This window comes from Proteiniclasticum sediminis, assembly GCF_018128025.1.
Taxonomy (GTDB): Bacteria; Bacillota; Clostridia; order Clostridiales; family Clostridiaceae; genus Proteiniclasticum; species Proteiniclasticum sediminis.
The window spans coordinates 177,322-234,992 of the sequence record NZ_JAGSCS010000001.1; the positions used below are offsets into that span (position 1 = coordinate 177,322).

The 57,671-nt window shown below is 53.5% G+C and carries 53 protein-coding genes (1 of these 53 running past the window's edge); 41 read left to right on the forward strand and 12 right to left on the reverse strand.

Annotated elements, in window-relative coordinates:
• The 9 genes from KCG48_RS14665 to KCG48_RS00855 all read left to right on the forward strand — a co-directional run.
• On the forward strand, window positions 1–97 hold a 97-nt coding region (locus tag KCG48_RS14665), incomplete at its 5' end, for a tRNA ligase subunit PheS family protein (RefSeq protein WP_230976944.1).
• 12 nt (window positions 98–109) lie between these two features.
• On the forward strand, window positions 110–2,476 hold the full coding sequence (pheT, locus tag KCG48_RS00820; protein WP_211799386.1) for a phenylalanine--tRNA ligase subunit beta: 2,367 nt from the start codon (window positions 110–112) through the stop codon (window positions 2,474–2,476).
• 177 nt (window positions 2,477–2,653) lie between these two features.
• Window positions 2,654–3,259, forward strand: coding sequence for a cell division protein ZapA (gene zapA, locus KCG48_RS00825; protein WP_211799387.1), 606 nt, complete (start codon window positions 2,654–2,656; stop codon window positions 3,257–3,259).
• Window positions 3,260–3,394: 135 nt separating this feature from the next.
• Window positions 3,395–5,728, forward strand: coding sequence for a U32 family peptidase (locus tag KCG48_RS00830; protein ID WP_211799388.1), 2,334 nt, complete (start codon window positions 3,395–3,397; stop codon window positions 5,726–5,728).
• The gene (locus tag KCG48_RS00835) at window positions 5,728–8,073 is read left to right on the forward strand and encodes an endonuclease MutS2 (RefSeq protein ID WP_211799389.1); all 2,346 of its coding nucleotides are present in this window, start codon (window positions 5,728–5,730) and stop codon (window positions 8,071–8,073) included. Before KCG48_RS00830 ends, KCG48_RS00835 begins: the two co-directional genes overlap by 1 nt.
• A 2-nt stretch (window positions 8,074–8,075) precedes the next feature.
• Window positions 8,076–8,507 carry a DUF523 domain-containing protein gene (locus KCG48_RS00840; RefSeq protein ID WP_211799390.1) on the forward strand — a complete coding sequence of 144 codons (432 nt, stop codon included), beginning with the start codon at window positions 8,076–8,078 and terminating at the stop codon, window positions 8,505–8,507.
• 1 nt (window position 8,508) lies between these two features.
• Window positions 8,509–9,534, forward strand: a complete 1,026-nt coding sequence (locus KCG48_RS00845; protein ID WP_211799391.1) for an alpha-hydroxy-acid oxidizing protein — start codon at window positions 8,509–8,511, stop codon at window positions 9,532–9,534.
• Between the two features lie 107 nt (window positions 9,535–9,641).
• The gene (locus tag KCG48_RS00850) at window positions 9,642–10,547 is read left to right on the forward strand and encodes a phosphate acyltransferase (protein WP_211799392.1); all 906 of its coding nucleotides are present in this window, start codon (window positions 9,642–9,644) and stop codon (window positions 10,545–10,547) included.
• A 32-nt stretch (window positions 10,548–10,579) separates the two neighbouring features.
• Window positions 10,580–11,095 (forward strand): membrane lipoprotein lipid attachment site-containing protein, encoded by a 516-nt coding sequence (locus tag KCG48_RS00855; protein ID WP_211799393.1) that lies wholly within the window; start codon window positions 10,580–10,582, stop codon window positions 11,093–11,095.
• Window positions 11,096–11,141: 46 nt separating this feature from the next.
• On the opposite strand, the gene idi is transcribed toward KCG48_RS00855, so the two are convergent.
• Complete coding sequence (gene idi, locus KCG48_RS00860) at window positions 11,142–11,678, reverse strand: isopentenyl-diphosphate Delta-isomerase (RefSeq protein ID WP_211799394.1); 537 nt, start codon at window positions 11,676–11,678, stop codon at window positions 11,142–11,144.
• A 194-nt stretch (window positions 11,679–11,872) separates the two neighbouring features.
• Between idi and KCG48_RS00865 the strand changes: the two genes are divergently transcribed.
• Together KCG48_RS00865 and KCG48_RS00870 are read left to right on the forward strand one after the other, a co-directional pair.
• A complete protein-coding gene (locus KCG48_RS00865; protein WP_211799395.1) occupies window positions 11,873–12,652 on the forward strand; it encodes an acyl-[acyl-carrier-protein] thioesterase in 780 nt (259 codons plus the stop codon).
• Window positions 12,649–13,263: a YdcF family protein gene (locus KCG48_RS00870; RefSeq protein WP_211799396.1), complete on the forward strand. Its 615-nt coding sequence runs from the start codon at window positions 12,649–12,651 to the stop codon at window positions 13,261–13,263. The genes KCG48_RS00865 and KCG48_RS00870 overlap by 4 nt, the downstream gene beginning before the upstream one ends.
• Before the next feature lie 87 nt (window positions 13,264–13,350).
• Here KCG48_RS00870 and KCG48_RS00875 read toward each other — a convergent pair whose 3' ends face one another.
• The gene (locus tag KCG48_RS00875) at window positions 13,351–14,814 is read right to left on the reverse strand and encodes an aminotransferase class I/II-fold pyridoxal phosphate-dependent enzyme (RefSeq protein WP_211799397.1); all 1,464 of its coding nucleotides are present in this window, start codon (window positions 14,812–14,814) and stop codon (window positions 13,351–13,353) included.
• A gap of 285 nt (window positions 14,815–15,099) precedes the next feature.
• Between KCG48_RS00875 and KCG48_RS00880 the strand changes: the two genes are divergently transcribed.
• The 5 genes from KCG48_RS00880 to KCG48_RS00900 all read left to right on the forward strand — a co-directional run bounded on the left by KCG48_RS00880 (window position 15,100) and on the right by KCG48_RS00900 (window position 22,307).
• Window positions 15,100–16,830 (forward strand): phospho-sugar mutase, encoded by a 1,731-nt coding sequence (locus KCG48_RS00880; RefSeq protein WP_211799398.1) that lies wholly within the window; start codon window positions 15,100–15,102, stop codon window positions 16,828–16,830.
• Between the two features lie 16 nt (window positions 16,831–16,846).
• The gene (locus KCG48_RS00885) at window positions 16,847–17,938 is read left to right on the forward strand and encodes a tetratricopeptide repeat protein (RefSeq protein ID WP_211799399.1); all 1,092 of its coding nucleotides are present in this window, start codon (window positions 16,847–16,849) and stop codon (window positions 17,936–17,938) included.
• Between the two features lie 129 nt (window positions 17,939–18,067).
• Window positions 18,068–19,174: a recombinase RecA gene (gene recA / locus KCG48_RS00890; RefSeq protein ID WP_211799400.1), complete on the forward strand. Its 1,107-nt coding sequence runs from the start codon at window positions 18,068–18,070 to the stop codon at window positions 19,172–19,174.
• Between the two features lie 227 nt (window positions 19,175–19,401).
• The gene (rny, locus tag KCG48_RS00895; protein WP_211799401.1) at window positions 19,402–20,958 is read left to right on the forward strand and encodes a ribonuclease Y; all 1,557 of its coding nucleotides are present in this window, start codon (window positions 19,402–19,404) and stop codon (window positions 20,956–20,958) included.
• A gap of 155 nt (window positions 20,959–21,113) precedes the next feature.
• Window positions 21,114–22,307: an MFS transporter gene (locus KCG48_RS00900; RefSeq protein WP_211799402.1), complete on the forward strand. Its 1,194-nt coding sequence runs from the start codon at window positions 21,114–21,116 to the stop codon at window positions 22,305–22,307.
• A gap of 74 nt (window positions 22,308–22,381) precedes the next feature.
• Here the strand turns inward: KCG48_RS00900 and KCG48_RS00905 are convergent, their stop codons facing one another.
• Complete coding sequence (locus tag KCG48_RS00905; protein ID WP_211799403.1) at window positions 22,382–22,825, reverse strand: EutP/PduV family microcompartment system protein; 444 nt, start codon at window positions 22,823–22,825, stop codon at window positions 22,382–22,384.
• Window positions 22,826–22,827: 2 nt separating this feature from the next.
• Window positions 22,828–23,190, reverse strand: coding sequence for a BMC domain-containing protein (locus KCG48_RS00910; protein ID WP_211799404.1), 363 nt, complete (start codon window positions 23,188–23,190; stop codon window positions 22,828–22,830).
• A 298-nt stretch (window positions 23,191–23,488) separates the two neighbouring features.
• Between KCG48_RS00910 and KCG48_RS00915 the strand changes: the two genes are divergently transcribed.
• From KCG48_RS00915 to KCG48_RS01030, 24 genes are all read left to right on the forward strand, one after another.
• Window positions 23,489–24,346: a PHP domain-containing protein gene (locus KCG48_RS00915; RefSeq protein ID WP_211799405.1), complete on the forward strand. Its 858-nt coding sequence runs from the start codon at window positions 23,489–23,491 to the stop codon at window positions 24,344–24,346.
• A gap of 11 nt (window positions 24,347–24,357) precedes the next feature.
• A complete protein-coding gene (locus tag KCG48_RS00920; protein ID WP_211799406.1) occupies window positions 24,358–25,551 on the forward strand; it encodes a pyridoxal phosphate-dependent aminotransferase in 1,194 nt (397 codons plus the stop codon).
• Window positions 25,552–25,562: 11 nt separating this feature from the next.
• Window positions 25,563–26,018, forward strand: a complete 456-nt coding sequence (locus KCG48_RS00925) for a PTS sugar transporter subunit IIA (RefSeq protein WP_211799407.1) — start codon at window positions 25,563–25,565, stop codon at window positions 26,016–26,018.
• A 72-nt stretch (window positions 26,019–26,090) separates the two neighbouring features.
• Window positions 26,091–26,351, forward strand: coding sequence for an HPr family phosphocarrier protein (locus KCG48_RS00930; protein ID WP_211799408.1), 261 nt, complete (start codon window positions 26,091–26,093; stop codon window positions 26,349–26,351).
• A 170-nt stretch (window positions 26,352–26,521) separates the two neighbouring features.
• Window positions 26,522–27,436, forward strand: coding sequence for an MBL fold metallo-hydrolase (locus KCG48_RS00935; RefSeq protein WP_211799409.1), 915 nt, complete (start codon window positions 26,522–26,524; stop codon window positions 27,434–27,436).
• Window positions 27,437–27,439: 3 nt separating this feature from the next.
• Window positions 27,440–28,870: an adenylosuccinate lyase gene (purB, locus tag KCG48_RS00940; protein WP_211799410.1), complete on the forward strand. Its 1,431-nt coding sequence runs from the start codon at window positions 27,440–27,442 to the stop codon at window positions 28,868–28,870.
• Window positions 28,871–28,931: 61 nt separating this feature from the next.
• The gene (locus tag KCG48_RS00945) at window positions 28,932–29,396 is read left to right on the forward strand and encodes a COG2426 family protein (RefSeq protein ID WP_211799411.1); all 465 of its coding nucleotides are present in this window, start codon (window positions 28,932–28,934) and stop codon (window positions 29,394–29,396) included.
• A gap of 85 nt (window positions 29,397–29,481) precedes the next feature.
• The gene (locus tag KCG48_RS00950; protein WP_211799412.1) at window positions 29,482–30,243 is read left to right on the forward strand and encodes a hypothetical protein; all 762 of its coding nucleotides are present in this window, start codon (window positions 29,482–29,484) and stop codon (window positions 30,241–30,243) included.
• A gap of 193 nt (window positions 30,244–30,436) precedes the next feature.
• Window positions 30,437–30,898: a MarR family winged helix-turn-helix transcriptional regulator gene (locus KCG48_RS00955; RefSeq protein ID WP_211799413.1), complete on the forward strand. Its 462-nt coding sequence runs from the start codon at window positions 30,437–30,439 to the stop codon at window positions 30,896–30,898.
• Between the two features lie 34 nt (window positions 30,899–30,932).
• Window positions 30,933–31,919 (forward strand): ring-cleaving dioxygenase, encoded by a 987-nt coding sequence (locus tag KCG48_RS00960; protein ID WP_211799414.1) that lies wholly within the window; start codon window positions 30,933–30,935, stop codon window positions 31,917–31,919.
• Window positions 31,916–32,515 (forward strand): alpha/beta hydrolase, encoded by a 600-nt coding sequence (locus KCG48_RS00965; RefSeq protein WP_211799415.1) that lies wholly within the window; start codon window positions 31,916–31,918, stop codon window positions 32,513–32,515. Before KCG48_RS00960 ends, KCG48_RS00965 begins: the two co-directional genes overlap by 4 nt.
• Window positions 32,516–32,800: 285 nt before the next feature.
• Entirely contained in the window at window positions 32,801–33,445 is a 645-nt protein-coding gene (eda, locus tag KCG48_RS00970; RefSeq protein WP_211799416.1) for a bifunctional 4-hydroxy-2-oxoglutarate aldolase/2-dehydro-3-deoxy-phosphogluconate aldolase, read from the forward strand.
• Window positions 33,446–33,527: 82 nt separating this feature from the next.
• On the forward strand, window positions 33,528–34,592 hold the full coding sequence (locus KCG48_RS00975; protein WP_456239169.1) for a sugar kinase: 1,065 nt from the start codon (window positions 33,528–33,530) through the stop codon (window positions 34,590–34,592).
• A 196-nt stretch (window positions 34,593–34,788) separates the two neighbouring features.
• On the forward strand, window positions 34,789–35,829 hold the full coding sequence (locus KCG48_RS00980; RefSeq protein ID WP_230976932.1) for an alpha/beta fold hydrolase: 1,041 nt from the start codon (window positions 34,789–34,791) through the stop codon (window positions 35,827–35,829).
• A gap of 166 nt (window positions 35,830–35,995) precedes the next feature.
• A complete protein-coding gene (locus KCG48_RS00985) occupies window positions 35,996–37,294 on the forward strand; it encodes an NfeD family protein (protein ID WP_211799419.1) in 1,299 nt (432 codons plus the stop codon).
• Window positions 37,295–38,287 carry a flotillin-like protein FloA gene (gene floA, locus KCG48_RS00990; protein WP_211799420.1) on the forward strand — a complete coding sequence of 331 codons (993 nt, stop codon included), beginning with the start codon at window positions 37,295–37,297 and terminating at the stop codon, window positions 38,285–38,287.
• A 15-nt stretch (window positions 38,288–38,302) separates the two neighbouring features.
• Window positions 38,303–38,854, forward strand: a complete 552-nt coding sequence (locus tag KCG48_RS00995; protein ID WP_211799421.1) for a hypothetical protein — start codon at window positions 38,303–38,305, stop codon at window positions 38,852–38,854.
• Between the two features lie 224 nt (window positions 38,855–39,078).
• Entirely contained in the window at window positions 39,079–40,275 is a 1,197-nt protein-coding gene (locus KCG48_RS01000; protein ID WP_230976933.1) for a class I SAM-dependent rRNA methyltransferase, read from the forward strand.
• Between the two features lie 204 nt (window positions 40,276–40,479).
• The gene (locus tag KCG48_RS01005) at window positions 40,480–41,958 is read left to right on the forward strand and encodes a DUF3298 domain-containing protein (protein WP_211799422.1); all 1,479 of its coding nucleotides are present in this window, start codon (window positions 40,480–40,482) and stop codon (window positions 41,956–41,958) included.
• 134 nt (window positions 41,959–42,092) lie between these two features.
• Entirely contained in the window at window positions 42,093–42,974 is an 882-nt protein-coding gene (locus KCG48_RS01010; RefSeq protein ID WP_211799423.1) for a PstS family phosphate ABC transporter substrate-binding protein, read from the forward strand.
• Window positions 42,958–44,448, forward strand: a complete 1,491-nt coding sequence (locus KCG48_RS01015; RefSeq protein ID WP_211799424.1) for an RsiV family protein — start codon at window positions 42,958–42,960, stop codon at window positions 44,446–44,448. The genes KCG48_RS01010 and KCG48_RS01015 overlap by 17 nt, the downstream gene beginning before the upstream one ends.
• Window positions 44,449–44,452: 4 nt before the next feature.
• Window positions 44,453–44,794 carry a hypothetical protein gene (locus KCG48_RS01020; RefSeq protein ID WP_211799425.1) on the forward strand — a complete coding sequence of 114 codons (342 nt, stop codon included), beginning with the start codon at window positions 44,453–44,455 and terminating at the stop codon, window positions 44,792–44,794.
• 639 nt (window positions 44,795–45,433) lie between these two features.
• Complete coding sequence (locus KCG48_RS01025) at window positions 45,434–46,426, forward strand: tyrosine recombinase XerC (protein ID WP_211799426.1); 993 nt, start codon at window positions 45,434–45,436, stop codon at window positions 46,424–46,426.
• A 479-nt stretch (window positions 46,427–46,905) separates the two neighbouring features.
• Window positions 46,906–47,199, forward strand: a complete 294-nt coding sequence (locus KCG48_RS01030; protein ID WP_211799427.1) for a hypothetical protein — start codon at window positions 46,906–46,908, stop codon at window positions 47,197–47,199.
• A gap of 44 nt (window positions 47,200–47,243) precedes the next feature.
• Here the strand turns inward: KCG48_RS01030 and KCG48_RS01035 are convergent, their stop codons facing one another.
• The 5 genes from KCG48_RS01035 to KCG48_RS01055 all read right to left on the reverse strand — a co-directional run bounded on the left by KCG48_RS01035 (window position 47,244) and on the right by KCG48_RS01055 (window position 53,710).
• Complete coding sequence (locus tag KCG48_RS01035) at window positions 47,244–48,422, reverse strand: SpoIIE family protein phosphatase (RefSeq protein WP_211799428.1); 1,179 nt, start codon at window positions 48,420–48,422, stop codon at window positions 47,244–47,246.
• Window position 48,423: 1 nt separating this feature from the next.
• Entirely contained in the window at window positions 48,424–50,127 is a 1,704-nt protein-coding gene (locus tag KCG48_RS01040) for a [Fe-Fe] hydrogenase large subunit C-terminal domain-containing protein (RefSeq protein ID WP_211799429.1), read from the reverse strand.
• A 132-nt stretch (window positions 50,128–50,259) separates the two neighbouring features.
• Window positions 50,260–51,954: a GGDEF domain-containing protein gene (locus tag KCG48_RS01045; protein ID WP_211799430.1), complete on the reverse strand. Its 1,695-nt coding sequence runs from the start codon at window positions 51,952–51,954 to the stop codon at window positions 50,260–50,262.
• 114 nt (window positions 51,955–52,068) lie between these two features.
• Window positions 52,069–52,782, reverse strand: a complete 714-nt coding sequence (gene deoD / locus KCG48_RS01050) for a purine-nucleoside phosphorylase (RefSeq protein WP_211799431.1) — start codon at window positions 52,780–52,782, stop codon at window positions 52,069–52,071.
• 1 nt (window position 52,783) lies between these two features.
• Window positions 52,784–53,710, reverse strand: coding sequence for a nucleoside hydrolase (locus tag KCG48_RS01055; protein WP_211799432.1), 927 nt, complete (start codon window positions 53,708–53,710; stop codon window positions 52,784–52,786).
• A 185-nt stretch (window positions 53,711–53,895) separates the two neighbouring features.
• Between KCG48_RS01055 and lexA the strand changes: the two genes are divergently transcribed.
• Complete coding sequence (lexA, locus tag KCG48_RS01060) at window positions 53,896–54,501, forward strand: transcriptional repressor LexA (RefSeq protein ID WP_408004680.1); 606 nt, start codon at window positions 53,896–53,898, stop codon at window positions 54,499–54,501.
• A gap of 48 nt (window positions 54,502–54,549) precedes the next feature.
• On the opposite strand, the gene KCG48_RS01065 is transcribed toward lexA, so the two are convergent.
• The 3 genes from KCG48_RS01065 to KCG48_RS01075 form a co-directional block, all read right to left on the reverse strand.
• Window positions 54,550–55,878 carry a hemolysin family protein gene (locus tag KCG48_RS01065; RefSeq protein ID WP_211799434.1) on the reverse strand — a complete coding sequence of 443 codons (1,329 nt, stop codon included), beginning with the start codon at window positions 55,876–55,878 and terminating at the stop codon, window positions 54,550–54,552.
• Between the two features lie 114 nt (window positions 55,879–55,992).
• Window positions 55,993–57,279, reverse strand: a complete 1,287-nt coding sequence (locus tag KCG48_RS01070; RefSeq protein WP_211799435.1) for a methionine gamma-lyase family protein — start codon at window positions 57,277–57,279, stop codon at window positions 55,993–55,995.
• A 121-nt stretch (window positions 57,280–57,400) separates the two neighbouring features.
• Window positions 57,401–57,671, reverse strand: the final stretch of a protein-coding gene (locus KCG48_RS01075) for an acetate uptake transporter (protein WP_211799436.1). The gene runs 347 nt beyond the window's last position; the window shows 271 of its 618 coding nt (coding positions 348–618); the start codon falls outside the window, past its right edge; the stop codon is at window positions 57,401–57,403.

Below are 57,671 nucleotides of genomic sequence, written 5' to 3' on the forward strand. Positions count from 1 at the left end.
CTTCGGACTGGACCGCATGACCATGCAGAAATTCGGCATTGACGACATCAGGCTTCTCTATGAAAGTGACATGAGATTCCTGAAGCAGTTTAAATAGGAGGGCAACGCGATGAAATTACCCATTCGATGGCTTAAAGATTATGTAAAAATCTCCACGGACAGTAAAACCCTGGCCGAGGACTATACCCTGTCGGGTTCCATGGTGGAAGGGCTGGAAAATCCCTTTGCCGTGATTCAGAATGTCTATACCTCCCGCATCCTTTCCGTGGAGAAGCACCCGGAGGCGGACAAGCTATTCGTCTGCCAGATCGATCTGAACCGGGGGGAGCCCACCCAGATTGTGACCGCGGCCACCAACATGAAGGAAGGGGACATCGTCCCAGCGGCCCTTCACAACTCCACCCTCTGGGGCGGCACCAGCATCAAGCGCGGAAAGCTCCGCGGCGTTCTTTCCGACGGCATGTTCTGCTCTGAAGAAGAGCTGGGGCTAAAGGAAGAGGGGACCTGCGACGGTCTCATGATCCTTCCGGAAACGACGCCCATCGGCATCGACATTAAGACGGCCCTGGGCCTGGACGGGGGAATTCTGGATCTGGAGATCACCTCCAACCGTCCTGACTGTCTGAGCATTCTGGGTCTCGCCCGGGAAGCCTCCGCCATGTACCGCACCCCCTTGGAAAAACCCCGGATGGATTACCCGGTGATTCCTGCAGACGGTGAAGCGGTGAAGGTGGAACTGGATACCCCGCTGGTTCGGCGCTATATGGCTCGGGAACTGGTCAACGTGAAGATCGGCGAAAGCCCGGAGTGGATGAAGCAGCGCCTTCTGGAAGCGGGAATCCGTCCCATCTCCAACCTGGTGGACATCACGAACTTCGTCATGCTGGAGCTGGGTCAGCCCATGCATGCCTTCGACAAGCGGGAAATCACCTCAGGCACCATCCGGGTGAAGGAAGCCGCAGGCGGGGAGACGTTCACGACGCTGGATGAGAATGAACGGACCCTCCGGTCCAAAACGCTCCTCATCTGCGATGAGGACAAAATCATCGGCCTTGCCGGCCTCATGGGCGGCCTGGATTCCGAGATCCGTCCCGACACCAGCCGAGTGATCATCGAGTCCGCGAACTTTGACGGCGTAACGATTCGCACCGCCTCCAGTTACCTCAATCTTCGCACCGAGGCCTCCAGCCGCTTTGACAAGGACATTGATCCCAACCTGGTGGAGCTGGCCATGGACCGCCTCTGCCATCTGGTCACCGCTCTGGGCGTGGGTCAGGTATTGGACTACACCGTGGATGTGTATCCCGCCAAGCGAACCCCCAACACCCTCACCGTTTCCGTCTCGGACCTCAACCAGTTCCTGGGAACCCATATCCCCGGGGAGGAGATGACTGAGATCCTGACCTATCTGGAAGTGGAAGTCCGCCCAGAGGGCGATCTTCTCCATCTCACCACGCCCACCTTCCGCAACGACCTGGCCATCCGGGAAGACATTGCCGAAGAAGTGGTCCGGATTTACGGCTATAACCGCGTGCCCGCCACGCTGCCCCACGTCAATGCCCCCAGAGGGGGACGCTATCCCCATCAGATCCTTCGGAAGAAACTGGAAGGCTATCTGGCTGCCCAGGGACTCTTCGAGTCCATCAGCTACAGCTTCATCGCCCGAAAGGATCTGGATAAGGTCCTGACCCCCGAGGATTCCCCGCTGCGTCAAATGGTGGAGATCCGAAATCCTTTGGGCGAAGACTTCTCCGTCATGCGCACCACCACCCGGTCCACCATGATGGAATCCCTAAAGCGCAACCAGAACCGCGGAAACGCCGAAGCTGCCCTCTATGAGCTGGGCAAGGTTTACCTCAAGAGCGAAGGGGAAGTCCTTCCCCGGGAAAAAGAAGTGCTCACCGTGGGTCGCTACGGCCAGGATCTCTTCTTCCACCTGAAGGGCATCGTGGAAATTCTGGCGGAGGAGTTTGGGCTGAAGGATCTTTCCTATCAGCGCAGCAAAAGCGCCTTCTTCCATCCGGGAAAGGCCGCAGAAGCTCTTCTGGGAAAATCCCTGCTGGCGTCCTTTGGGGAAGTCCATCCCAAGGTCCTCTCCAACTACGGACTGGATCAGAACTGCTACTTCCTGGAACTGGATGTGGAGCTGCTCTTTGCCTCCGCAAGCATCACGAAGAAGTACACGGAAATTCCCAAGTACCCATCCGTTACCCGCGACCTGGCCGTCCTGGTGGATGACAGCGTCCTGGTCCAGGATCTGGAGAAGATCTTCAGCAAACAGGGCGGAAGCCTCCTGGAAAGCTATGCGCTCTTCGATGTCTACAAAGGTGCACAGCTTCCTCCGGGAAAGAAGAGCGTCGCCTACAACCTCGTCTACCGCAACAAGGAAAAAACCCTCACGGACAAGGATGTGGCCAAGGTCCACGACAAGATCGTCCGTTCCCTGGAGTATCAGCTGGGCGCTGTGCTCCGATAATCGGGTAAGTTTTTTCTGACTCTGGGCATCCGGATTTGCGAAAAATTGCAAATCCGGATGTTTTTTCAGGGGAAAAAGCTTATAATAGCAGATACACGGACATTTGTATTTAGAATATTCACAGGATTGCCGCACCGTGGGGAACGCGGGGCTGTAGACAGGTTAAAGGGGGAAGCCATGAACAAGGTCACGGTCAGAATCAATGGACAAGACTACATCATCAAGGGAGACGAAAACGAAGACTACCTGCGAAGAGTCGGCAAGGAAGTCAGCAAGCTGATCAGCCATATGCTGGAGCGCAACCACCAGATGGATACAGCATCGGCGGCTGTGCTCGCCGCCCTCAACGCCATGGACCGAGCCTTCAAGAAAGATGGGGAGATCGAATCCCTGAAAAAAGAAGAGGGATCCGTATTCCAGCAGGCCGAGGGGCTGAAAGCGGAAATCAAACTGCTGGAGGAAGCTCTGGAAAAAGCCCAGGAGGAAAGCCGGGTGCTCCAAGCCAAGCTTCAGCAGATGACTACGGGGGAAAACAAGGAAAAACTCAACCGGGAACGGGAGATCAAACGGCTGGAAACAGAGCTACGCCTCACCCAGGACAGCTCCCGGGAGTATCGGGACGAAAATGAGCTCCTCTCCAAGAACAATAAAGAGCTGAAGTTTGAGCTCCAGTCCTACAAGTACAAGGTCCTGGAGCTGCAAAAAAAGCTCTTTGACACCCAGCTGTCCCAGACCAAGGAACGGAAAGAGAAAAACCCCATTCTGAAAGAACGGCTGAAGTAAAGCCGTTGAAATGCATTTCATCCGCCTGGAGGTTCCCTTTGAGGGCCATGGCGTGGATTTTACCGGGACAGCCCAGTGCTGTCCCGGTTTTATGCTATAATAGGAAAAGAAATTAAGTAAAAGAGGTTGAATGATTTGAATCAGATCGAACTGCTGGCTCCTGCGGGATCCATGGAAGCTCTCATCACCGCGGTGCAAAATGGTGCCGATGCGGTTTATTTAGGCGGAACCAAATTTTCCGCCCGGGCCTACGCGTCCAATTTTACCCTGACGGAGCTGGAAGAAGCCGTGGATTACTGTCACAGCTACCAGGTGCGGGTACACATTACCCTGAACACGCTCCTGAAGGATGAGGAGCTGGCCGAGGCCATCGATTACGCCAAGAGCCTTTATGCCTTGGGGGTGGATGCCCTCATCGTCCAAGATCCGGGACTCATCTATCATCTTCGCCGGGAACTGCCGGATTTCCCCCTCCATGCCTCCACCCAGCTCTCCGTTCACAATGGCGAAGGGGCCCTTTACTACACGGAAAAAGGCATGACCCGCATCGTCCTGGCCCGGGAGCTTTCCCTGGAGGAGATCCGCAGCATCAGCCAGGATCTGGGCGTCGAAACGGAAGTCTTCGTCCATGGTGCCCTATGCATCAGCTACTCCGGCCAGTGCCTCATGAGCAGCATCCTGGGGGGCCGAAGCGGCAATCGGGGCCGATGTGCCCAGCCCTGCCGGCTGCCCTACGATCTTCTGGACGGGGAAGGGTCCTCCGTGGCCCGGGCATATCTCATGAGCCCCAAAGACATTTCCGCCATCGACTTCATGCCCCAGCTCCAGGAAACCGGCGTATCTTCCCTGAAAATTGAAGGCCGGATGAAAAAACCGGAATATGTGGCTGCGACACTGCGGTCCTTCCGGGAAGAGCTGGAAGGGAAGAAGGACCCCGTCCACCGGGAAAACCTCCTGAAGATCTTCAACCGGGAAGGGTTCTCCGACGGGTATTTTCTTGGAAAACACGGCAAGGACATGATGAGCTTCTCCTATCCCAAGAACACGGGTGTTCCCGTGGGAAAAGTCCTGGAGGACGGCTCCCTGGAACTGACTAAACCCCTTCGCAAAGGGGATGGTCTCCGGGTGAAGGACAAAGGCCTCACCGTGGAAGGAATAAGGATCGGTCAGGACGTTCGCGAGGAAGCCGCCGCTGGAGAGCGGGTCCATCTCATGGGTCGAACCAAGCTTCCCATGGGCATTCTCTACAAGACCTATGACACCCTCCTCATGGAGGAGATGATCCCTTCGGATGCCGGCAAATATGACCGAAAAATTCACCTGCCCGCCACCCTCCGGTTCATGGCCGGAGAACCCGCGGCGCTGACGGCCACTCATGAAGGAAAAACCTACACCAAGACCACCTCACCGGTTCAGATCCCGCTGAAGGCGCCCCTAAGCCAGGAGCGCATCCTTGAAGCTCTGACCAAGAGCGGGGACTCGCCCTATCTTCTGGATGTGGCGGTGGAAACCTTCACCGAAGGCTTCCTTCCCGTGCGCGAACTTAATGAGCTGCGCCGAAGCCTCCTGGAGGAAATCCTCGCGGAGGAAGTGGCCAAATACAAGCGAAACCTGCCAAAAGGATCCCCAGCCCTGGAGGAGCCTGTTTCCAACGCCCTCACCGAGCCCCTGAAGCTCGTGGGCGTCTCCACCAAGGCCCAGCTCACGGAAGCCCTGAAGCTGGGCGCCAAAGCCATCATGGTTTATCCCTTCTACCGGGGGGAGGAGTATGTGAACTTTGGGGACGTGAAGAACCTATTGGCCACCCCAAATCATCCCGACATCTATCTTCGGGTGTCCAACATCCTCCGGCAGGAGCTCCATGGGGTCCTTTCCCGGGTGAAGGCCCTGGACGGCCTTTCTGGCCTGGTCACCAACAATGTGGGCGTCATCCGGCAGATGGCGAAAACCCATCGGATCATCGGAGACTACAAACTGAACATCTTCAACAGCGACGCCCTAAAACTTTATGGCGAGGATCTCGCTTTAGCCATGGTCAGCGAAGAGCTGAACCGCAAGGAACTGGCGGAGCTGAAAAATAAAGCCCAGCTCATGACCCTGGTCTATGGCCGGCAGGAACTCATGCACAGCGAATACTGCCCCGTGGGCAGCACCGTGGGAGGCATGACGAAAACCACCCCCTGCAACGAAGCCTGCATGCGGCAGCATTATGCGCTGAAGGACCGGATGGACGAAGTCTTCCCCGTCATGACCGACGTGTTCTGCCGCAGCTACATCATGAACGGCAAACCGAAAAACCTCTTGGATACGGTGAAGGACCTGACGTATCTTGGTATCCGTTCCCATCGCATCGATCTCACCGTGGAGACCCCCGAGGAGAGCCGAAAAGTCATCCAGGCGTTTCTCCGGGAAGAGCCTCTGCCGCTGGAATCCTTCAACCGCGGCCACTACAAGAGAGGAGTGGAATAGTGAACCAACGGAATCTGCATAAACTGGAATTTGACAAAATCACCGAGAAAATCAAAGCCTATGCCGTGTCTGCCCCAGGGAAAGAACGGGTGGGCGAGCTTCAGCCCTTCGTTTCCCGGGTGGAAATCGAGCGGGCCCTGGCGGAAACGCTGGATGCCCAGAATCTTCTCCAGGCCAAGGGCTCAGCCCCCTTTGAAGGGGTCTTTGATGTCCGGGGCGCCTTGAGCTACATCGGCAAAGGGGGCACCACCACGGCGGATCATCTTCTCCACATCGCCAACATCTTAAAGAGCGCTCGGCTCTTCAAGGAGTATGTAGGCAAGGAAGAGGAGTATCTGGCCCTTCGGGACATCACCTTTGGCATTCAGCCGCTGAAATCCCTGGAGAACGCCATCTACAACGCCATCGTCAGCGAAGAGGAAATCGCCGACAAGGCCAGCCCGGCGCTCTTTGGCATCCGCAAATCCCTCCGGGAGAAAACCGGCAGCGTCAAGGACAAAATCCAGTCCCTGGTCCGGGAGAACAAGGATTATCTCCAGGACAGTCTCTACACCATCCGGGGAGACCGTTATGTCATCCCCGTGAAGGCGGAGCACAAAGGTCAGGTCAAGGGACTGGTCCACGACCAGAGCGCCTCCGGACAGACGCTTTTCATCGAACCCTTAAGCCTGGTGAACCTGAACAATGACATCAAGGAACTTATGCTGAAGGAGAAGGCGGAGATTCAGCGAATCCTCATGGAACTCTCCCGAAAAGTTCAGGAAGATTTCGCTGCCGTGGAGCGAAACACCCAGATCATCTACGACATGGACCTGATCTTCGCCAAAGCCCGCTACGGTCTGAAAATCATGGGGACGAAACCGGAGCTTCGGGAAGATCTGACCTTCAACCTCCGGGATGCCCGGCATCCGCTGATTCCCGATGAGGTGGTGGTTCCCTCCACCATCTACATGGAAGAAGGGGTGACAGCCATCATCATCACGGGACCCAACACCGGCGGAAAAACCGTCACGCTGAAAACTGTGGGGCTCCTGCATCTCATGGCCATGAGCGGAATTCTTATCCCCGTCAGCGACGGCTCCAGCATCGGCCACTTCCGAAGCATCCATGCGGACATCGGGGACGAGCAGAGCATTGAGCAGAGTCTGTCCACGTTTTCCTCCCACATGACGAACATTGTGCGGATCATCGAGGAGGCCGATGAAGAGTCCCTGGTCCTCTTTGACGAACTGGGGGCCGGCACCGATCCCACGGAAGGGGCGGCACTGGCCATGGCCATTCTGGAGACCCTGAAGGCTTCGGGCATCCGGATCCTCGCCACCACCCACTACAGCGAGCTGAAAGCCTATGCGCTGAAAACGGAGAAAACCGTCAACGCCTCCGTGGAGTTCAACGTGGAGACCCTGCGGCCCACCTACCGGCTCCTCATCGGCGTTCCCGGAAAATCCAATGCCTTCCTCATCTCCAAGCGGCTGGGACTGGCCGACGAGATTGTGGATCTGGCACGCTCCTTCATCGATGCCGAAGCCCTGAAATTCGAGGATCTCATCGAGAGCCTGGAAAAATCCCGCCGGGAAGCCTCCAAGGATGCCCGGGTGGCGGAGAATGTAAAAACGGAGCTCCAGCGTAAAGAAGCTCTGCTGAACCAAAAACTCGAACGCATCGACAAGATCCGGGAGAAAGCTTTGCAGGAAGCCCGGGAAGAGGGACGTCAGGTCCTGGAAGAAGCCAAAGCCAAGGCCGATGAAATTCTCAAGCAGCTCCGGGAGCTGGAAGGCCATGGCGATCTCAAGGAAAGCCGACGCAAGCTCCAAACCATTCGGGACGGGCTGCGCGGAGAAATTGACAGCCGCCAGACCCAGGGCGGATTTGACCGAGTGGACGGCGCCCGAGTGGAGCAGTTCAAGGAAGGGCAGGAGGTGCTTCTCAGCACCCTGAACCAGAAGGTCACGGTCCTGACTTTGCCCGATGCCAAGGGCGAACTCATGGTCCAGGCCGGCATCATGAAGCTCACGGTGAAAGCCGCAGATCTTCTGGAAGTGACGGAAACCCGGGCGGAGCGAAAGGCCACCAAACGGGAAGCCAAGCTTAATCTCCGCACCGTGGCCATGAGCTGCGATGTCCGGGGACAGGACGCTCTGGAGGCGGAGTACCAGGTGGACAAATATTTGGATGAAGCCGCCCTGGCGGGCCTCACGGAGGTGACCATCATCCATGGCATGGGCACTGGCGTCCTCAAGGAAAGTCTCTGGACCATGTTCCGCCATCATCCCCACGTGCGGAAATACCGTCTGGGCGAATATGGCGAAGGAGGTAAAGGGGTCACGGTGATCACCCTGAAGTAGTCATGAAAGAAAAAATACTGGTCAGCGCCTGTCTCCTGGGGGAGAAGGTCCGCTACGACGGAAGAGGGTACGATCCCTCGCCCCTGGAAAGCCTGAAGGAACGCTATACCCTTATTCCCGTCTGCCCCGAGGTCCTGGGTGGCCTCTCGGTTCCCCGGGATCCGGCGGAAATCCTATCCGGACGGGTTCTAACCCGCCAGGGCCGAGATGTCACAGCGGAGTTTGAAGAGGGGGCCCGGAAGGTCCTCACCCTTTGTCAGCAGGAAGGCATCACCAAGGCCATTCTGAAGAGCAAAAGCCCTTCCTGCGGAAAAGATCGGATTTACGACGGCAGCCACACCAAAACCCTCATTCCCGGCCACGGGAAAACGGTGGAACTGCTCTTGGAATCAACCATCACTGTGTATACAGAATTTGAACTTGGAGGATTGTAACATGACCTTGAAAGAAGCCGCAAAAAACGCAAAGGAACTCATGATGCCCCAATGCCGCATGTGTCCGGAATGCAATGGAATCGCCTGTCGGGGAGAAGTCCCAGGTATGGGCGGAAAAGGCACCGGAGCAAGCTTCATGAACAACTACAAGGCTTTAGCCGCATTCACCCTGAACATGCGGACCCTGCATGATGTCCATGAGCCGGACTTGTCCTTTGACCTCTTTGGCCAGACCCTGGCCATGCCGGTGATGCCGGCGCCCGTCACGGGGGTCAAGATCAACATGGGCAATAAGGTATCTGAAGAGGACTACATCCGTGCCGTGGTCCAAGGCTCCCGGGCCGTGGGGATCGTCCCCATGGTGGGCGACTCCGCCTTCAAGTCCTTCCTGGAGGACAACTTGAAGGTGCTGAAAGAAGAGCAGTTGGCGGGCATTCCCTTCATCAAGCCCTGGAACAATGAGGAGCTCCTCTCCCGCATTGGCCTGGCCATGACGAGCAATCCCTTTGCCATCGGCGTGGACATTGATTCCGCTGGACTGGACACGCTGAAAATGCACGGACAGCGGGTGGATCCCAAGTCTCTGGCCGATCTTCAGCTCATCAAGAAGTCCCTCACGGTTCCCTTCATCGTCAAGGGCATCATGACGCCCGATGAGGCGCTCCTGGCTCTGGAAGCCGGTGCCGATGCCCTGGTGGTCTCCAACCATGGCGGACGGGTTCTTGACAGCGTTCCCGGTACAGCCACCGTCCTTCCCGCCATTGTGGAGGCAGTGGCGGGTCGAGCAAAGGTCTTCGTGGACGGCGGTGTCCGCAGCGGCGTCGATGTCTTCAAGATGCTGGCCCTGGGCGCTGATGCCGTGCTCATTGGCCGTCCCTTCGCCCAGTACGCCATCGGCGGGGGAGAAGAGGCGGTGACGCTCTACGGCAAGAAGATCTATACCGAGCTGAAGGGCGCCATGCTCATGACCGGCTGCAAAAACCTCGCCGAGGTCCGCGCCAAGGGCAAAACCGTCCTCAACGGCTAAGGATTGATTCGCGAAGGAATATCTCGTATACTGAAAGAAGATGAAACCCGTGTTTCATCTTCTTTTTCCAGGATTCTGCAAACGTTGTCAAAGAGGAGGGAATGCATTTGATTACCAGTTTGAAAGAAATCCTCAGCCTGGCCAAGGGCGAGAAAAAAATCATCGCGGTGGCCGCCGCCGAGGACAAGGATGTCCTTGTCTCCCTGACCGAAGCTGAGCGCCACGGGCTGGCTTCTTTTCTGCTCTTCGGCCGGGAGATTCGGATCCGGGAGATTCTGGAGGAAAACAATCTTCGCCTGCGCAGCATGGAGATCTTCGACTGTCCCTCCCCGGAGGACGCCTGCCGGGAAGCGGCCAGGGCGGTTTCCGAAGACCGTGCCCAGATCCTCATGAAGGGGATGGCCGACACCTCCATGATCCTGAAAGCCGTGCTCCAGCCGGAACTCCACTTAAAAAAGGGAGAACTGCTCTCCCATGTCATGCTCTATGAAATGGATGCCTATCCCAAACTGATCCTCCTGACGGACGGAGGCATGGTGGTGAACCCCAGTTTGGCCGACAAGATTGATCTCATTGCCAACACCGCGGTGCTGGGGGAGCTTCTGGGGATCAAACCCCTGAAGGTGGCTGTCCTTTCCGCCGTGGAAAAAGTGAATACACACTTCAAGAGCAGCCTGGATGCCCATGAGCTGGCCCTCCACTATGCCGGGGATCCCCGATTTCTCGTGGAAGGGCCCCTGTCCTTCGACATCGCCGTGTCCAAAGCCTCCGCCCAGCACAAAGGGGTGGGGGGAGAAGTCCCTGGCGATGCCGATGTACTCCTGGTTCCCTCCCTGGAAGCCGGGAACTTTTTGGGCAAGTCCTTCACCTACATGGCCGGTGCCCAGAGCGCCGGGATCATTCTTGGCGCCCGTTGTCCCATTGTCCTCACGTCCCGGTCCGACAGCAGCGAAGCAAAACTCAGCAGCATCGCCCTGGCTGTCCTCTTGAGCCGGATGACGCCCCCCATGTAGACTTTGGGGGAAAAAAATAGGAGATGATGCTCATGAAAAAAATTCTGTTTGCACTCCTTCTTTCCGTCTTCGTCTTGGCAGGCTGCAGCCCCAAGGCCCCGGGAACCAGCCTCTCCCAAACAAAAGAGGACCTGAAGATCACCCTTTATCTGGACAAACGAACCTACACCAGCACGGAGGTCATCACCCCCTATGCTGAGGTGGAGTATGTGGGGAAGGAAGACAAAATCACCCTCATCACCGGCTCGCCCTCGGTGTACTTCAGCGTCACCGGCGGAAAATACCATAAAGGGGAGTATGCCATTGAAGACATGGCCATCATGCTGGAACTGAAGAAGAACACCCCGGTGCGCTTTGATTTTTCCAAAAGCGGAGGCTTTGAGACGAACAGCCCCGATGCTCCCTTCTGGGAAGCCTACTATGCCCAGAAGGAGCTGATGCTGGAACCGGGAACTTATGATCTGGAAGCAGGACTCATTTACCGGCTCCAGGGGGAACCCCAGGACACGACCCTGAAGGTCAAGATGTCCATCACCGTGACCAAATAGCCATTTATGCAAAAACCGGACCTGTTGAGGGTCCGGTTTTCGATGCTCAGGGCTTTTCTTTTCGTCCCTTCCAGTAGGCGGTCATGCGAGGATCTCCCATGACCAGATGAAACCAGGGGGTGAACTTTTCCGGTTCGTCGGCCATTTCCGCTGCTAAGGCTTCCTGGCTGATCCAGCGGTAGGCTTCCACCTCCTGGGGCTCAATGGCCGGTTCGCCGTCAAAAGAGCCGGCAAACACATGGTCAAACTCATTCTCGATGACCCCGTTGGAAAACTCTGCCCGGTAGGAAAGCGAAAAGAGGGGTTCCATGGGGGCGTCAAAGCCCATTTCCTCCGGAAGCCTTCGATGGATGGCCTCGAAAAGACTTTCTCCCTGGCGGGGATGGCTGCAGCAGGTGTTGCTCCAGAGCCCCGGGGTGTGATACTTGTGCTTCGCCCGCTGCTGAAGGAGAAGCTCGTGCTGCCCATTGAAGATGAGCAGGGAAAAGGCCCGGTGCTTTTCGCCCAGCCGGTGGGCTTCTTCCTTGCCCATGAAGCCCCGGGGCTCATCGTTCTCATCCACCAGGATCAGGATATCTTCCATATCATTTCCTCCAATTTCATGATTTTGTCCATTATACCCTGAGAAAGAAAGGGGGGCAATGGGAAAAGCTCCTGGGAAAATTTGGGGGAGATTAAGAATGTTTTAAAAGGTTTGGGGTATAGTGGTAAGAAAAAATCTAGGATTTCCGCCAACTCTAGCGGCGGAAGAGGCTCGGACAGAAGTTGAGGTGTGCAGTGAAAGAATATCAGAAGGATTTCATCATCGATTATAAGGACGTGGACCGGTATCTCTATTTGCGCCTGGATGCTGTGGTACAGATGCTGAACACGCTCTCCATGTATCATACGGTGAACCTGGGCATGGAGCCGGATTACATGGAAAAGCGCGGGCTGGTCTGGGTGTTATACCAATGGCGCCTGAATCTTGCGGAAGGCCGCTACTATGCCCAAAAGCTGACCTTTCGAACCTTTGCCGTCTTCCAGAAGGAAATCTATTCCCACCGCTATTTCCATGCGGTGGATGAGGCGGGGAATGTGGTGGGCACGGCCCTGTCCATCTGGATCGTCATCGACCAGGAAAAGCGGAAAATGGTGAAAATCCCGCCGGATATCCAGGCCGCCTTCTCCGACCGACTCCATCCGGCTTTGAGCCCGGAGCAGCAGACCCTGGTGGATCAGCTGGACACATCTTCCCTTCGCCGGCGAAAAGATGCAGAGTTTCAGGAGGAAAAGAAAGTGGAGCTCCGATTTACGGACATCGACTCCAATGGGCATGTGAACAACACCGTCTATGTGGGCTGGGCCGTGGAAGCCTTGAAGTTTCAGGGGGATGAGACATTCCTCGAGACCCATGTGCCCCAAGGGCTCTCCATCATCTACAAGAAGGAAAAGCTTCCCGGCGGGGCCGTGGTTATCCGTACGGCGCGCCAAGGGCAGGAAAGCTACCATGAGATCCTCGATGAGGAAGGATGTCTTCTGTCCATCCTGGAGCTTTCCTGGAAGACACGCCCATGAAAAAACGAGAGATAAAGCCTGTTCTGCGATGGATCCTCTATGTTCTTCTTCTCCTCTTTCTGGGGACCTTTCTGCTCATCGAAGGGCTGATCTTCCACTATGCCCGAAAAACCGAAGATCCCGGAGCGGACCTTCTCTTGGTCCTGGGAGCAAGACTTTACGGGGATATCCCTTCGCCGGCCCTAAAGGAACGGCTGGATAAGGCCGCGGAGTGCTACTTCCGGAATCCCCAAACCCTTCTTGTAGTTTCCGGTGGCAAGGGAGAGGGGGAAACCCTGTCGGAGGCGGAAGGAATGAAACGCTATCTGGTGTCCCTGGGAATCCCGGAGGAGCGCATTCTTCGGGAAGAGACGTCCACCAACACCTTTGAAAACATCCGCTTTTCCCGGGAGCTCCTGGAAAAAACCCATCCGGAACTTAACCTGAAGGCACTGAACGTCGGCATCGTCACCAACGGCTTCCATGTGTTTCGGGGCGTCCTCCTGGCAAAAGACGCTGGGCTCAACCCCGTGGGCATCGCCGCCAAGACCCCGCCCACCACCAGGGTCAAGGGATATCTTCGGGAATACTTTGGGGTGCTGAAGTACCTCGTGGTCGATCGTCACCGTTAACGAATGAAAATGACTCCTGGGCGAAAAAAATGGTGTGTGCATAAAAAACCGATGTCCATGGGGGACATCGGTTTTTGAATGCATATTCTAGCGGGTAACCACCTTGATGTTTTCCACCCGGGGGTCTTCCGTGCCCTGCACGTAGAGCCCGGTTTTCTTGAGGTCGCTGACATACTTTACAATCTCTTCCGTGATAACCTCACCGGGGCAGAGGACGGGAATGCCGGGGGGGTAAGCCATGAGGAACTCGCCGGACACTTCGCCGACGCTGTCTTCCAGCGGCATGGACACCTTTTCCGCATTGAAGGCTTCCCGGGGGATCAGCACCTGCTTGGGGATGGAGGGGATATCCAGGAAATCAGGCTTCACCTGATTCTTGTTCCGGTATTCCTCGCTAATCTCCTTCAGGGCGGTGATGAGCTTGTCGATATTCTCCCGGGTATCGCCGAAGCTACCCACGGCCAGGGTATTGTAGAGATCGGAAAGCTCCATCTGGATATGGTACTTGTTCGCCAGGATCATATCCAGGTCGAAGCCCGTGATGCCCAGATCGCGACAGGTGATGCAAACCTTGGTGGGATCCAGGGCAAAGACGCCGGGGTTGCCGAGGATCTCGTCGCCGAAACAGTAGAACCCTTCGATCTTGTTGATCTCTTTTCGCAGATACTGGGCGTTCTCGATGGCCTTATCCAGGAGTTCTGCACCCTCCAGGGCAATCTGTCGCCGGGAGGTATCCAGAGAGGCGAGAAGAATATAGGAAGGGGAGGTGGTCTGGAGAAGATTCATGATCTGCTGCACGCGGGCGGCGCTGACATATTTGGTGCGCACATGGAGGATGGATCCCTGGGTCATGGCGCCGATGATCTTATGGGTGCTCTGGGCACAAAGATCTGCCCCCGCTTCCATGGCGGACATGGGCAGCTTGTCGGAGAACGCCAGGTGAGGGCCATGGGCCTCATCCACAATGAGGGGAATATCATATTCATGGACAATTTCCGCAATGCGGGAAAGCTCGGTGGCAACCCCATAATAGGTGGGATTGATGATGAGAACGGCCTTGGCATGGGGATTTTCCTTCAAGGTTTTCTCCACCGTTTCCGGGGTCACGCCCTGGGCGATGCCCAGTTTTTTGTCCAGCTCCGGCTGCATATAGACAGGAATGGCCCCACTGAGGATGATCCCCGCCGTGATGGACTTATGGACATTTCGGGGGACGATGATCGTATCGCCCTGGGAAACCACGGACATGATCATGGCCTGGATGGCTCCGGAAGTTCCGTGAATGGAAAAAAAGGAGGCATCGGCGCCATAGGCATCGGCAGCCAGCTCCTGGGCTTTCTTGATGGGGCCCGTGGGATGGTGAAGGGAATCCACCAGCTGAAACACGGTCACATCAATTTTAAAGGGATTCTCCCCAATGAATTTCTTAAAGCTCTTTTCTATTCCTTCCCCTTTCTTGTGACCCGGCACATGAAAAGGGACGGTCTCCCGATCGACATACTCCATCAGGGCGTCAAAAAGAGGCGTTTCGTTTTGGTTCAGTTTATACAACTTAACAGCCACCTTCTTTCAGTATTCTCATCATTTCTCACGTCAAGCTGAATTTTCTTCAAAATAACTATTCTATAATAGCATAATTTCCCCGCTTTGCAATGCAAAATCCCTGCAGGGCACCTTATCTTCATTTTACGCGATCTGTTCAGGTTTTTCATCCCTTTTCCCGAGGTTTTCTCCATTTGCGTCGGAGTGGGAGGACTTCGGGGAGAAAATACTGAATTCAGTCCAAGATTATTATATAATGGATTCATAGCAACTTCATACTAAGGAGGAAAAATCATGTCTTATGGGGAAAAATACCAACAATGGCTGACCAGTGAATATGTCTCGGAGGAGTTCAAAACCGAGCTTCGGGGGATCACCGATGAAAAGGAAATTGAGGACCGGTTCTATCGGGAACTGGAGTTTGGCACGGCGGGTCTTCGCGGTGTTCTGGGCGCCGGAACGAACCGCATGAATATCCACACCGTGGGCAAAGCCACCGAGGGCCTGGCCCGGTATCTCGTGGAGACCACCGAGAATCCCAGCTGCGCCATTGCCTATGATTCACGGATCAAATCCGATGAGTTCGCCAAAATTTCGGCGCTGATTCTGGCCGCCCATGGCGTGAAGGTCTACCTCTACGAAGAACTGGCTCCGGTGCCGCTTCTGTCCTTTGCCGTCCGGCATTATGAGACCAGTGCCGGCGTGGTGATCACCGCATCCCACAATCCCAAGGAATACAATGGCTATAAGGTCTACGGCGCCTACGGCGGACAGGTCACCGATGAGGAAGCGGACAGAATCCTGGCCAAGATCGGCGAAGTGCAGGACTTTTCCCATGTCCGGACCATCACCGAGGAGGAAGCCCTGGCCCAGGGTCTTCTGGAGTACATCGGGGAGGACGTCACCCGGACCTATATTGAAGCCATCAAGTCCCTCACGGTGAAAAAAGCTTTAGTGGCCGACCATGCGAAGGAACTCAAAATCATCTATACGCCGCTCCACGGCACGGGAAACAAGCCTGTGCGCCGGGTGCTGGCTGAGCTGGGCTACACCCAGGTTCATGTGGTGCCGGAGCAGGAGCTCCCGGACGGCACTTTCCCCACGGCACCGTATCCCAATCCGGAAAATCCCCAGGTCTTTACCCTGGCTCTGGAAATGGCCAAGACCATCCAGCCGGATATCATTTTCGGCACGGATCCCGATGCAGACCGAGTGGGCGTCATTGTCAAGGACAGCGCCGGCAACGACCAGGTCCTCTCCGGAAATCAGATCGGCATGCTCATCACCTACTATCTCCTCACGGCCATGAAGGAAGAGGGGAAAATTCCGGCTAATGGCGCGGTGATCAAAACCATCGTTTCCACGGAGAGCGTGCGCAGCATCGCCCAGGACTTTGGCGTGGATCTTCTCGATGTCCTCACCGGATTTAAGTATATCGGAGAAAAAATCGAAGAGTTCAAGGCCACAGGGGAGAAGACCTTCATCTTCGGCTTTGAGGAGTCCTTCGGCTTCCTGGCCGGTACCTTCGTCCGGGACAAGGATGCCGTCGTGGCTTCCATGATCCTCTGCGAAATCGCCACCTACTACAAGACCAAGGGCATGACCCTTTATGATGCGCTGCTGGAAATTTACACCAAGTATGGTTTCTTCCGCGAGGATATCCAGTCCTTCACCCGAACGGGGAAAGACGGCCAGGAGCAGATCGGCCAGTGCATCGAGTACTTCCGTCAGAATAACCTTAGCGAGGTGGGTGGGGTCAAAACCCTGTTCAAGGAAGACTATAAGCGAAGAGAGCGTCTGGATCTCCAAGAGGGGCAGATTACCCCCATTACGCTGCCCTCCTCCAACGTCATCAAGTATACCCTGGCGGACGGTTCCTGGTTTGTGGTACGTCCCTCGGGAACCGAACCCAAGATGAAAGCCTATGTGGCCGTTCGGGGAGCCTCGCTGAAAGATTCCGAGGAAAAGCTGGCCGCGTTCAAGAAAACCATCATCGACATTGTGAACCAGGGCTTTAATGCCTAAGGAAGGATGAAAATCATTGGAATACAAGAATCATTTTAAAGAAAAGCTCGCCCGGCTGATCTTCCTGGAAATCCAAAAAGGATTCCTCGAAGACAGCCTCCAGGTCCCTGGGCTGAAGGCCATGAAGGAAGATCTCTTCCTTCCGCTGTCTCCCGAATACATCGCGGAGAACCTCACCCAGGATATGACCAAAAACCTGCCCTTCGGGGAGTTTGTGAAGGGGATGTACTATGTGGCCGGGGCGGATCCGGAGTTTGCGCAGGTTCCCCTCTACCGAAGAATTCTCCTTTCCCTTCGTCGGGAAGAGGTCATCAAGGGGTATGTGGCCAAACTCTTGAAGGAAGACAAGAAAGAAGAAGCACTCCTCTATCTTTTAGGACTCTACACCATCCACCAGGAAGCGGATGTGCTGCTGAAGGCCTTAAGCCTCCTGGAGGAGATGGCCATCACCCAGACCATGTATCAGGATGCGCTGAAGGCCTATGCGGAGCTGGCGCAAAAAAGCGATCTGAAGGAAGGAAACCTCTTTCTGGGCTCCGCCTGGCGACTCCAGGGGAACTTTGACAAAGCCCTCCTCCATCTTCGGGAATACCTCCGTCAAGGCGGGGAGGAGACCCCCGAGATCACGGAAGAGCTGGAATTTTTGGACCGGAAAACCCGAATCCTGGAAGGGGAGGGCATCCTCTATGAAAATCCCCAGCACTTCCTGGAACTGGTGCTTCCGCTGCTGAACCGCGAGGAAGACAATCCCCGGCTGCTCCTCATGATCGGCATCGCCTATCGGCTCCTGAAGAACCACGAGAAGGCCATATACTATCTCCAGGAGGCTTTGGCTGTGGATGAAGCCTATGTGGATGTCCACAACGAACTGGGCATCAACTATGCCGCCCTGGGGGACTACGCTCTGGCCATTACCTATTTCCGGAAGATCTTCGAGCAGGTCCGCTCCATCGAGATTCTCACCAATCTCATCATGTGCTATCTGAATGTGGGGGATCTGGACTCCGCCAAAGCCCATATCGAAATTGCGGAGCTCATGGACGGCGATGACGAAATTCTCCAGGAGATCAAGCAGTATGTCCGGAAACTGGAAGGGGAAACTGAATAATTCCTTGAGCCTGGGCCATAATAATGACACCAGCGCCGTTGACACCCTTTAGTTTTTCCCCTATAATAATTAGTGAACGAATGTTCTTATCTTGAGAAGAACGACAAAAACCAACGAGGAGTGAATGATTTGGCCAATATTAATGCCGATAAATTGAAAGCCCTGGACGCTGCCATGTCCCAGATCGAAAAGCAGTTCGGAAAGGGATCCGTCATGAAACTGGGGGCCGATTCCAAGCTGAATCTGGATGCCATCCCCACAGGATGTCTCGGTCTGGACATTGCCCTGGGAATTGGCGGAATCCCCAAGGGACGAATCATTGAGATCTACGGACCGGAATCCTCCGGTAAGACCACCGTGGCGCTGCACTGTATTGCTGAAGCCCAGAAACTGGGCGGCATCGCCGCATTTATCGATGCCGAGCATGCCCTGGATCCCCAGTATGCCAAAAAGGTCGGCGTAGACATTGACAATCTCCTCGTCTCCCAGCCGGACACCGGTGAGCAGGCCATGGAAATTGCCGAGGCCCTGGTCCGTTCCAACGCTGTGGACCTGATCATCGTGGACTCCGTGGCCGCCTTGGTTCCCCGGGCAGAAATCGAAGGGGAGATGGGCGACAGCCACATGGGTCTTCAAGCCCGGCTCATGTCCCAGGCCCTGCGTAAACTTGCAGGTACCGTGAGCAAAACCAACTGCAGCATTCTCTTCATCAACCAGCTGCGTGAAAAGATCGGCGTCATGTTCGGAAATCCCGAAACCACCCCCGGCGGAAGAGCACTGAAGTTCTATGCTTCCGTCCGTATGGATATCCGAAGAATCGACTCCATCAAGCAGGGGGAGGATGTCATCGGCAACCGCACCCGCATCAAGGTGATCAAGAATAAGGTGGCCCCACCGTTCAAGATGGCGGAGTTTGACATCATGTACAACGGCGGCATCTCCCGCGAGGGAAACATCATCGATGTGGGCGCCAAGGAAGAAATCGTGGAGAAATCCGGAGCCTGGTTCTCCTATGAAGGCACCCGTCTCGGTCAGGGCCGGGAAAATGCCAAGATCTATCTGAAGGAAAACCCCGCGCTCATGCTGGAGATCGAAAACAAGATCCGTGCCAAATACGACATGCCGCTTCTGAAGGCTGCAGACCTGCCGGTGGCAGAAGCCAGCGAGGCGACTTTGGCAGAAACGCCCCAGGAGAAGCCCTCCCGACGCAAAGCCAGCGAACGAACTGAAGAGTAGTCTTTCCCCCTGGGATTCCCGTAATTATGCGGAAATACCCAGGGGGATTTTCCTTCGCAAAGCCGAGAATTTTTCAAAAGAATTTTATCCAATTGATTGACAGAAACCCGTCCCAAGGTTACAATTAGTTTGTATTGGTTTATCAATTTTCACAGTGAGAAGTATATGCACTTTCCAAGCGATCCCATTTGGCTAATAAATGAGACATCAAGCAAGGAGGTGTAAATATGAGCAATGAACAAATCACTATTATCGTAACGGGCACTGTTACATTACTAGTCGTGAGTGCCATCATCTTATATTTAACAAAAAGTAAATTAAAACAGGCCAAGGATATTCTTGGCACCGCAGAAACTGAAAGTATCCGAATCGTAGAAGATTCAAAAAAAGAAGCTGAAGCCCTGAAGAAAGAAGTTTCCCTGGAAGCCAAGGACGAAGCCTTCCGGCTGAAAACCGAAGCGGATAAAGAAATCCGGGAAAGACGCAACGAAGTTCAACGTCTGGAACGCAGAACCATCCAGAAGGAAGAATCCGTTGACAAGAAAATGGAACAACTGGAGAAGAAGGAAGAGCTGCTGAGCAAAAAAATTCAGGATCTCGCCCTTAAAGAAACTCAGGCTGAGGAACTGCTCGCTGCCCGGAGAACAGAACTAGAGCGCATTGCAGGTCTGACCCAGGAAGAAGCCAAAGCCCTGCTCTTGGATGAAGTCCGAGCCGAAGTTCAGCGCGAGCTGACCCTCATGGTGAAGGATATGGAGTCCAGAGCCAAAGAAGAAGCCGACAAAAAAGCCCGAGAGATTATCACCACCTCCATTCAGCGCTGTGCTGCCGACCATGTATCGGAAACCACCGTTCATGTGGTCACGCTGCCCAACGATGAAATGAAGGGAAGAATCATCGGCCGAGAAGGTCGAAACATCCGTACGCTGGAAACCCTCACCGGAGTGGACCTCATCATTGATGACACGCCGGAAGCCGTAATCCTGTCGAGTTTCGATCCCATTCGTAGAGAAGTTGCAAGACTCACCCTGGAAAAACTCATTGTGGATGGACGAATCCATCCGGCAAGAATTGAAGAAATGGTGGAGAAATCCAAGAAAGATGTGGAGAACGAAATCAAGGAGGAAGGCGAACAGGCTTCCTTTGAAGTGGGAATCCACGGAATCCATCCAGAGCTTCTGAAGCTCCTGGGAAGACTGAAGTTCAGAACCAGCTACGGACAGAATGTCCTCAAGCACTCCATTGAAGTGGCCAACCTGGCCGGCCTCATGGCGTCGGAACTGGGACTGGATGTAACCCTGGCCAAGCGAGCCGGACTGCTCCATGACATCGGCAAAGCCGTGGATCATGAGGTGGAAGGCCCCCACGCCCTCATCGGCGCAGATCTGGCCAAGAAGTTCCATGAGTCCGCTCTGGTGGTCAACGCCATCGGCGCACACCATGGTGATGTGGAAATGATGTCCATGGAAGCCGTTCTCGTTCAGGCCGCGGATGCCATTTCAGCAGCCCGCCCCGGAGCAAGACGCGAAACCCTGGAAAACTACATCAAGCGTCTCCAGAAACTGGAAGAAATTGCAAACTCTTACGACGGCGTGGAAAAGTCATATGCTATTCAAGCTGGAAGAGAAATCCGAATTATTGTTAAACCGGAAGTCGTCGACGATGCGGGTGCAATGCACATGGCAAGATCCATCGTGAAGCGTATCGAGGAAGAAATGGAATACCCCGGACAAATCAAGATCAATGTCATCCGTGAGACCCGTTCTGTAGATTATGCCAAGTAGCCCTTTTTCACTGAAAAAGGCATGAATGTGTACCTTATTTGGGGTGGACCGTCGGTCCACCCCAATTCCTTGCCCTTTTTTCCCTTTCCCTTGCGTCCAGCAACGAAACCAATGTGTTCCCGCCTGCGAGCGGGAGAAAGAGAGGACTCGATCCCATGGCTACGTTATTCCTCATGATCATCTATCTCGCCTTCATCGGCCTAGGGCTCCCCGACTCCCTTCTCGGAGCAGGCTGGCCAGCCATGCATCTTTCCCTGGGGGTTCCCGTGGAAAATGCGGGAATGCTCTCCATCCTGACCACGGGGGGAACCATCGTCTCCAGTTTCTTCAGCGGAGCCGTAACTCGCCGGTTCGGCACCGGGAAAGTTACCCTGGTCAGTGTGGCGATGACGGCCCTGGCGCTTCTCGGCTTTTCCCAGGCCCCCCGTTTTGAAGTGCTGCTTCTCCTGACTCTTCCCCTGGGATTGGGTGCGGGATCCGTCGATGCCGCCCTGAACGGCTTTGTGGCCAAACACTTTGAAGCCCGCCATATGAGCTGGCTCCATAGTTTCTGGGGTGTAGGCGCCTCCTTGGGCCCCATGATCATGTCCCTGTTCCTTGCCCGGAAGGTCTCCTGGCGAGGCGGGTACGGTGCTGTATCCGCCATTCAGCTGGGGATTGTGGCTGTTCTGCTGTTTTCCCTCCCGCTCTGGAGACGCTATGAAAGTCGTCCTGTCCTGGAACCGGAGGAGAAGGCCGCCGCCGAAACCTCCGGTTTTGCCGGGATCTATGCCATACCCGGCGTGAAACTGGCAATCTTCAGCTTCCTCGGTTACTGCGCCCTGGAAATGACCATGGGACTTTGGGGAGCCACCTTCCTGGTTCAGCAGTACGGACAGGCTCCGGAGAGTGCTGCCCGCTTTGTTTCTCTCTATTATGGAGGGATCATGGCGGGTCGGATGATCACCGGATTTGTCACGCTGCGCTATCGCTTTCCCGTCATCATCCGCGCAGGAATTTTCCTGGCAGTCCTGGGAATTCTGCTTCTTTTCCTTCCGGTTCCTGGACTTCATCCTGCATCCTTTCTCCTGGTGGGCCTGGGCTGCGCCCCAGCTTTCCCCGGGATGATCCATGAAACTCCGGAACGGTTTGGAAAGGATTCCGCGCAGGCCATCATCGGGATCCAGATGGCTTTCGCCTATATCGGAAGCACAACCATGCCTGCTCTATTTGGCCTCCTGGCAGGAAGGGGCCTGATCAGCGTATTCCCGCTCTATTTACTCATTTTTGCGGCACTTTTTCTTGTCATGCAGGAAACGCTCAATCGAAGGATGAAGGATAAAGAAGCGCAGCAAAAAGCCACCGCCTGACAAAGTCCCCCATGAAAAGCAGAAGACCGGAACAGCCCATCACTCCATCTGGAGGGGTCTGTTCCGGTCTCTCTTTATGTCCAGATCTCGATATCTTCCATAAGAAAGGCCAGAAGGGGATCCATCCCGGCACCGGTGACTGCGCTCACCTGGAACACCTTCTCGCAGCCAGAGAGCCTTAGCCAGGCTTCCGCCAAAAGAGGATCGCCGTCTTCCTTGTCCACTTTGGTCACAATGCCGATGACTTCCCGGTTCACAGATCCTGTCACATTGGGCGGATACAGGGAGTAGGGTTCTGTCGCGCTGATGAGGAGACCAATGACATCCGCTTCATAGGAATAGACTGCCAGGGCAGCAGCAAGGTCCTTGTTTTCCGCATATTCTCCGGGGGTGTCAATGATCACCTCATGATAATGGATACTTTGGGTTTTGCTGTAATGGATCTTTTCCCCCCGCAGCGCCTGGGTGAGGGTGGTTTTCCCACTTTCGCTGCGGCCAACCAGCATCATTCTTCGCATGGCTAGGTCCTCGTGACCGGACAGACCGTGAAACCCAGCTTTGTCTCCGCATAGGCGAGAATGGTCTTCAAAGCGGATTCCACTTCGGAAATCTTGCCGGTGATGATCAGACTTCCACTGAACCGGTCAATGAACCCCAGGTCCACATTGGCCGTCTTGGCCGCCAAATCTCCGGCGATGATGGCCGTTTCACTGGGCGTCATGGTCATGATGCCGATGGAGGAATGATGATAATCCACATGGGGGTTCAGTCCCAGTTTCTTGTAGACGATCTTATCCGGGTTCGCGATGAGGTGCGCCAGGGTCACCTGCTTGCCCGGTACCGTCTCCTGTATGATCCGCATCTTGTCTTCGATTCGCTCCATAAGTTCCCTCCCGTTGGTTCTCTTATCCTCATTATGCGGAAAGGCCGCAGTTTTTCCATGACAATCTCTTGCGAAATACAGGCACTAAATTCTCCATTTGCCCCCCTGGACGGCCCCTCCGTTTTCCTCGCTGAAGGAGAGCCCAAAACTGCGGGAAAAAACGGAAAAATGGTGACGCTTTTTCCATGCTTTTCCGGTTTTTCGGGGAATCTTTGGATGGAGTAGAATTTCGCCTTACCCCATTACAATTCTGGGAGAATATGTTAAATTTAGTATAGAGAGAGATAGAGGTGATGGGATGCTCAACGATCTGCACATTCATACGACTTACTCTGATGGAGCATTTACCCCTGACGAAATCATCGCCATGGCTCGGGAGCGGAAAATCCGCTGGATCTCCATCACAGACCACGACACGCTGGGCGCCTACGGCAATTTTCAGGACCAGTTTGAGGATATTGACATCATTCCCGGCATCGAGGTTTCCACGTACTACAAAGGGCATGAAATCCACATTCTGTCCTATTTTCACGCCACGGATGATCCAGCCCTGCTGGCTCTTCTGGACCGGTCCAAAACCGACCGGGTGGACCGATACCACAAAATCCTGAAAAACCTTTCCGATCTGGGGATCTTGCTGCCGGATACGGCGCAGCCCAAGGATTCCTATGGAAGGGCACATATCGCGAAACTCCTCATTGCCCATGGCTATGTGAAGAACATCCGGGAAGCCTTTGAGCTCTACCTGGATGTGGACAAGGTGGCCTATGAGAAGCGCTACAAAATCGATACTCGCCTGGCGCTGAAAACCCTCCGCGCTGCCGGAGGAATTCCGATCCTGGCCCATCCGGGGGAGAAACTCAACAATCTTCATTTTGAACGCCTGGTTCTGGAGCTGAAAGCCTACGGACTCCTGGGCATTGAAGTGTATCATCCCTCCCATACCAAAGAGATGACCAACCGCTTTTATGCCCTGGCCCGCAAAAACCACCTGCTCATCACCGGCGGCAGCGATTTCCATGGTCAGCTGGACCGGACGATCTCCGGCGCCAATGATAAACTGGGCCGCTATGGTCTCAATGATCATCTGATGGCTCAACTGCAAAAAGCTCACCTGAATCTGACCAAACAAGCCCAACGAAGATCAGAACGATAGAGGAGGAACTCATGCACTATTCTTTGAAAACCAGAAAGCTCGCACCCTCAATCACCCTGGCCATCACTGCCAAGGCCCGGGAACTGAAGGCCGAAGGAAAACAGGTCATCGGCTTTGGCGCTGGTGAACCGGACTTCGACACGCCGAAGAACATCGTGGATGCCTGCAAAAAGGCCCTGGAGGAAGGGAAGACCAAATATCTCCCCGCCACGGGAATCAATGAGCTGAAGGATGCCGTCATCGCCAAGTTTAAGCGGGACAACGATCTCTCCTACACCCGGGACCAGATCGTCATTTCCACGGGAGGCAAGCAGTGTCTCCACAATGTGCTCACGGCCATGCTGGATCCCGGCGACGAGGTCCTCATCGCCAAACCCTATTGGGTGAGCTATCCGGATCTGGTCACCATCGCCGGCGGAACTCCGGTCATCGTGGACACTCAGGAAGAGGATGACTACAAGTTCACCCGGGAGAATCTGGAGAAAAGTGTCTCTCCCCGAACCAAAGTCATCATCGTGAACAGTCCCAATAACCCCACAGGAACCATCTACTCCCTGGAGGAGCTCCGCATGATCGCGGATTTCTGCAAAGAAAAGGATCTTCTCATCATCTCCGATGAGATCTATGAGCCGCTGATTTACGGGGAGGAGAAACATCACTCCATCGCTACCCTAAGCGAAGATGCCTATAACCGTACGGTGGTCATCAATGCCCTCTCCAAAGCCTATGCCATGACCGGCTGGCGGCTGGGCTACTCCGCCGCTCCCAAAGAGCTGGCGAAGATCATGGGAAACATCCAAAGCCACACCACCTCCAACAGCACCTCCTTCGTCCAGTATGCCGCCCTGGAAGCCTTAAATGGCGATCAGAGCTTCATCCCGGTGATGAACGAGGAGTTTAGAAAACGACGGGACTACATGGTGAGCCGTGCCGATGCCATTCCTGGTCTCGACTATATCTACCCCAAGGGCGCCTTTTATCTCATGCTGGATATCCGCAACTTCATCGGAAAACGGTATAAAGGCCAGCCCATCACCAGCTCGCTGGATTTTGCCGATAAACTGCTCAGCGATTATCTCGTGGCGGTGGTTCCCGGTTCAGGATTCGGTCTGGAAGGCTTCGTCCGTCTTTCCTATGCCATCAGGCAGGAAGCCATTGGACAGGGCTTTGACCGGATTCAGGAGTTTCTTGCATCATTATCCTAGGAGGTAGGGATATGAGCCAAAAATGTGCATTGTACATGCCTGTGGCCGGAGAAGTCATCCCCATGGATGAGGCCAATGATTATCTCGCCGATGATCTGGTGGGGGGAACAGGCGTCTGCATCATCCCCGACGGCGATATCTTTTTTGCCCCGGTTTCCGGGCAGGTGGTGCTGGTTTCCGAGAATCTCAACAGCGTGGCCATCAGCACCCCGGATCATCTGACCATCCTGATCCATGCGGGACTGGATACGGCAAAGCTCCAGGGAAGGGGTTTCGCCTCCTATGTGAAAGTGGGGGATAAGGTCACTGTGGGGGATAAACTCCTCTTCATGGATCGCGACTTTGTTGGACTTTCCGCCAAGGTCACCTCGCCGCTCATCATCACCACCCCCGACAAGATTCGGGATTTATCCATCAACTACAAGGCAAACAGCGCCTTTGTGAAGTTCATGGAAATCTCACTGTAGCCCTTGTTGTATTCGACGCAAAACATGTTATAATTAGGTTGTTTAGAAAATAGTAACAAACGAGGTGATTAAATGGTTTCAAAGGAAGTTGCAGTCAAGAACCCTACAGGTCTGCATGCCAGACCGGCCACGCTTTTAGTAAAGAAGGCTTCTTCATTCAAGTCTGACGTCAGCGTTGAATATAACGGCAAAAAAGCCAACGTCAAGAGTCTCATCGGTGTTCTGTCCCTGGGCGTAACCAAGGGTGCAAACATCACCGTCATCGCCAATGGCGAAGATGAAGATGTGGCCTGTGAAGAAGTGGCAAAGCTCATCGAGAATCTGGAAGAGTAATTTTCCATTCTCCCAAAAAGAAGAAGAACCCGCTAGGATTGAGTCATCAATCCTAGCTTTCTTTTTCGTCGGGAAAAACACGCACATTCTCGGAAAATTCTTGGTGAATATTTGGGATTCTAGTGTATACTAGTACTGTCAGAAACATAAACCCACAAAGGAGAAATTCCATGGAAAGCCGACTCATCCAAGGAAATACCTATGTTCTCGATCTGGGAATCCTGGATTTGCCTTACTATAAAATCAACGAAACCGATATTATCCTGCTGGATACGGGCTATATGAAGGACCACCGGGAAAAACTCGCGGAGTTCTTCACGGCTAACCGCCTCCAGGTCAAGGGAATTCTCTGTTCCCACGCCCACATCGACCACGTGGGCAATGCCCAGTTTTTCAAGGAAAAATATGGCGCCCTCGTCGCCATGGCCCAGGAAGAGGCGAACATTGTCCATTCCACCCTGGGGCTGAAAATCTTCTACAGCACCTATCCGCTGTCCAAGGTGGAAGAGCATTACGGCCATATGGTGGTCCAGACGGACCTCCCCATCTCGTCCCAGGAGACCTCCGTTACCCTTTGCGGGGTGACCTTCGAGCTTCTCCACACCCCCGGGCATAGCATTGGCCACATGGTGATCACCACCCCGGACAAGGTTTCCTATCTGGGGGACGCCCTCATCAGCGAGGACGTCATGGCCAGCGCGAAAATGCCCTATGCCTACCTTCTCAAGGAGGATCTGGCCAGCAAAGTCTCCCTCTATGCCTTAAAATCCGACTGGTATGTCCTGGCCCATAAGGGCGTATATCCGGACATCCGGGATCTCATCACGGACAACATCTACTTTTACCGCCAGCGGGCAGAGGAAGTGCTTCGCCTGGTGACGGAGAAAATGACCCAGGAAGACATTCTGAAAGCTGCAGCCAAAACCATGGGGTTTCGGGTGGGCAGCATCAACAAATACCTGGTGGTGGAGCGGATGCTCCGCAGCTATCTCGATTACCTGGTGGAAACCGGAAAACTCATCCTCACCCTGGATGCCGGTTTCCTGAAATACATCAACCCCAACGAAAGAAATATGGAGGACTAAACCATGAGAGACCGTTACGAATCCCCCTTAAACCGCCGCTACTCCTCACCGGAGATGAGCTACATCTTTTCCGATCTGAAGAAGTTCAAAACCTGGCGTGAGCTGTGGATCGCCCTGGCCAAAGCCGAGAGGGAACTGGGTCTGCCCATCACCCAGGAGCAGATCGATGATCTCATCCGCTTCAAGGACGACATCAACTTCGCCGAGGCGGAAGCCCGGGAGAAACTGGTGCGCCATGATGTCATGAGCCACGTCCATGCCTACGGCCTCCAAGCGGAGTCCGCCAAGGGCATCATCCACCTGGGCGCCACCAGCTGCTATGTGGGGGACAACACGGACCTCATCATCATGCGGGAGGGGCTCCTCCTCATCCGGACAAAACTGGTGGAAGTGCTGAAAAACCTCAAAGCCTTTGCCCTGAAGTATAAAGATCTGCCCACCCTGGGGTATACCCACTACCAGCCTGCCCAAACCACCACCGTGGGAAAACGCGCCACCTTGTGGATGCAGGACCTGACCCTGGATCTGGAGCGGCTGAACCACCTCATCGAAAATCTTCGGTTCCGAGGCGTCAAAGGCACCACGGGAACCCAAGCCAGCTTCATGATGCTCTTTGATCAGGATGAGGAGAAGGTGAAGGAACTGGACCGCCTGGTTACCGCCCATTTCGGCTTCCCCAGCTCCTTCGGCGTCACGGGGCAGACCTATCCCCGAAAGATCGACAGCCAGGTGCTGAACATGCTCAGCGAAATCGCCCAGAGCGCCTACAAGTTCAGCAATGATCTGCGTCTTCTCCAAAGCATGAAGGAGATCGAGGAACCCTTCGAGAAAAACCAGATCGGCTCCTCCGCCATGGCCTACAAGCGCAACCCCATGCGCAGCGAACGCATGGGTGCCCTGGCGCGCTACATCATCGTGGATGCCCTGAATCCGGCCATCACCGCCTCCACCCAGTGGTTTGAACGAACCCTGGATGACTCCGCCAACAAGCGCATCGCCGTGGCGGAAGCCTTCCTGGCCCTGGATGGAGTCCTCAACCTCTACATCAACGTCTCCGAGGGGATGGTGGTCTATGAGAAGATGATCGCCGCCCATCTGCGCAGCGAGCTGCCCTTCATGGCTACGGAAAACATCATCATGGAAGGCGTGAAGCGGGGAGGAGACCGTCAGGAGCTCCATGAGCTCATTCGGGAGCACTCCATGGAAGCCTCCCGCCAGGTGAAGATGGAAGGCCTCCCCAACGATCTTCTCCAGCGGATTGCGGATGATTCCCGATTCGGCCTGACCCACGAAGAACTGGAAACGGTCCTGGATCCTTCAAAGTTCGTGGGACGCGCCCCCGGGCAGGTGGAAGAGTTCATCGCCCTGGAAGTGGATCCGATTTTGGAAGCCTACGGCAGCAGCGACTGGAAAAAATCCGAAATTACGGTATAATGGAAGGAAAACGCCCTTTGCCGGCCCCTAAGGCCGGCATGAGGCTTCTAAAGGAGTTACCATGAGCCCAATATTGCAAGTGTTTTTTCTCTCCATGATTCCGCTCATTGAGCAAAGAGGGGCCATTCCCCTGGGCTTTGTTCACCAGCTGAGCCCCCTGACCATTTTTCTCGTGTCTTTGGCAGGAAGCATGATTCCTTCACCTTTTATTCTGCTCCTTTTCAATAAGATCTATGCCTTCCTGAAGACCAAGCCGGTCTTCAAGCGGCTGGTGGATCTCATCGACAGCAAGATCGCCAAAAACCGCGATTCCCTGGAAAAGCGAAAAGAACTGGGCCTGATCCTCTTTGTGGGAATTCCGTTGCCGACGACGGGCATCTGGACAGGCAGCGCCATCGCCGCATTCCTGGGACTGGACTTCAAGAAGAGTCTTCTGTGCAACTTCATCGGCGGCATTATCTCTGCCGTGGCCATTACGGTGATCTGTCTTCTCATCCCGGGATTCTTCGTGGCAAAAACCCTGTAAACCCATTCCAGGCAAAAACATTTCCAAAAATTCATAATCTCTTTATACGTTTGTTATATAATCCTTCTGAGAGAGGATGACGTGTATGCGAATTAAGACCACTGCCCTGATTCTGCTTCTGGTTCTGCTGATGACCTCCGGATGCATGAAAAAAGAAGACCAGACCGCCGTACAGACGGCACCCATTTTAAGCTTTTCCACAGATAAGGCCGAGAATATCAAGTTTGTCCGGACCAAGAATTATGATGGTCTGGCCCTGAAGGAGTACACCGATACCACCTACAGTTATGAGGTGACCCCTGACGGAAAACTCATGACGGTCTATCTGCGCAATGCTCCTTCCGCCATCACCACGGTGGTGGCCAAGAAAGAGGAAATTCTGCTGAAAGCCGAGGATGCCTTAAAACGGCTGGATTTTGACCTCGAAGAGTTTGAAACCAAAGTCAGCTTCGACGAAACCCGAAAACAGTACAAAAGCACATCCCGCCAGAAAAAAGGGGAGTTCTTCACTGGAAACAACGTGTACATCCAGTACACCGCTGACGGCACACTGGTCAGCATTTCCATGAAGTACGAGAATCCTTCGGTGCTGGACACTGTCGACAAGATCACCCTAGACAAAGCCAAAGAAATCGTCATGAATTATTTCGCCACCAATACCCTGACCCAAAAGTACGCGCCGCTTCTCACCAAGGAGCTCATCCGCCATGAGGTGGACGTGTACAACAACAAGAAGGTCTATAATCTCTACTTTACCCTGCAGTCCGATGATTTCGGGATCTTCGACTTCACCTATGTGGTGAGTACGGAAACCGGCATCATCCTCTACCGTAAAGAACTGCGCTAAGAGATGGAAAAGCTCATCTGAGAGCCCTGGCTCCCCAAGCGGGAAGCCGGGGCTCTCTTTTGACGTTGCGCTGGATTTCCCCGTGCAAGCAAATTCAAAAACATGTCCGCAAAATGAAGTTTGTAAAATTAAATTTGACCATTGACATTTTATCAGTTTAGTTATAAACTCATATCAAGGAGTTGATCGAAGGATGAACACAGAAACCCGCGAAAGCATTATTCTCTGGTTTAAAATTGCCGGGATCCACAACCGGAACATCCTGGAATCCAACCGGATTCTTCGGGAGTACGACATCACCGTGGCGCAGTTTGATGTGCTGGCCCAGCTGGGCAAAGCGCAGGAAATGACCCAGAATACCTTGTCCGAAAAACTGCTGGCCACCAAAGGCAACATCAGCCAGCTCCTCCGCTCCATGGAAGAGAAGGGCCTGGTCTGCCGAAGGCAGGAATGGAAAACAAAATTTGTCACCTTAACCCCCCAGGGCGCTGCCCTCCACGATAAAGTGGTCCCCCTCATGGAAAGTTTTCAGAAGGAAACCTTCCAGGGACTCAGCCCAGAGGAACGAAAAACCCTCCTCCGGCTCCTCCGCAAAGTTGAACCGATGAAGGCCCATGAGGGGGAATCCCCCCGGGAAGAGGCCGCACAAGAATAAATCCCCAAAATACACAAGAAAGAAGGAATAGATCATGCAATTTAAAGGAATCCACCACGTCTCCGCCATTACCAGCTCCGCTGGAAAGAATTACGACTTCTATACGAAAGTGCTGGGCATGCGTCTGGTGAAAAAGAGCGTCAATCAGGACGATATTTCGGTTTACCACCTCTACTACGGCGACTACAAAGGAAGCCCGGGAACAGCCCTGACCTTCTTTGAATTCCCCGATACCCGACCCAATGTGGAAGGGGTCTCCAGCATCTCCCTCATCTCCCTACGCGTACAAAACGATGCGGCCCTCCATCACTTCCAGAAGCGCTTCGAAGACTTCGGCGTATGGCAGGAACCCATCCGGGAACGGGCCGGCCGAAAAACCCTCTACTTTAAAGATCCGGAAGGGCAGAGGCTCATGCTGGTCTCCGATGAGACCAATGTGGGGGTCGCTGCCGGAAAGCCCTGGGACAAGTCTCCCGTGGAGGCGAAGTTCCAGATCCTGGGCCTGGGCCCTGTGCGCCTCACGGTGAAGGATCCCGAAAATACCATCCTGACCCTCACCCGGCTCATGAACTTCCGGGAGACGGGCTCCTACGAGGCAGAAATGCCCGGTCAGCCCCCCATTCAGGTCTTCAGCACCGGCGAGGGCGGCAGCGGCGCAGAAATCCATCTGGAAACCCGCAGCGATCTGCCCTTTGAACGGCAGGGCTATGGCGGCGTCCACCATGTTGCCTTCCGCGTCGAGGATGAGACCGAGCTTCGCCAGTGGATCGACACCGTCAACCAGGTGGGCTTCCGAAACTCCGGCTTTGTGGAGCGATTCTACTTCAAATCCCTTTACTTCCGTGAGCCCAACGGCATTCTCTTCGAGCTGGCCACCGACGGTCCGGGCTTTGATACGGATGAAGAACTGGAATACCTGGGCGAAAGCCTCTCCCTGCCGCCTTTCCTGGAGAATCGGCGGGCCTATATCGAAAAGCAGCTTCGCCCCCTGAACACGAAGCTGGCGAGGGTGAGAACATGAAACATCTTTTTGAGGCCGGCAAGCCCGGTCACCGCACCCTGGTGCTCTTTCACGGCACCGGAGGAAAAGAACGGGACCTGATCCCCGTGGCGAAGCTCCTCGACGGGGAGGCTTCCATCCTGGCCCTTCGGGGCGAGGTCAGTGAAAACGGCATGCTGCGGTTTTTCAGAAGGCTCGCTGAAGGCGTCTTCGATGAGGCGGATGTCATGGCCCGGGCCCAGGACATCAAAGCCTTCCTGGAGGAAGCCGTAGCCTCTTATGGCTTGGATCCTTCCCAGCTGACGGCCGTGGGGTATTCCAACGGCGCCAACATGGCCGCGGCCATGACACTCCTTCACGGCCCCGTCTTTGCGGAAGCGGTGCTCTTTGCCCCCATGGTCCCCCTGAAGGATACCCCGGAAATCCCCCTGAAGGGGATGCCCATTTTCCTCGGCGCAGGAACCAATGATCCCATCGTGGTTCCGGAAAACACACGAGCTTTGGAAGAGCTTCTTCGTCGCCGAGGGGCTGCCGTCAAGACTTACTGGCACGGGGAAGGGCATCGCCTGACCCGAGAGGAAGTCCTGGCCGCCCAATCTTTCCTCCAAACCCCCTAAGACAGCGAACACCTCGGAGACGATTCTCCGGGGTGTTTTAATGCTGGTTTTGTCGGGGGTTCTTTCTGTTGTATAATTGATTCATACAACTTGAAAATTTGAAATCATATGCACACCAAAATCAATTTCCATTTCCAAAACGGCTCATTTTGCAAGATAAGCCCAATATCCAGCCGAAAAGGCGAAAGGATTCCATGGGTTCCTAATGACAGGGGAACACAAAAGTGATAAACTAGATACGGTAAATGTTGTATTTTAAGAAAATATATCATAAGGGAGAATCAAATGATGACGACGATTGAAAAAATCAGAAAGTGTGGAATTGTTCCCGTCATTGCACTGGACAAAGCCGAAGATGCTGTTCCCCTGGCGAAAGCCTTAGTGGCCGGAGGAATCACTGTGGCTGAAGTCACCTTCAGAACCAGCGCAGCGGAGGAATCCATTGCCCGAATCGCCAAAGAAGTTCCAGAAATGCTCGTGGGCGCAGGAACGGTACTCACCATTGAACAGGCCGAGAAAGCTGTCGCTGCAGGAGCTCAGTTTATCGTATCCCCAGGTTCCGATGTGGATGTCATCCGCAAAGCCAAGGAACTGGGTGTGGTCATGCTTCCCGGCGTGGTTACCCCGACGGAAATCATTATCGGACTGAAAGAAGGACTGGAAATCTTCAAGTTCTTCCCCGCAGGCAACTATGGCGGATTGAAGACCATCAAGGCTCTGGCCGGACCCTTCGGACAGATCACCTTCATCCCCACCGGCGGCATCGGAACAGCCAACATGACTGAATACCTGGAGTTCAACAAGATCGAAGCCGTAGGCGGCAGCTGGATGTGCCCCAAGGAACTGGTCAATGCCGGTGCTTGGGAAGAGATTACCCGTCTGTCCAAAGAAGCTACGGACATCTTCAAGAAGGTTCGACCCAACGCATAATTTAATCCCTTAACAAAAGAAAATAGAACGAGAAATCGGAGGAATGAATATGGATCTTAAATTAAGACCGAAATCAGAATGTATGTATGACGAACTGTCCCTGGGCGAGGTAATGCTCAGACTGGATCCGGGCGAGGGAAGAATCCGCACAGCCCGCGAATTCCGCGCATCCGAAGGCGGCGGCGAGTACAATGTGGCTCGCGGCCTGGCCAAGTGCTTCGGCCTGAAGACTGCCGTGGTCACCGCCCTGGCCAAGAATGATGTGGGTTACCTGGTGGAAGAGCTCATCGACGCCGGCAAGGTGGACTCCCAGTTCATCGTCTGGAAGGATTTTGACGGCATCGGCCGATCCGTGCGCAATGGTCTTAACTTCACCGAACGCGGATTTGGCGTCCGTGGAGCCCTGGGCGTATCTGACCGGGCAAACACCGCAGCCAGCCAGCTGAAAGTGGGCGATGTGGATTGGGAATACCTCTTCGGAACCCTGGGTGTTCGTTGGCTCCATACCGGCGGTATCTTTGCAGCGCTGTCCGAAACCACTGCTGAAGTGGTCATCGAAGCCCTGAAGGTCGCCAAGAAGTACGGCACCATCGTTTCCTACGACCTGAACTACCGTCCCTCCCTCTGGAGCAATATCGGCGGACAGGCCAAGGCCCAGGAAGTCAATAAGGAAATCGCCAAGTATGTGGACGTCATGATCGGCAACGAAGAAGACTTCACCGCATGCCTCGGCTTTGAAATCGAAGGCAATGACGAAAACCTGAAGGAACTGGACATCGAAGGCTACAAGCGTATGCTGGACAATGTGGCAAAGGTATACCCCAACTTCAAGGCCATCGGCAACACCCTGCGTGAAGTCAAGTCGGCCACCGTCAATGACTGGGCTGCCATGGTCTGGGCTGGCGGAGAGATCTACAAGTCCCGCGACTACAAGGGCCTGGAGATCATGGACCGCGTAGGCGGAGGCGATAGCTTTGCTTCCGGACTCATCTACGGACTCATGGAAACCCAGGATCCCCAGAAGGCCGTGGAATATGGCGCAGCTCACGGAGCCCTGGCCATGACCACGCCTGGAGACACCTCCATGGCTCGCAAGGCTGAAGTGGAAAAGCTCATGGGCGGCGGAAGCGCTCGCGTACAGAGATAAGAATTTTTTAACGGACCGCAAGGGAAAATTTCCCTTGCGGTCTTTGTCTTGTGGGGAATGCGCCATTTCCCAGCAGCGGGAAAGCCGATGTCACAAACTCTTAACAGGAGAAGGTTTGAAAATGTGGAGTCGGACCGATATAATAAAAGGTGAAGAGGTTTTCATCTTTAAAATATTTGGGAAAGAAGGGATAGTATTGATACCCAGACTGGAACCGAAGGAAATCAAAACCCGCCGGCTCACCGTATCGTACCTGGAAAAAGGGGAGGAGCATGACAAGCTTCTGGTCCTCATTCACGGGAACACTTCCTCCAATGTTTTCTATCTGGACACCATTGAACGGCTCAGCGCCGAATTCCATGTCCTGGCACCGGATCTTCGGGGCTATGGCTTCACCGAACGCCTCCCCATCGACGCCACCCAGGGACTTCGCGGCTGGAGCGAAGATCTCCACGCCTTTTTTGAGGCTTTATCCCTGACGAAAAAGCCCCATCTTCTGGGCTGGTCCATGGGGGGAGGCGTCATCGTCCAGTACGCCTTGGATCACGCGGACAATGTGGCCTCTCTCATCCTGGTCAATCCATTGCCGCCCTATGGCTACAGCGGCACCCGGGAAGACGGCACCCCCAACAATCCAAGCTACAGCGGCACCGGCGGAGGTACCGTCAATGTAAACTTCGTCAAAGCCCTGGCGGAGAAGGATATTTCCGCTGAAAATCCCTTCTCCGTACCCAATGTGCTGAAAAACTACTTTGCTCCGGGCTTCGTTCTGGAACAGGAATGGATCGATCTTTTTGTGGACAGCATGACCCGCATGGGCATCGGCGAAGACTACTATCCCGGAGATTTTCTGCCCTGTGCGGAATGGCCCCATATGGCTCCCGGCACCCGGGGCATTGGCAACGCCATGTCCCGCAAGTATGTTGATCTTTCCGGCATCGTGAATCTTCCGGAGAAACCACCGCTCCTCTGGATCCGCGGGGCAAAGGACGCCATCGTCTCCGACACCTGTCTTCTGGACATCGGCTACCTGGGCAAACTGGGTTACGTTCCCGGATGGCCCGGCGACGAGGTTTATCCGCCCCATGCCATGATCGCCCAGTCTCGCAGAGTCTTTGAGGAATACCGCAGAAACGGCGGGGTATCCGAAGAGTACGTCTTCGAAAATGCTGGCCATGGCCCCATGGTGGAGGCTCCCCAGGAGTTCTGCGATGTGGTGAGCTCCTTTATCCGATAATGCTCTTTTGGAGGAAGAATCTTGGTTCTTCCTCTTTTTTCGCTTAACACTATCTGAATTATCGAAAAATTATTGTGGAACGCGATATGGGCAGGTGCTATGATGAGGATACAGAGGAGTTCTCCCGTTTGTGACGGGAAAGTTTCTCCGGAAAGGATGATGAATCATGACCCGTGTTTGGAAACTGATGGCGACGCTCCTCCTCGCTTCTTCCTTTGCCCTGACGCCAGTGATGGCGCTGGACGTCTGGGAAGTGCGCTTCAGCGGAGAAGTCTCGCCCAGCCAGTCCCTCTGGCTGAAGGAAGCCTACGCTTCGGCAGAGAAAGCCGGCGCAGAAGCCGTGTACCTGGTCTTGGATACTTTAGGCGGACGAGTGGATTCAGCTCTGGAGATGGCGGACACCATCTCCTCCATGGACACCATTGTCCTCGTCAACGGGCGGGCCATCTCCGCCGGTGCCCTCCTGGCCTTAAGCGGCAGTGAGATGTACATGACGGAAGGTTCCACCCTGGGCGGGGCTGAACCCCAGCTGGGCGGGGTGCGGGCCGATGAAAAAACCGTGTCGGTGTGGGCCGCGGCCTTAGCAGCCCAGGCAGAGAAAAACGGCCGGGATCCCCAGATCGCCCGGGCCATGGCCGATGAGTCCATCGCCATTCCCGGCGTTGTGGAAGCCGGAAAGCTCCTGACCCTCACGGCGGACGAAGCGGACAAGCTGGGCATGACCGACGGGGTCTACCGAAGCATGATCCACTTTGAACAAGCGAAGGGCTTCACCGTCATCGGCAGCAGCGGGAAAACCACCCTGAACCGGGTGACGGATTTTCTCACCTCCTCCGGCGTCAGTACCATTCTCCTCATGTTGGGCCTGGCGGGACTCCTCATTGAGTTCTTTACCCCTGGATTTGGCATCCCGGGCATTCTGGGACTTCTGTGTCTGGGGCTCTACTTTGGGGGAGGAATCCTCGCCGGCGTCACCGGGTGGGAAGCGGTCCTTCTCTTTCTCCTGGGGCTGGTGCTACTTCTCATTGAAATTTTCCTCATTCCGGGCTTTGGCATCACGGGGATCACGGGACTGGCCGCCATGTTTGGCAGCATCTTCCTGTCCACCCCCGATCCCGCCACCGCCGTCAAGTCCCTGGTCATCGCCATGATTGGCTCCATTGTGCTCCTCGTCATCGTTTTCCGGTTCACCCCAGGACGCCGAGTCTTCACACGGCTGATCCTGCAGCACCGGGGAACCACCGAAAACGGCTATATCGCCGTGACCCCGGATCTGGAACGCCACGTGGGCAAAATCGGCGTGGCGAAAACCACCCTACGACCCTCGGGCACCATGACCGTGGAAGGGGAGGATATTGATGTGATCAGCGCCGGAGAGTTCATCCCAGCGGGGACCCCCATTCAAGTGACCAAAGTCGAAGGTATGCGCGTATTTGTGAAGATCATCGAAAAGGAGTTGGAGTAAATGCCTGAACAGTTTTATTCATCCCTCATTATCTTTGTCATCGTCGTCGTTCTTTTTGTCATGCTCTTCACCATTATTCCGGTGAGCCTTTGGATCAGTGCCCTGGCTGCCGGCGTAAAAGTGGGGTTCTTTAACCTCATCGGCATGCGTCTTCGCCGGGTCGTGCCCAGCAAAATCGTCAATCCCTGGATTAAAGGCGATAAGGCCGGACTGAAGCTGGACGGGAACACCCTGGAAGCCCATTATCTCGCTGGCGGCAATGTGGACCGCGTGGTCAATGCCCTCATCGCTGCCGAACGAGCCCAGATTCCCCTGGAGTTTGAGCGGGCGGCGGCCATTGATCTGGCCGGTCGCGATGTGCTGGAAGCCGTGAAGATGTCCGTTAACCCCATCGTCATTGAAACCCCCTTCATCAGTGCCGTGGCCAAGAACGGCATTGAAGTGAAGGTCAAAGCGAAAGTCACGGTCCGGGCCAACATCGACCGCCTGGTGGGCGGTGCCGGCCAGGAAACCATCATCGCCCGTGTGGGCGAAGGCATTGTCACCACTGTGGGTTCCTCGGAAGACCACAAGCTGGTTCTGGAAAACCCCGACTCCATTTCCTCCACGGTGCTGAAAAAGGGACTGGACTCCGGGACGGCCTTTGAGATCCTCTCCATCGACATCGCCGATGTCGATGTGGGCCGCAATATCGGCGCCAAGCTCCAGGAAGACCAGGCCCAGGCGGACAAGAAGATCGCCCAGGCCAAGGCAGAAGAGCGCCGGGCCATGGCTGTGGCCCAGGAGCAGGAAATGAAGGCCGAAGTCCAGGCCATGCGCGCCCGTGTGGTGGAAGCCGAAGCGGAAATCCCCCGGGCCCTGGCTCAAGCCTTCCGCGATGGTCATCTGGGTGCTTTCGACTACTACAATCTGAAGAACATCCAGGCGGATACCCAAATGCGCGATGCCATTTCCCAGTCGGGAAAACCCGCCACCGCCCAAAAGGATGAGTAAGAAGGAGGCAGTGCCATGGATTTCCTGGAAATCATCCTTCTGATTCTGGTCTTCGGGATCTCCGCCGCCACCAAGCGCAATCAGAAAGCCCGCAAGACATCCTCCGAAGGAAAACCCGCGCCTACACCGGAGAAACTTCAGGCACAGCAGCGCCAGAAAGAGGCCGTGGAAACCTTTCTTCGACAGCTCACTGGAGAGCAGCTCTATCCCCGAAGGCCTCCTACAACAGTAAAACCCTCATCGCCCCCGCCAAAGCCCGAGAATATGGACAAGGCATATTATGACAAATTCTGGGCGGAGGAAGCTTTGGATGAAGCTGCCATGGAAGAACGCTCCCGCATCGATGCTGAAAAGTGGCAGAAAGAAATGGAAAAGGACTATGCCATCAACGATGCCCCGGTGCCGGAGGAAACGCCCATGACCGTCACAGTACTCCTGGAAGAGGAAGAGGGGGAGACCCTCTTTCAGTTCTCCGATGCTCGCATGGGCTTCATCTGGCATGAAGTTCTCGAGAAACCCAAAGCCCTCCAAAAACGGTCACCCTACCCCCATCAGGGGGCCCGGTGACCTTCGCCCTCGAAGAATTTCCTTGTCACCGTTTCGAAATCAGGATAGAATAGGGAAGATATGAACCGTGCACCACTAACGCTGAACTTACGGTTTTGCGATTTTTTAGGTGCTGTACGAAACTCAGGATTACCTTCGGCAAAACCATACCGAAGGTAATCCTTCCTTATGCCGCCAGCTTCAGCCGGTGGTATAAGGACATGACCACAAGGGAGGAAATCAAGATGGCAATTGCGACACTGAAAAAGGGAGAAGGCCGGGAACTGAAAGCCGGAGGACTCTGGATTTATGATAACGAGATCGCCGAGATCCAAGGCGAATTTGACAATGGAGACATCCTGGAGATCCAGGATTTTGACGGCTATCCCCTAGGAAAGGGCTTCATCAATGTGCAGTCCACCATCCGGGTCCGGATGATGACCCGGGATCCCCAGGCCGTCATCGACGAAGCCTTTCTTCGAAAGCGTGTCCAGGATGCCTGGGATTACCGGAAGAAAGTGGTCCCGCTAGACAGCTGCCGCCTGATTTTTGGCGAAGCAGACTACCTGCCGGGGCTGGTCATCGATAAGTTCAGCGATGTTTTCGTGGTGGAGTCTCTAGCCTTGGGAATTGACCGCTACAAAGAGACCCTGGTGAGGCTGGCCAAGGAGATCCTGGCTGCCGATGGCTATAACATTCGGGGTGTCTATGAGCGAAGCGATGCCAAGGTCCGGGAAAAAGAAGGCCTGGCGCGGACCAAGGGATTCCTCGGGGAACCCTTTGACACCAACGTGGAGATCGTGGAAAACGGCGTGAAATACCTTGTGGATGTGAAGGACGGGCAAAAAACCGGCTTTTTCCTGGACCAGAAATTCAACCGCCTGGCCATCCAGAAGCTGGCGAAGGACGCCAAGGTCCTGGACTGCTTCACCCATACGGGCTCCTTTGCCCTCAATGCCGGCATTGCCGGCGCCAAGCATGTCCTCGGCGTGGATGCCTCGGAGCTGGGCGTCACCCAGGCTCGACTCAATGCCAAGCTCAACGGGGTGGAGGACCGGGTGGAGTTTATTACCCGGGATGTCTTTGAGCTCCTGCCGGAGCTGGAAGAAAAAGGGGAGAAGTTTGACCTGGTCATCCTGGATCCTCCGGCCTTCACCAAATCGAGAAGCGCCACCAAAAACGCCATCAAAGGCTATCGGGAGATCAATCTGCGGGGGATGAAGCTAGTGAAGAACGGCGGCTTCCTGGCCACCTGTTCCTGTTCCCACTTCATGACCCCAGAGCTCTTCACGAAGACCCTGGCTCAGGCGGCGAAGAACGTCCACAAGCGTCTCCGACAGGTGGAGTACCGTACCCAGGCCCCGGATCATCCCATCCTCTGGGCCGCAGATCAGTCCTACTATCTCAAGTTCTATATCTTCCAGGTGACCGATGATTATTAGACCGCAGACGGGGTATCTTGCCCCGTCTATTTTCTTGCTTGCAGGAAACGTCCGCAAATTTCAGAAAATTGTAACCCTATCCCTTCATCCTATGGTAGAGTAGAGATATAGATTTATCCTGTATAGAAAATACAGTGTTTCCATGGGACATATGCTTTATCCACTCCCCATAGCAGAAGTTCACCATGACGAAGGAGAAGTGAGATGATCCGATTTAGCCAGCGACGTATCCGATTCCTGGGCTGTATGCTCCTCATTCCGTTGATGCTGTCCACCACCGGCTGCCTGTCCTGGCGGACCAGCGGCAAGGAAAAGCCGGGCGAAATCCTCGGTCCGCCTTGTGGTGTGGTGCAGGGGAGTTATCCCGCAGCGGTTTCCGATGGAAACTTTTATTTCTACTACCGTAACCCACTGGATGTCAATATCCACGAATCCCGGCAGGAGAACATCCACAACAGCACCGTGGAGGTGAGCGGTCTTCGGGACCACACCAGGGAAGAGGAGCTGAACCGCCGGATTCGGGCAGCCCATGAAGCTCTGGTGGCCATGGTCAATCCTCCAGCGGAAGCGAAGAAAAGCACTTCGGAAAACCCCCTCAATAAAAGCATCGAGAAGGTATTTGACAATGTGGAGTTCAGCGGGAACGGTCTTCTGTCCATCTCTTTCTACCGCACCTGGTACAAAGAACCAGAGGAAGTGGTCCTCAAGGAAGTCCTGAACCTGGATCTGGAAAAGGGACAGGAACTGACCTTGAGTGATCTATTTATGGAGAACTTCGATTACGTGACCTTCCTCAACGACCGGATCAAGGCCTATATCCGCGAGAGCCGTGAGGGGGGAAGAGTGGTTTTCCCCCTAGACGAAGCATTTCCGGGAATCACGAAAACCCAGAAGTTCTTCCTCCAGGAGAATCAGCTGATACTGATTTTTGATCAGGAGACCCCGAATTTTAACGGGGCCGCGGCCCCGGTGGAAGTTCCCATTCCGCTTCTGGACATTCAGGACAAGCTGGTCCTCAACACACGGTTTGCCGAGAAGAACAAAGACCTTTTTGCTTTTAAAATCACGGAATATGTTCTCCTGGCAGCTCCCCATATCCCCATGCACTCCCAGACGACATCCGAAACCGTGGGGAAAATTCAGGTGGAACTGTCCATGTATTATCCGGAATCTGTGCCGGAGGCTCTGGTGAAGCGGATCGAATCCTACTATGTGCGAAATGAGGAAATCCTCGCGGCCCTCGTGAAAGAAGACAAAGAGGGCATGTATTTGAAGGCCGTTGCGCTGAATCAAGTGGGGAAGTTCTATGTGTTCCTCATGGATGAGTTTTCTCATGTGGAGGGCAACAGCTCCCGCCACAAGTCCGTCTACGGGATCTTTACCCTCCAGGGGGAAGAAGTCCACTTACCGGATCTTTTCCTTCCTTCGGCAGACTATGAAGCGGTCTTCATCCGGCATATCCAGAAGGATATGGATCAGTGGAGCTTTGGGGGAGCCGCCTTTGAAAAGACCGCGGAAGAGCTCTATGGGGAGGGGATCACTGTGGCGTTATACCCCGACGGCATCATGTATGGCACCTTACCGATAACGCTGAAGTCAGGGGAAATCATCCCCCTGGGTCATGTGATTCCTTTTGATGAGTTTGGCCTGGAAAACCTGAAGCTCTTTTCCGAGAATCCCTAAGCTTCTCGAGCCCATAAACTAATGAAACCCCCTGATTTCTAAAGAGAAACTGGGGGTTTCATCAATTTGTCATTCTCTTCTGAATAATCTTGGTTAAACTATAGACAAAGATGTGAACTAAGGGGGAAAAGCTCATGTGGAAAAAAGGAATCCTGCTCGTGGTGATGTTTCTTCTGCTTCTCACCGGATGCCGCACGCCGGTGGAACCTGTGGCACCGCCATCCTTCACCCTGGAAACGTACCCGAAGGTCGATGGCTCCACCGTGACCATTCCCATGTCCGAGGCCCTGGTATCGAAGCTTCTCAAGCTCCCCCTGGAAGAGGCCCGGCTTTATGTGCTTCATAACAAAACTCATGAGGCTTATCTCAATCTCATGGCCAAGAAGGCGGATGTAATTTTTGTCACCAGTCCCTCGGCAGAGGAACTGGACCTGGCGAAAAAGGCCGGTGTGGAGCTGGAAGTCATCCCGGTGGTCAGCGAGGGATTTGTCTTTCTCGTGGGAGCGGACAATCCCGTGAACTCCCTGACCAAGAAACAGATTGTGGAGATCTACTCGGGAAAAATCACCAACTGGAAAGAGGTGGGGGGAAAGGATGAACCCATCCTGGCTTATCAGCGGCCGGTGAACTCCGGAAGCCAGACGGGATTTCTGGATCTGGTGATGAAGGACGTGACGCCCATGGAGGCGCCCACCACCCAAGTCGTTGCCGGCATGGGGGAGCTCATCGACGCCGTGGCCGCCTTTGAGGATCAGCCCGGCGGGATCGGGTATTCCTATTTCTACTACACCACCAGCATGTGGAAAAACGAGAAGGTGAAGCTCATCAGCATTGAGGGCGTGGCGCCGAGCAAGGAGAGCATCGCCAGCAGCAAGTATCCTTATCGCACTGCCTACTATGCCGTGGTGCGTAAAGATGAACCAAAAGAGAGCAATGCCCGAAAGCTTGTGGCCTATATCCTGTCCAAGGAGGGGCAGAACCTCATGGAGGAGGCTGGATATGTCAAAGTTAAGTAGGCGACACCGGCGATCCTTGATGTTATCTGCACTTTTGGTTGCCGCAGTACTTTCCACGGCCTGCCAGACGCAAGAACCCATGCCTATAGAAACCCCGGCGGAAACGCCGGTGGAGACCCCCGAAAGTCCCGACGGTTCTTCTTTCTATGCGACCATATCCTCACCCAGCGGCTTTATGGCCATGTATCGAAACCCCTTGGAAATCCTCACAAAGGATCATCAGTCCGATAAAATGTACACGGTCAGCACATCCATTGCAGGACTGAAAAATGAAGCTCTGGAGAAGGAGATCAATGGAAAGCTCCAGGAAAAACATGAAGCGCTCCTGCGGGCAGACTATCCGCCTTATCGGGGGATCAAGACCTTGGCCTTGGGTGATGCGGTGCCCACTTCCCAAACCGTCTCCACCATGATGGTGTTCAACAACAGCGGTCTCCTTTCCCTGACCTTTACCCGGGACTGGGAAGTGAAGGGCAACTACATCGAGAAGGTGGACACGATGACGCTGGATCTAGACACCGGAAGGGAAGTCACCTTAAAAGATCTCTTTGCCGATGATGTGGATTACCTGAAGCTTCTGAGCGATTGGATGGCTTCTTATTTTACCCGGGAAAACAGCATGGAGGACACCAGCTATTTCGCCTTGGTGGAGCCATTTCCCGGGATCCAGAAGGATCAGAAGTTCTTCTTGAATGAAAACAGTCTGGTTCTGGTTTTCGATGAACATACACCATTCCTTGATTTGCGGTTCTATCCGCTTCGCGTTTATATCCCCATGGAAATGCTCCGGGATTCGCTGGTTCTAGACACCCGGTTCGGCAACAAAAACTTGGACAGCTTTAAAGCTTCGCCCACAGAATATCTTATTCTTTCCCGTGGGACCCAAAATCTTCAGGGAAAATCCATCCATGAAACCCGAGGAAGGATTTTCATCTTCTCCCAGACCTCCATGCCGAAAGAAACGCCGCAATCTTTGCAGGATCTGGTCACCGCCCGTTCCGCTTTGGATGAGGAGCTCCTCGCAGCCATGACTGCCTCCAATGAGGAGGGGGGACTCTATCAGGAATGCTCTCTCTCCCGATACAGCCTATACTACAGCCTCACCCATATGCTGCACGTCACCCGGCCCAAGGACTATGAGCTCAGCTTCACTTACAGCCTTTATGATCTCCAGGGAAAGGAGCTGACGATTAAGGATCTTTTCGTCCCGGGTTTTGATTATGAACCTGCCGTGCTAAGCAGACTTGAAAAAGAGCTTAAGGCCTGGCCGAATTTTACCGGAGACCCCCAGGAAGCCGCCAAGGAGTACTATGATCAGGGGATGACCTACGGCTTAACCTTATATGGGATAACCGCCGCAACAGTTCCCCTGGATCTGGAAGAAGGGCAAAAGACAGCTCTCACCCTGGTGATTCCCTTTGAGGATTTCGGCATCGAAAATCTCGTACTTTTCCAGAACCTAAAGGAGAAGTGATGCCATGAAAACCCCTGTGATCTTCTTGATTCTCTTGCTTTTCGCCTCCTTTGCAGGCTGCGCCAAAATAGGGAAAGCCCCGGAAGAGGAGCTTCGCACCCTGGCCTATGAGTCTCTCTCGAAGGAAGAACAGCAGACCACCCTGGACTGGACCAAAGCCCCAGTGGTTACCATAAAACCCCCAAATAGCCTTCTCATCTGGAGTCCCCAGGGATCCCTGGATCTGAAGGGCAGGGAAGTGGTCGTGGTCTCCTTTAACACCACCCAGGATCCGCTCCTAGGACCCATACAAGTCTTTCTGGATGTCACGACCCACGAGATACTGGGCAAAGGATTGCGACTTTAAGATTCGTGAAGATTCAAGGGAACTAGGGCATGAGAGACATAACAGTTATTTCCGAACACTTGTTCATTCACCCAAAAAAAGCCAGGTATCGAACGGATATCTGGCTTTTTCATAGGAACAGGGCTTGAGCAAAACTATATCAGGTAACACTGAAGCCATTGGAATCAATGGCTCAAGCATCATTGTGGTGATATGAACGGGATCTGCACGGAAGTATGATATCGCAATGAACCATGGCGATATTCAAGCTTCAAGTAACTAAGAGCAGATCATCATTCAGGAAGCCGTAAGTGGACATTATCCAAATCACATCCGGTAAATGGTCGCTCTAGAGAGAGTCTATACACGAAAGCAGAATGCTCCGCGATGGATTTCATGCTGCGGAGTACTGCGATCAGCCTGGAAAAACTGTAACCTCGGAGAATACGGAAGCTCTTTTGGCTGATCGAAAGGAATTCCATCAATTTAACGGATTTTTTTGGTAAATCTTGAGGGAGAAGGGAGCTTTGGGCTCCCTATAATTTATTTCGCGAAATGTTGATTTCGCGAATTTAATATGATAAAATAGAGAAAAGCAGGCAAAATCGGAAGAATTTTAGCCCAAGCGCCCTCTTAAAACCACCGGAAAGGATGAGATGAATGAATACGCCGAAAACACCTTATTATGACACTTATCCTCCCCGCATGCTGGACTTTCTAAACTACTCCAGCACCATCCGCGGAAAATCGGACAGCACCATCGAGGCTTACGGCTATGATCTAAGCCTTTTCTTTCGGTTCTTAAAGCAGCACCGCCGTCTGGTGCCAGCCGACTTGGAGTTCTCCGATATCCTGATCCATGATATCGATGATGAGTTCATTCAAAAGATCACACTTTCGGAAATCTATGCGTTCTTATCGTACACGGATCGCAAACGCCAAAACTCCGCTTATGCCCGTGCCAGAAAAACGGCCTGTATCAAAACTTTCTTTAAATACTTATCCTCCAAAGTCCGGATCATCGATAAAGATCCAACTGTAGAACTGGAACGGCCAAAAATTAAGAAACGAAATCCAGTCTATTTGACCCTGGATGAGAGTTTGCGCTTGCTGCGTTCCATGGACCAGGAAAACATCAACTATATTCGTGATTACTGCATTTTGACGCTATTTCTTAACTGCGGCCTTCGATTATCAGAGCTCGTCAGTATCAAGATCAGCAAAATCAAAGAAGACACCCTCACCGTCATTGGTAAAGGCAATAAGGAACGCGTTGTGTATCTGAACTCCGCCTGCGTATCGGCCATCGCGAACTACATGCCTATCCGCTCCAAAGTAGAAACGGATCCCGAGAATAAGGACTTCCTTTTTCTCTCCACCCATCGACGGCCCATCAATAAACGCACCGTCGAAATTCTCGTCAAAAAGCACGTTCACGGCGCAGGTCTGTACGATGAAAAATACAGTCCCCATAAACTTCGCCATACCGCAGCGACATTAATGTACAAACATGGCAAAGTTGATATTCGCAGTTTACAGATGATCCTTGGGCACGAAAATGTTTCGACCACCCAAATTTACACCCACGTGGATAACGAGGCTCTTCGAGAAGCCGTCAAATTAAATCCGCTGGCTGACGAAAATAATAAGTAAGCTTTCATTCATGGCAATATTCAAATATTTATTGCCATGAATTTTTATTTTCCGGAATGTTTTTCGCAAAAACCCTCTAGTTCCAACATTGCATTTCTAACACCACATGTTGTGTTTTGCAGTTAAATTACCCCATTTTATTTTACATAATATTTTATATGTTCTATTATTTTGGAGAATCCCTCTTCCCCGCTCCCCTTCTTAAGAAATTTTTCGAATTTAAAGCCCTTCACCTTTTTGCATTTATAGTATTTCATTTATGCATATTATTAATTATGTTAAACATTCCATTTATTATAAATAATCAAATTTAGCGATAATTAAAATTAATTTTTCAGCTGATTACACCCCTTCTCTCTTTTGCCCAGAAAATCCGGGAGCAGATATTTGAACCCAATTTTTTTGATTTTGCCATGCAAATGACATATACTTGAACTAAACTACGTTTATGGATTGAATCTATCTTTGGAGGATAACTTATGACATCAGTACTCGACACCATTTCCCTCGTGACAAAAGTCATTTTCTACGCTCTTATGCTCTTTTTCTTTGGAGTGCTCATCTCCATTCTGGCGGGTTACTTTAAACTGGCTCAGACACAGATCCCCTTTAATTTCATGGCCATGAGCGCTGGATTTGCTGCCGTGAGCATGATCACTTCGGATGTATCCAAAATCTTGAAGAAGAAGTCCAAAGCCCTCCACACCATCCCCGAATCGGATGAGGTACTCCCCGTGGAAACACCGATTGAAAACGAAAAATCAGAAGAGTAAAAAGAGCAGCTTGCGAGCTGCTCTTTTTACGTCCAAACCTATCATTACATGTAGGAAACCTTCACCGACCTGCCCAGCTGTTCTGTGAGAGTGCGGAGTTCATCGATCTGCCTTACTTTCACCTCAAAATTCAGAGGAAAATCCGGGACCTGATGATCCGGGTTCACCGCCATCCCCAGAACGATATTCAGCGATGTACACTCTTCAACGATCATCCTGGCCATGGTGGCCGAAGCGTCGCTCTTAGCCAGATCTTTCAGTACCCCTTCATCCGGATTTTCCGCCAATAAGCGTTTGAGCAGTTCAATCACTTCATGAACCGTCAGCACCCCTTCTGTAACCAGGTCGATGCCGGGCAATGCTGATGTCGGCGGTACTCCCGCTTCCGTTTGACCTTCTTTTTCCAGGATGCGCTGGCTTTCCCGGGCATAAATGTTCGCCGTGGTCCCCCCGGCGATAATGATCCGGTGCTTCTCTCGTCTTCTTTTTTCGATTTCCTGAAAGAGCAGCGCATCATCCTGAGGATCCGCTGGAGGTCCGATAAAGAGACTCAAATCCTGCTTCTCATGGAGCTTGATCCCTAAAGCCGTGGAGTCATCCCCGGGTTTTCCGCTGTAGAGCGCTCCCACAACGCCCATGAGCTGCAGGACCATGGCCCTCACCGTATGATCTTTGCGGGATAAACTGGAGAGAAACCCAGCCACGTCATCCCAGGTCCAGTTGAGATTCATGGTGGGTCCCGTCCCGGCATATACCACCCCATCACTGATAAACACGAGAAAGTCCTCGGGATCCATAGTAAACCGGCTCTCGTAGAGTATTTTTCCCTGGATCTCCATGCGGGCTTTGGGGATCTCCCGAATCTCGCCCCGACGCACCAGGATAAATTTAGGATTATCAAATTCCACCACATATACTTGCCCATTATCGCGGATTCTCGCCAACGTAAACGTGGAATAGGCCATTTTGCGCACTGAACATTCCGGGAGCGTGGACGCCAGGGTCTCCATCGTCTCTTTCAGCGAGGCTCCGCGCCTCACCATGGTTCCCGAGATCTTGGCGGTCATGGTGGCCAGGATATTGGCTTTCACCCCGGACCCCAGTCCATCGGCTAAGACCACAATGGTACTGTCCCCATCCCGAAACACCTCCGTCTGATCTCCGCAGAGCTCTTCGTCAGCCTTTGTCAGGCTGCGGGCATAGACTTCCGAAACATAGGCCATGCTACTCTCCCTCCTTAACCACCACCTGCTTTAGGGCATTCAGCGCCATTTTGGTTTCCGCTGTGGTTTCCCCTAAAAGACTGGCGATTTCCTGGGAGATTCGCATCTGTTTGTTGATGACATCCTGGGCCACTTTCAGCGTTTCTTCCTTCATGGCACGGAGTTCGGCTCGGCGCTTCTCTTCTTCTGTGATATCGCTGACAATGAGGATGACCTGGTGTGTGTCCTCCAGGAGGATCAGATTTTCCAGAAACACCTTATCTCGGTTCTTATCATGGATCCGCTGGGTACAATAGGTTTTCCCCGCCTTCAGCGCCTCCTGGAAGGCCTCATCCTCCATGATATAGCGCAGCGGCAAACCTTCCAGGGCTTCTCCCTGAGGCGCAAACAGCCGCATGGCCGCTGGGTTTGCCTGCTGAATATCCAGATCCCGATCCAAGAGGAAAATGAGATTGGGCGAATGCAGAAAGATCATGTCATTCATGGTTTCCGCTTTCATCCGCATGTACGGCATACACATTTCGATCTCCGACATGCCTTCCAGCACAGAACGGGCTTTCGCCCGACAGGAGTTGTATCCGCAGGCCCCGCAGTTCAGTTCATCCGCTTTGGTGGTCTTCCCCATATTCCGCAGGACCTGTCGGATACTTTCTTCCTTGGGCTGCCAGGCGTACCCTTCTGCCGCCAGGTGACGGTGGTGAAGGGAAACCGCCTTGTCAAGATGCAGCGTGTCTTCCCCCTGGGGGTTACGGCGTACATAGTGGAGCATCCGCTGCTTCCGCTTGTAGAGACTTCCGCAGTCCTCCGGAATACAGGGCCCATTCAGGCAGGATTCATGACAGGCGGACAGTTCAATGTAGACTTTATCCAGATCTCCCTGTTCCAGGTCCATGAGGATCTGCTCCACATGGTCCATGCCATGGGTACTGATCACGTCATAACCTTCCCGGTCCAGGGTATCCTTCAGTCCCTCGCCGATCCCTCCGGAAAGAGGATAACGCCGACCACTCAATGTAGCCAGCACATCCGGAGCAGAACCGAGGAGATGTTCCACCTGAACTCCCTGATTTTCCAGATAGGGCATGATTTCCTCGAAGGTGAGAACTGCATCCACCTCTCCTTGGTATTCTTCCTCCAGGGATTCCTTCTTTTTTGCCAAACATGGACCGACGAATACCGTATAGACCTCCGGCTTTTCCGCCTTCACCGCCTTCGCCAGGGCGATCATGGGGGACACCACGGGCAGAAGGTACTTCGTCATGTCCGGATGATATTTGCGGATGAGGAAATTCACGGAAGGACAGCAGGTGGAGATGGCATAGGGATAGTCCCCGGTTTCCAAAAGATTCCTGTAGGTTTCGGTGACTTTGTCAGCCCCATGGGCCACCTCTAGCACCCGCGAAAACCCCAGCATCCGCAAAGCGGTGATGAATCCATCATGATGATCAAAAAAGCCCGCAAAGGACGGGGCCAAAAGTGCCACCACTTCCTGTCCCCCAGCAATTTTCTCCAGGACCACCTCCAAGTCGCTTTTCAAGTGCCTCGCATTCTGAGGACAAACCGCAATACAGATCCCGCAGTAGATGCAGCGCTCCGGAACGATTTTCGCCTGGTTGTCGCTATAGCGGATGGCCTTCACCGGACAGCTTCGGACACACTTATAGCAGTTCTTGCAGTTAGCCTTAGAGAAATTCATAATATCCATGGTTCTACCCTCTTTCCTCTCTTCCCATTCTGTTCAATCCTGTCAACGTCACTTCTCATTATACCTCTTGGTCAAATTTTTAACAATTGTAGCCAAAAAAGAACTGTCCTCAAGACAGTTCCCATTCAGCCTTTAGCCTGCATTTTTCTTTTCTTTTCGGCGACGCTTATCCTGATACATCATCTGGTCCACATGGTGATAAAAATCACGGAACATGCGGTGATCGGCCGGGAGTAGGACATCGCTGCCCGATGCCACCTCCACGGGATAAGGCACATGGAGCTGTTCCTGTTGAAGGCGATGATAGAAACCTTCAATTCTTTTCTCATACACCGAAGCCCCTGTGCTGCCCAGGAGTACAGCGAATTCATCGCCCCCGAGACGGTAGCAGGTACCCTCCTTCTGAAAGGAATCCACCAGGGCGTTAAACACCCGGACGATGGCCCGATCGCCTTCCTGATGGCCAAACTCATCATTGATCTGTTTCAGGTGGTTCATATCCAAGAGCACCAGACGAAACTCCCGGGATTTTTCCGGATCCGTCAGCTCTGCCACATCCCGTTCAAAGGCCATGCGATTCCCTCCTTTGGTGAGGAAATCCAGGTAGGCCAGTTTTTCGTAAAATGCCGCTTCATTCTCCGCCTTCTGAAACTCCTGGATATACTTGAAGGTATTAAAGGCCAGAAGCAGGAAAAAGACCATGATCCCGAATCGGCTGAACCGGGATGTGGCACTGAAATTCCGGGAGAAGAACTGCAGGGTTTCCACGGAAACAATGATGAAGATCAGCAGCATATAGCTGAGAAACTGCTTAGCCTGGTGGTTTTGATACTTCCAGACCTCATAGAGGAGATAACTCCCCACCAGCAATGTCCCCAGCAGCATGAAGACCAGGGTTAACTTAATGGTCTGAAAAAAAGGAGCAATGCCCGCCACCTGAAGTCCAAAGTTCAGGAAGAAATTCAGGAGGAAAAGCAGCGCCAGATGGCGAAAGGCTTTCTTGTGGGCCATGAGGACGGCATCCTTCAAATAGAGCAGAAAAGTCACCGGGATGAGCGACACCATCATATAGCTGATTCCGCCCAGGATGAATCGGTTGCCCGTGAAGAACTGAAGAATTCGCGCTTCGGAAAGGATCCAGATGCCGACGATGATGGAAAAAAGCCCCAAATAGAGAAGACGGTTATCCGTGAAATTTGTCAGGGCAAAGGAAAAGAGAATGGTCATGAGGCCCAGAAGTACCAGAATCACGGCAATGAGCATCCCTCCATGCATATTGAAAAATAGAAATCGCATCAGGGCGTCCCGAGGGCCCGCATGAATGGGATTAAGGATTCCGGAAAACTCCCTCATCCGAGACGTCAGCGTCACCGTGAGCAGTTTCCCTTCGCTGGTAGAAGGCAGATCCACCATATGCCAGAGACTGGCTTCAATATTCTGGTAAAGGCCATCCGAAGGAAGCCCTTCCGCATAAAGGACTTCGCCATCGATAGTGATCTGAATATCCTGCATGGAGGTGCGCAGAAGCAGCGTACGTTCCTCCAGGAGCTGTTGATCGATGGTTCGGCTCAAGATGAGCGGTTCCAGGTTTTCATTCTTCACCGTGGCTGGAAGCACAAGGGTTTTCATGGATTCACCGCCCCCCTTGAGTTCCCACCCATCCTGCAAGGTGGTGACCGCTTGATCGCCCATGACCATTTCCGTGGATTTTCCGGCCAGGACCATCCCCAGAATCATAAGAAAGATGAGAAGAAAAACTGTGATACTTCGGGACCGGTTCTTAAAGGTTTCAGACAGGGTTTGTGCACGTTCGCGGTTTGATTCCATATACCACCACTTAACTCCAATTTGGCTTTCCCGGTAATTCTTGCAAGCGAACTTTAACTTTCCGCTTGAACCGGAAGAAGTCATCTGGATGCAGATGACTTCTCATTTGTATGGTTATTCCTGGGCCATGGCGACCGCTGTCTCCAGGGCAATTTTCATCATATCCTTGAAGGTTTCCTGCCGCTCCATGGCGGTGGTCTCTTCTCCAGTGATCAGGCTGTCGGAGACCGTCAGCAGCGTTAAGGCGTTTACCCCGGCGAAGGCCGCTTCGGTATAGAGCGCCGCAGCTTCCATTTCCACCCCTAAGGTTCCCGCTTCCATGAAGAGCTTGGTTGCTCCCGTTGTGTCATAGAAGATATCGGAGCTGAGGACATTTCCCACATGAACCTTGATCCCCAGTTCCTGGGCTTTGATGTAGGCCGTGTGCAGGAGCTCAAAGCTCGCTGTGGGAGCAAAATCCAGTCCCCGGAAACGATTCTTATTGATGGAAGACGTGGTGGATGCGGAGCTGGCCAAGATAACATCCCGGATCTTCACCCCTTCTTGCATGGAGCCGCAGCTTCCAACGCGCATGAGGTTCTTGACGCCGTACTCATGGATCAGTTCATGGGCATAAATGGAGATGGATGGGATGCCCATTCCTGTGCCTTGCACAGAAACTTGCACGCCTTTATAGGTTCCGGTGTAGCCCAGCATTCCCCGGACTTCATTGTAGCAGACGGGATTTTCCAGGAAAGTTTCCGCGATGAACTTCGCTCTCAGCGGATCCCCCGGAAGCAGTATGGTTTTCGCAATATCCCCTTTTTTAGCGCCAATGTGTGTCGACATATTACAAATCCTCCTTGGACAAATATTTTTCTAGGGTGTGGAAGAAGATGGACTTAAACGCCTCGTTATCCAGTCCGCTGGTCACGGTGACATTTTTTCTCGGGGCCGAGCGGTCCACGAGAATGTGCGCCCGGGTGTAATCCTCTTGGGTGGAAATGGTGAGCGAGGCATCAAAGGTACGAAAGATTTCGGGATGAACCAGCATCATGATGGCGGACGGATCATGCATATGGGACCCGGCATACCCATAAACGGTCATGACATTATGGCAGTACCAGGTCAGCAGGTCCTTGATAAAGGTGCTTTCCGGGGTGTTTGCCCGAAGGTTAGCAATCTCCTGTGGGGAAATCAGCGTTTCATGGGTGGCATCCAGCCCCACCATGGTCACCGGTAATCCGGAATCGAAGACAATTTTATACGCTTCCGGATCCACATAGGCATTAAACTCGGCAAAGGGGGTTACATTCCCCGTGCCATAGGCCCCGCCCATGAAGACAATCCCCTCGATGCGCTCCATGGCTTCCGGTCGGGTCCTGAGGAGCAGTGCCACGTTGGTTAAGGGCCCGAGGGCGATGATCGTGGTTTTTTCCTCCGTCGCAAAGAGCTTCTCCATGTAGAAATCAATGAAGTTCGTGTTCACCCGATGCTCCAACCCCTGGGGGAGCTTCAGGGGACCAATCCCGCTTTCGCCATGGACCTCGCTGGCATGATACCGCCCTTTGACCAAAGGACGGTCACTGCCGGCACAAACCGGGAGGTTTCTTCCCGTGAGTTCAACAACGCCGCAGGCGTTGGCTGTGACCTCTTCCAGGGGCACATTGCCCGCCACGGTCACAATCCCCTGGACATCCAGTTCAACCCGCTGAAGGGCGAATAACAGGGCTAAAACATCATCGGCACCGGGATCGCAATCAATTAAACACCGCATATCGTCATCCCTCCTATTTCACCATTATAGCATAGGACTCCGTTGCCGATAAGCAAGTGCCTTCAATTCTTCCGGGAAGGTTTCGCGAAAATATGGCCCGGACATCTGAAACTCGAACGCTCGTTTGCAATTACCCGCTCTCTATGCTATACTGGATATAAAATTAGTATGAGGTGAGCATGCCCATGAAAAAGGGAGAAGAGAAGAAGGAACGGGTTTATGAGTACGTCCTGTCCTTCACCGAAGCCAAAGGTTATCCCCCGTCTGTGCGCGAGATCTGCACGGCGCTGAATATCAAATCCACATCCTCCGTCCATTCCTATCTTTTGCAGCTGGAAAATGACGGAAAGCTGGAGCGGGATCCTTCAAAGCCAAGGGCACTGATGATCCCCGAGCTCATGAACAAGCAGATCGAGATGATTCCCATCCCCATGGTGGGCAAAATCACCGCCGGGGAACCCATTTTGGCCGTGGAAAACGTAGAAGACTATTTCCAGATGCCCATTAAGTTCGTCAAGCACGACAATGATCTCTTTATCCTGAGAGTCGAAGGCGAAAGCATGATTGAAGCCGGCATCCACAGCGGCGACTATGCCATTATCGAAAAAGCCTCCACGGCGGCCAATGGCGATATTGTCGTGGCCCTCATCGAAAATGATGCCACCATCAAGCGATTCTTCAAGGAGAAAAATCATATTCGCCTTCAGCCGGAAAACTCCTCCATGAAGCCCATCCTGGTGTCCCAGTGCGAAATTCTGGGAAAACTCGTCGGTCTCTACCGAAAATTCTAAAGCAAGCACAAATCCCCTGCAGCTCCTGGCTGCAGGGGATCTCTTTTCTTATCGGTCGTTTTCGACATACTCCGCATCGTGCTTTTCCGGGTTCATGATCAGCTTGAGAATCTTGATCCGTCGTCCGGACATTTGCTGCACCTTGAACTCATGGCCTTCGAAGTAGACAGAGTCTCCTTTCTTGGGAACCCGATCCAGCCGTTCGATGACATATCCGCCGATGGAGTCCGCATTATCCGACTCAATTTCCAGCCCCAAGGCGTCATTGACATCGTCGATGGAGACCAGGGCATCAATGAGGTAGATATTGTCCGTGACTTTATTGATGTACTCATCCATGACATCATGTTCATCATAGATGTTTCCTACGATTTCCTCCAGAATATCCTCGATGGTGACGATCCCGGAGAAACCGCCGTACTCATCCAGAAGGATCGCCATCTGGGCGTTGGCCAGCTGCATTTCCTTGAAGAGATCATCAATATACTTGTTCTCCGGGGCAAAATAGGGCTTTCGAAGAAGGTCTTCGATGTTTCCCACTTTCCCCTTGTTGATCAGCTGCCGGAAGAGGTCCTTGATGTACAGAATCCCCACCACGTTATCCACTTCGTCGACATAGATGGGAATTCGGGAAAAATTGCCGTTGGTAACCTTGGCCACAATATTGTTGGCCGGCTCCGAAAGTTCAATCATTTCCACTTCGGTTCTCGGGGTCATGATTTCCCGGGCCAGCTTGTTGTCGAACTCAAAGATTCCGTCCAGCATATCCCGTTCCGTTTCGTTGATGACCCCCTTCTCCTTGCCCACTTCGATAATGGAGCGGATCTCTTCTAATGAGACTTCTTCTTCCAGGGTATCGCTGTGGATCCCCACCAGTCGGGCGAAGATGTTCGTGGAGAACGAAAGAAAAAGAACGAAAGGACGAAACACTTTGGAGATAAAATCAATGATTCCCACCGTGCCCATGGCCACTTTTTCCGAATTCTGTAAAGCGATCCGTTTGGGGACCAGTTCACCGAAAACCAGAGTGAAATAGGAAAGAAGAATGGTGATCACAATAATGGAGGCCTGCTCCGTAAAGGGAATGCGCAGCTTCGCCATAAACGCGGTCAGATACTGCGATAAGCCGGTGGCCGCCTGGGCACTGGCCAGAAATCCGGCTAAGGTAATCCCCACCTGGATGGTGGACAGAAAATTACTCGGCCGTTCCAGAATTCGCAGCAGCTTCTCCGCTTTCTTATTTCCCTTGTCCTTTAGCATGGTGATCCGGACCTTATTGGCCGACACCATGGCCATCTCGGACATGGAAAAGAACGCATTGACGAAAATCAGCACCACAATAAACAACAGTTGGGTTCCTAAACCACTTGCATCCATAAATTTTCTTCAGGCTGAAACAGCCTGTTCACGTCTCCTTTTTGCTTTCAGGTCTGCGAAAACCCGCATCCTGGTTTATTTTCTCTATTATAACACAATTTCCCAGGGGTTGACTTACAGAATTCGGGATAAGGCAATGAGCAGGCCGATTTTCCCGTGGTCAAAGTTCAGCCCTCCCTGAAGATAGGCGGTGTAGGGCTCCCGAATGGGCGCATCACAGGAAAGCTCGATGGAAGCGCCCTGAATGAAGGCTCCGGCGGCCATGATGACCTGATCCTTGTATCCGGGCATATCCCAGGGTTCGCACTGGGCGCTGGAATCGATGGGGGCCCCAAACTGAATCCCCTTCACAAAATCAATGAGCTTGGCTTCGTCATGGAAGGTGATGGCCTGGACGATATCCGTCCGCAGAGTCTCCGCCTTGGGATGCACTTCAAAGCCCGCCAGTTCCAGAAGCTTGGCGGCGTATACCGCCGTCTTCAGGGCTTCTACGGCCACCTGGGGAGCCAGGAAGAGCCCCTGGTAGAAGCTGCGCATGACCCCGAAGGTGGATCCGCATTCTCCGCCCAGTCCTGGCACCGTGAGCCGATAGGACGCCTGATCCACCAGGTCGCCTCGTCCCACCACATAACCGCCAGTGGGGGCAATGCCTCCGCCGATGTTCTTAATGAGGGATCCCGCAATAATATCGGCCCCCACCTCGATGGGTTCGCGATCCTCCACAAATTCGCCGTAGCAGTTGTCCACAAAGACCACCACCTGGGGGAATTCTTCCTTGATCCAGCGGATCGCTTCGCCAATTTCGTCAATGCGGAAGGAATTGCGGGAAGCATATCCCTTGCTGCGCTGGATATGGACCATCTTGATGGAGGGATCGTGACGCAGCGCCTCCATCACGGCCTCCCGATCGATGTTGAGGTTCTTCAGGAGGATTTCCTTGTAGGATACTCCGAAATCCTTCAGGGAACCATGATTGGGGGAATCAACCTCCTGATCAATGCCGATGACCCCATGAATGGTATCGTAGGGACGGCCGGTAATGGCCAGAAGCGTATCCCCCGGTCGAAGAATTCCATAAAGCACACAGGATATGGCATGGGTACCGCTGACAAACTGAGGTCTCACCAGAGCTTTCTCTGCCCGGAAAATCCGCGCATAGACAAGATCCAGCGTATCTCGGCCCACATCCCCATAGCCATAGCCCGTGGTGTTGGTGAAGTGGTAATCGCTGATCCGTTCATCCTGGAAAGCTTTGAGCACTTTAAACTGATTATACTCCCGGATCTCCTCATAATTTTTAAAGTAAGGAGCCACGGCCTCCAGCGCCTGTTCGTGGAGGGCAATGGCGGATTCGCTGATCCCATATTCCTGGATCAGATATTGTTTCGATCGATTATGCATAGCGTACTTCCTTTCGTTTCATCACAATATAGTAGTATAGCACAAAGGGCGCCGGACCTGAAGTCTTTGCGCCCCAAAAAGCAATCCGCACCGGAAAACCGGTGCGGACATGTCAGGGATACTACTTCTTGAAAATACCGAAAGGCTTGCCCACGGGCAGAACGACCTTCCCAAAATGGGGGTTCAGGACGGCTGCAGCGGATCCGTAGAAGGATACCAGCGCAATGGCGAACTCGGAGTATGCCGCCAGGGCATGGGTGAACTCCGGAGCAACGCCGAAGGCATTGAGGAACAGGCCCAGGAACAGGAAGTCGATGAGGAAGAAAATGGTGAACAGCACTTTGTGCGTCTCCATGGCTCCCACAGTCATAAATACCGTGAAAATGAAATAG

Excerpts from the sequence above, each read along its gene's own strand:
- pheT (WP_211799386.1), top strand. The coding sequence starts at position 110 with ATGAAATTACCCATTCGATGGCTTAAAGATTATGTAAAAATCTCCACG.
- zapA (WP_211799387.1), top strand. The coding sequence starts at position 2,654 with ATGAACAAGGTCACGGTCAGAATCAATGGACAAGACTACATCATCAAG.
- KCG48_RS00840 (WP_211799390.1), top strand. The coding sequence starts at position 8,076 with ATGAAAGAAAAAATACTGGTCAGCGCCTGTCTCCTGGGGGAGAAGGTC.
- KCG48_RS00845 (WP_211799391.1), top strand. The coding sequence starts at position 8,509 with ATGACCTTGAAAGAAGCCGCAAAAAACGCAAAGGAACTCATGATGCCC.
- KCG48_RS00855 (WP_211799393.1), top strand. The coding sequence starts at position 10,580 with ATGAAAAAAATTCTGTTTGCACTCCTTCTTTCCGTCTTCGTCTTGGCA.
- idi (WP_211799394.1), bottom strand. The coding sequence starts at position 11,678 with ATGGAAGATATCCTGATCCTGGTGGATGAGAACGATGAGCCCCGGGGC.
- KCG48_RS00870 (WP_211799396.1), top strand. The coding sequence starts at position 12,649 with ATGAAAAAACGAGAGATAAAGCCTGTTCTGCGATGGATCCTCTATGTT.
- KCG48_RS00880 (WP_211799398.1), top strand. The coding sequence starts at position 15,100 with ATGTCTTATGGGGAAAAATACCAACAATGGCTGACCAGTGAATATGTC.
- rny (WP_211799401.1), top strand. The coding sequence starts at position 19,402 with ATGAGCAATGAACAAATCACTATTATCGTAACGGGCACTGTTACATTA.
- KCG48_RS00900 (WP_211799402.1), top strand. The coding sequence starts at position 21,114 with ATGGCTACGTTATTCCTCATGATCATCTATCTCGCCTTCATCGGCCTA.
- KCG48_RS00905 (WP_211799403.1), bottom strand. The coding sequence starts at position 22,825 with ATGCGAAGAATGATGCTGGTTGGCCGCAGCGAAAGTGGGAAAACCACC.
- KCG48_RS00910 (WP_211799404.1), bottom strand. The coding sequence starts at position 23,190 with ATGGAGCGAATCGAAGACAAGATGCGGATCATACAGGAGACGGTACCG.
- KCG48_RS00915 (WP_211799405.1), top strand. The coding sequence starts at position 23,489 with ATGCTCAACGATCTGCACATTCATACGACTTACTCTGATGGAGCATTT.
- KCG48_RS00920 (WP_211799406.1), top strand. The coding sequence starts at position 24,358 with ATGCACTATTCTTTGAAAACCAGAAAGCTCGCACCCTCAATCACCCTG.
- KCG48_RS00925 (WP_211799407.1), top strand. The coding sequence starts at position 25,563 with ATGAGCCAAAAATGTGCATTGTACATGCCTGTGGCCGGAGAAGTCATC.
- KCG48_RS00930 (WP_211799408.1), top strand. The coding sequence starts at position 26,091 with ATGGTTTCAAAGGAAGTTGCAGTCAAGAACCCTACAGGTCTGCATGCC.
- KCG48_RS00935 (WP_211799409.1), top strand. The coding sequence starts at position 26,522 with ATGGAAAGCCGACTCATCCAAGGAAATACCTATGTTCTCGATCTGGGA.
- purB (WP_211799410.1), top strand. The coding sequence starts at position 27,440 with ATGAGAGACCGTTACGAATCCCCCTTAAACCGCCGCTACTCCTCACCG.
- KCG48_RS00945 (WP_211799411.1), top strand. The coding sequence starts at position 28,932 with ATGAGCCCAATATTGCAAGTGTTTTTTCTCTCCATGATTCCGCTCATT.
- KCG48_RS00950 (WP_211799412.1), top strand. The coding sequence starts at position 29,482 with ATGCGAATTAAGACCACTGCCCTGATTCTGCTTCTGGTTCTGCTGATG.
- KCG48_RS00955 (WP_211799413.1), top strand. The coding sequence starts at position 30,437 with ATGAACACAGAAACCCGCGAAAGCATTATTCTCTGGTTTAAAATTGCC.
- KCG48_RS00960 (WP_211799414.1), top strand. The coding sequence starts at position 30,933 with ATGCAATTTAAAGGAATCCACCACGTCTCCGCCATTACCAGCTCCGCT.
- KCG48_RS00965 (WP_211799415.1), top strand. The coding sequence starts at position 31,916 with ATGAAACATCTTTTTGAGGCCGGCAAGCCCGGTCACCGCACCCTGGTG.
- eda (WP_211799416.1), top strand. The coding sequence starts at position 32,801 with ATGATGACGACGATTGAAAAAATCAGAAAGTGTGGAATTGTTCCCGTC.
- KCG48_RS00975 (WP_456239169.1), top strand. The coding sequence starts at position 33,528 with ATGTATGACGAACTGTCCCTGGGCGAGGTAATGCTCAGACTGGATCCG.
- KCG48_RS00985 (WP_211799419.1), top strand. The coding sequence starts at position 35,996 with ATGACCCGTGTTTGGAAACTGATGGCGACGCTCCTCCTCGCTTCTTCC.
- floA (WP_211799420.1), top strand. The coding sequence starts at position 37,295 with ATGCCTGAACAGTTTTATTCATCCCTCATTATCTTTGTCATCGTCGTC.
- KCG48_RS00995 (WP_211799421.1), top strand. The coding sequence starts at position 38,303 with ATGGATTTCCTGGAAATCATCCTTCTGATTCTGGTCTTCGGGATCTCC.
- KCG48_RS01000 (WP_230976933.1), top strand. The coding sequence starts at position 39,079 with ATGGCAATTGCGACACTGAAAAAGGGAGAAGGCCGGGAACTGAAAGCC.
- KCG48_RS01005 (WP_211799422.1), top strand. The coding sequence starts at position 40,480 with ATGATCCGATTTAGCCAGCGACGTATCCGATTCCTGGGCTGTATGCTC.
- KCG48_RS01010 (WP_211799423.1), top strand. The coding sequence starts at position 42,093 with ATGTGGAAAAAAGGAATCCTGCTCGTGGTGATGTTTCTTCTGCTTCTC.
- KCG48_RS01015 (WP_211799424.1), top strand. The coding sequence starts at position 42,958 with ATGTCAAAGTTAAGTAGGCGACACCGGCGATCCTTGATGTTATCTGCA.
- KCG48_RS01020 (WP_211799425.1), top strand. The coding sequence starts at position 44,453 with ATGAAAACCCCTGTGATCTTCTTGATTCTCTTGCTTTTCGCCTCCTTT.
- KCG48_RS01025 (WP_211799426.1), top strand. The coding sequence starts at position 45,434 with ATGAATACGCCGAAAACACCTTATTATGACACTTATCCTCCCCGCATG.
- KCG48_RS01030 (WP_211799427.1), top strand. The coding sequence starts at position 46,906 with ATGACATCAGTACTCGACACCATTTCCCTCGTGACAAAAGTCATTTTC.
- KCG48_RS01035 (WP_211799428.1), bottom strand. The coding sequence starts at position 48,422 with ATGGCCTATGTTTCGGAAGTCTATGCCCGCAGCCTGACAAAGGCTGAC.
- KCG48_RS01040 (WP_211799429.1), bottom strand. The coding sequence starts at position 50,127 with ATGGATATTATGAATTTCTCTAAGGCTAACTGCAAGAACTGCTATAAG.
- KCG48_RS01045 (WP_211799430.1), bottom strand. The coding sequence starts at position 51,954 with ATGGAATCAAACCGCGAACGTGCACAAACCCTGTCTGAAACCTTTAAG.
- deoD (WP_211799431.1), bottom strand. The coding sequence starts at position 52,782 with ATGTCGACACACATTGGCGCTAAAAAAGGGGATATTGCGAAAACCATA.
- KCG48_RS01055 (WP_211799432.1), bottom strand. The coding sequence starts at position 53,710 with ATGCGGTGTTTAATTGATTGCGATCCCGGTGCCGATGATGTTTTAGCC.
- lexA (WP_408004680.1), top strand. The coding sequence starts at position 53,896 with ATGAAAAAGGGAGAAGAGAAGAAGGAACGGGTTTATGAGTACGTCCTG.
- KCG48_RS01065 (WP_211799434.1), bottom strand. The coding sequence starts at position 55,878 with ATGGATGCAAGTGGTTTAGGAACCCAACTGTTGTTTATTGTGGTGCTG.
- KCG48_RS01070 (WP_211799435.1), bottom strand. The coding sequence starts at position 57,279 with ATGCATAATCGATCGAAACAATATCTGATCCAGGAATATGGGATCAGC.